Genomic DNA, 46,170 nt, shown 5'->3' with positions numbered 1-46,170 from the left:
GTCGTCCGGGATCCCTTCACGCGCAACGAGTTCCAGCAGCGCTTTGCGCTCGGCGGCCCAGCCGCGTCGGGGGCGGCTGGGCGGCCCGCCCGCTCAGCCCGCCGCGGTCGCGTAGTCCGAACCCACCCAGGTTTCGTCGATCCGCAGCCGCTTGTAGCGCGAACTGTCGCTCGATGCCGCGTACGTGCTCGTCGCCCGGAGCCGTACGTACCGGGCCGTCACCGCGGACAGGTCGACGAACTGGACGCCGCGGTGGCTCGGCAACGTCCCGGATTTCACCGCACTGCCCCAGTTCTTTCCGTCGCTCGACACGAACACCTGGTACGCCTTGATGCGCGCGGACTGCTCGGAGTCCGACCGGGCGTAGCTGACCGAGTCCTCCCGCTGGTTGAGCGCGAGGTACTGCACCTTCTTCGCCGCCCCGAGGTCGTAGTCGAGGTCGACCGGCAACGTCTTGTTGTTGTCGAAGTAGGTGAGGTAGCTGCCGTCGCTCGCGGACTGTCCACTGTGGCCACTGGCCGAGGCGCTCGCCTTGAGCGTCACGGTCTTCGGGTCGTAGGTTCCGGTGCGGCCCGCCGTCCCGACCTTGAACACCGTGTCGTAGGTGTCCCAGCCGGACAGTCCGGTCAGCGTCAGGCTGCCGCCGCCCTGACCGAAGGCGATCGCCGCGCCGGTGCGGAGGTTCGTGACCCGGCGGACGCGGTAGCCGTTGTCGCGGATCTTCAGCGTCGACGTCGACGGCTTGGTCAGGACGTGCACGTACTGCGTTTCTCCCTTGATGGTGATGACGCCGTGCGCGCCGTCGTTCCAGAAGCCCGGCTGCATGCCGCCGTACAGGTACCCGGCGCCTTCGGTGCCGCCGAGGGACTCCCGGATCGCGTCCAGGTAGGTCTTCGCGAAGTTGTTGAACGCCTCCTGGTTCGACGGGAACTTCCCGTTCACCATCGCCGTCTCGGCCATCAGCGACTTGATCGACGAGCCCGAGTTCGTGATGAACCGGCCGATGTTGAGCATCTTGTTCACCGCCGAGTTCGACCCGCCGTACCACCACGCGCCGGTGTCGGGCAGCTTGAAGCACGCCTCGGTGAGCCGGGGCATCGCCGTGTACGTCGCCTGCGGGTAGTCGTACGACGGCGTCATGCCGGTCTTCTGCTCGTTGCTGATCGTGTCCATGATCGGCGTGTCTTCGTTGTTGTTGCTCAGCAGGTAGTCCGGGCGCTGCTGGTAAATCTGCTCGTAGAGGTCGTGCGACTCCCAGTACGCGTTGTCGTTGTCGATCCAGAAGCCGCCGAGGCCGGGGTAGTTCTTCATGACCTCGAAGAAGTTGTCGTAGCCGAACTGGCCGAAACCGTCCTGGCTGTCGAGGTTCACGGTCTTGCCCTTGTACTTCGAGTAGCCGGCGGAGTCGAGCCACTCGTGCCCGCCCTCGTCGTGCCACTGGGCGTCGTTGGTCATGTAGAGGATGACCTTGAGGCCCCGGGCTTTCGCCGCCGCGATCAGCTCGCCGAGGAAGTCCCGCTTGGTGGTGCAGCTGCCCGGAATCTTCGACGGCCAGGCCCGCGAGTAGCCGAGGCGGCTGTGGAAGGAGGCGAGCACGAGGTACGACGCGTGCAGCTTCTCGGCTTCGGTGACCCAGTAGGCGGGATTCCACCCGCCGTCGGTGATCGCCTTCTCCCAAGCGCTGCAACTGGTGTAGCCGGGTGATGTGCGCATGCCCCAGTGCAGGAACAGTCCCGCTTGGCTGTCGCGCAGCCACTGCTGGGAGGGTTTCTGCAGATCGGCCGAAGCCGGCGCGGCGATGAGCCCGGACACCGCCAGCATCGCCGCGCACGCGACGAGCGCCCGGCGGAGGAACCTGTCTGCCATGACGACCTCCAGTGGTCTGGTCCACCCGGTGGTGTACTCCTGCCGCGGAGACACGGTCAAGGCTTAGATCCGACCTTTCCGTCGAGTTTCGCTGGCCGGTACAGGAAACTTGCCGCCATTCGGGTTAAATATCTGATATATGACTTAAGAGATCCGATCTCTCTTGACTCGCCTTCCGGGAGGCGAGTAGATGTTCTCCCCGAGAGCGCTTTCGCTCTCCAGACCATCGCTCCGGCGACACGGGCAGCACGCCGCGCCCCCCAGAGCTGGTCGGGATGCCGACGGACGGCGGATCGGCATCCCGGCCACCCTTTCACCGCGTCGCGGGGCCAGTGCACGAAAGGGACGACGCATGTCCGAACATCCCCTTCGCCCGACCCGGCGTGCGGTCCTGGCCGGCACCCTCGGCGCCGTGGGCGCCCTCGCCGCGGCGGGCCCCCTCGCACGTGCGGCGGACCAGCTCCCCCCGATCGGCGGCGCGGCGCCGCCGCCGGACTGGTCCCGGGCCGTGATCGACTCGACGATGAAGCGCTACACGCCGGACAAGATCGGCGGCTGGGGCTACACCCTGGGGCTGTACCTCTACGGCCAGTACCTCTTCTACAAGCGCACCGGCGAGAAGAAGTACCTCGACTACATCATCGCGTGGTACGACCGTTTCATCACCGACAGCGGCATCTCGAACAGCTTCACCAACCTCGATTCGATGCGCTCGTGCCAGATGCTGCCGCTGCTGTACGCGGAAACCGGCCGCAAGAAGTACAAAACGGCGGCCGACCAGCTGCGCAAGCGGTTCCCGTCCTACCCCCGGACGTCCGACGGCGGCATGTTCCACGCCACGAGCAAGGTCGGCCAGCTGTGGGGCGACGGCGTCTACATGGCCCAGCCGTTCCTGGCCCTCTACGGCGCGGCCTTCGACGACGCCGCGTACTGCTTCGAAGAAGCGGCGAAGAACATCGTCGTGTACTTCAGCCACCTGCGCGAACCGGCGAAGGGCTTGCTGTACCACGCCTACGACGAGGACGGCTCCGAGTCGTGGGCCTCCGGCTCCGGGCACCACTCGAAGTACCACTGGGCGCGGGCGATCGGCTGGTTCGGCATGGCGACCATCGACATCCTCGAGGTGCTGCCGGCCGGCCACCCGCGGCGGGCCGCGCTGATCGACGTCGTCCGGTTCCTGGCCGCCGGTTACCAGCGGTACCAGGACGCGTCGACCGGCCGGTGGTACCAGGTGGTCGACCGCGGCGGTGACCCGAAGAACTGGTTGGAGACGTCGGCGTCGTCGATGTACACGTTCACGATGGCCCGCGGCGTCGAGCACGGCTACCTGCCGGCGTCCTACCAGGCGGTGGCGGATCGCGGTTATGCCGGTGTGCTGAAGAAGGTGTCGCTGGGTTCCGACGGCCTGACGAACATCACGGACATCGGCGAAGGCACCAACGTCGGCGACCTGGCCTACTACTACGGCCGAGCCCGCAAGACCAACGACTTCCACGGCCTCGGCGCGTTCCTGATCATGAACGAGCAGTACACGCACTGACCCCTGTCACGCCGCAGAAGGGGCCCCGGCCGACCGGCCGGGGCCCCTTCGTCACGTGCGGAAAACCGGATCTCGCGTGATTGAGCACGGAACTCGCTTCAATCACACGAGATACGGGAACGTCAGCAGGTTGAGGTGGAACCGGTGGTGGTGATGCGGAGGGCGGAGCCCGACGTTGTGGCCGAGTCCTTGACGCAGTAGCCCGTCACCGACTGGAAGCCGACGTCGAACGGGCTCTTCGTGCCCTTCTCCGCCGTGAAGTGGTCGAAGGTGATGTCCGAGCTGTTGTTGACGATGCTCGCCGGGCGGCCGTCGTCCTTGGCGAACTCCACCGAGCTGTTCACGAAGCGGATGCCCGCCGCGTAGTGCAGGTACCAGCCGTACGACGGGCGGGTGCCGATGCTCTTCGGGTTGTAGTCCGTCGCGGTGTTGCTCGGCACGCCCGTGCCCATGGTGCCGTTGCCGCCGGGCACCGACAGCTTCACCCCGGTGAACGTGACGTCGGAGACCCGGTGGCCGCTGTCCGCGCCCCAGATCGTGGGGCTGAAGTTGCTGCCGGTGTGCGTGCCGGTGACGTTGTCGAACGTGATCCCGCTGATCGAACCGACGCCGGGGTCGTTCCCGCACCGCTTCCGCGTGCCGATCTTCATCATGATCGGCGAATACGTCCCGGACATCGTGATGTCGCGGTAGTGGACGTCGGAAATCTTCGCGCCGTCCATCGACACGATGCCGATGCCCGATTTGTGCGCGCCGGTGATCGTGATGCCCGAGAACCGGTAGCCGGTGAAGTCGCCGCAGGTCTCGGAACCGAACATCAGCGCGTTGCAGCAGACCGCCGACAGTTTCGCGCCCGTCACGGTCACGTTCCCGTTCGGCAGTTTCGCGCCGAGCGCGTAGTCGCTCTTGAACACCAGGGCGTCGTCGTTGGCCGCGATGTTCACTCCGGTGATCGTGACGTTGGTCGTGCTGATGATGTTCCAGCCGTCGCGGTCGCTCGCCGTGTCGATGGTCAGGTGGTCCGAAACGACGTTCTTGCAGCCGTTGATCAGCGCCGCGAAGTGCCCGCCGCGGCGCAGTTTGACGCCGGACAGCGTCAGCCCGTCACACCGGGTGAGGGACAGGATCTTGTCGGCCTCGCCGGAGTCCGGGTTGCCGGTGATGAGGTTGCCGCCGCCGTCGATCGTGCCGGCGCCGGTGAAGCCGATGTTCGTCAGCTTGTCGCCGTAGAACATCGCGTTGTGGAAGTGGCTGTGCCCGTAGTCCTGGTAGTCGTCCCACTGGTTCGGCTCGGGTTTGTCGTAGGTGTCCGCACTCGACCCGGTGATCGTCGCGCCCGCGTCGAGCTGGATCGTCACGTTGCTCTTGAGGTGGACGGTGTTCGCCGACTTGTAGGTGCCGGAAGCGAACCGGACGGTGCCGCCACCCGCCGCGTTGGCCGCGGTGATCGCCTTGTCGATGGCGGCGGACTCGTTGGCCGACCCGTTTCCCTTGGCGCCGTAGTCCCGCACGTCGTAAACGCCGCCGGGCGCGGCGGTGGAAATCCCGGCCCCGGCCACCACCAGCCCGGCCACCGCCAAGCTGATCAGCAAAGATCTTTTCACTGCACGACCGCCTTGTCATGGAATCGGAAATTCGGCATGACGGCGGAACACCCAGATTACGAGCGTCGCGAAGGGAGTGTCAAGATCGCCGGGCTCGGGGTACCCGCGCCACCCCCAGTAGGGCGCGGGTACCCCGGCGTCCTTTCGGGATTCCGGCAGTCTGCCTTCGCCCGGCCCGCGACCACCATGCGTTTTCCTGGTCCGGGCCAGGAAAAACGGCATGATCGGCGCCGGTCACGGAAACCCTACTCCGGACGACAGCAGCGTGAACGCCCGTTCGGCCGCCGCGACGGCCTCCGGAAGACGCTGCCGCGCCGGAACGCCGGCCGAGACCGCGGCCATGTTCGCCGTGGCCAGCGTCCGCCGGACCGCGGCGATCTGCGCCGCGGCCAAGCTCGCGTCCGGTGCGGGAACACCGGCCTCGGCGAGCGCGGCGGCCAGCGCCGCCTCCCCGGCGCCGAGGAACTCCGCCAGCCGCGCGACCAGCGCCGGCGTGCCGGTGACCAGCTGGAACACCGCGACGACCGCGGGGAGATCGCACAGCCCGGTCACCGGCTCCCGCTGCTCGAGACCCCGCACGAACGCCTCCCGCAACGCGGCCAGGGGACCCTGGTCCGGCCGGCGGGCGCGGACGACGTCCGCCGCGTCGGTCTCGTGGTCGGCGAACCGGTGCAGCACGAGGTCTTCCTTGGTCGGGAAGTAGGCGAAGAGCGTCCGCTTGGACACCTCGGCCACCCGCGCCACCTCGGCGACCCCGACGGCGTCGAACCCGCGCTCCAGGAAGAGCTCGATCGCCGCCGTCGAGATCGCCGCCCGCGTGCGGAGCTTCTTGCGCTCCCGCAGGCCCGGTTCATCGGTCACGTCACGCAGCGTAGCTTCAGACCTGCTGGAGGCCCGGCTTGCCCGCCTGCACCACGTAGCTGCGGTCGTTCTTGATCACCACCGACGCCGGGTCGTAGACGCTGGTGTCGGACGTCGTCATGAAGTCCGCCCGCATTTGCGACGGCGTGGTCGTGACGCGGACGTAGCCGCGCTCGCCCTTGCAGTACTTGACGTGCGGGTTGTTCGCGTTCCAGGCCGCATCGGGCGGCGAGGCGTTGTCGCTGTTGCTCGTGACCGACGTCGTGACCAGCTCGGAGCCGATGACCGGGGAGCTGTGGTTGAAGTAGTCCAGCCGCAGGTCGGCGGCCCAGTGCCGGTGGACGTCGCCGGTCAGCACCACCGGGTTGGCGACCTTGCGGTCGACCCAGCCCTGCTGGATCCGGTTGCGGGAGACTTCGTAGCCCTGCCAGGAGTCGTTGCTCTCGCAGGTGGCCTTGTTGCCGTCGGCGTCCCGCGTGGCGAAGAAGACCTGCTGGCCGAGGAAGTCCCACGTCGCCGGGTGCGACTCGAACTGCTTGAGCAGCCAGGCTTCCTCCGTGGCGCCGAGGATGGTGCGCGAGGTGCTGCGCATGTCGGCGCAGGCCGGGCCGGCGTCGCCGGCGGGGTCGGGCACCTGGGCACTGCGGTACTGGCGCGTGTCGAGCATGTGGAACCGGGCCAGGTTGCCCCACATCAGCTGCCGGTACAGCTGGATCGACGCGCCGTTGGGCTTGGCCGTCGACCGGATCGGGGTGTTCTCGTAGAAGGCCTGGAAGCCGGCGGCCTTGCGTGCGGCCGGGGCCGGCGAAGTGGTGCCGTTCCAGTTGTTCATGACCTCGTGGTCGTCGAACACCACGATCCAGGGCGCGATCGCGTGCGCGGCCTGCAGGTCGGCGTCGGTCTTGTGCTGGGCGTGGCGGGCGCGGTACTGCGCGAGCGTGGTGACGTCCTCGGTGAAGGCCAGGCTGCGCGGGTTGCGGTCCTGCGCGGCGCGGCCCGACTTCTTCTCGTAGATGTAGTCGCCGAGGAACAGCACCAGGTCCGGGTCATCGGCCACGATGCCCTTGTACGCGTGGTAGTAGCCCTCCTCCCAGTGCTGGCAGGAGCTGAAGCAGTACTTGAGCTGGTTGACCGCGGCACCGGCGGCGGGCGCGGTGCGCGTCCGGCCGACCGGCGAGATGTAGCCGGAGCTCTTGAACCGGTAGAAGTACTCGCGGGCCGGCTGCAGCCCGGTCGGTTCGATGTGGACGCTGTGGCCGGACGCGCTGACGGCGCTCACCGAGCCGCGCTGCACGACCGAGCTGAACGCCTCGTCGTTCGCGATCTCCCAGTCGACCGCGTAGGTGGCGTCCGGCATGCCGCCGAAGCCGTCCGGGTTGAGCGGCGAGGGGGCGAGTCTCGTCCACAGCACCACGCTGTCGGGAAGCGGATCGCCGGAGGCGATGCCGAGCTGGAAAGGATCGCGGATGGGGGGAGCGGCGGCCGTGGTGCGGGCGTTCGCCCACGACGGCAGCGCCGCCGAAGCCGCGGTGGCGGTGACCGCGGCGAGCCCGCCGAGCAGCACCTTGCGCCGGTTTACCTGACCCATGGGAAAGCCCTTTCTCGTGGTGGACGCGGTCAGGCCGCGTAGTCGGTGATGCCGTCGCTGCAGGACTTCAGGTCCGGCTTGGCGGTCGTGTAGTTGGCGACGCACACCTTGTAGAAGACCCAGGTGCCGTGCGGGACCGAGACGGCCTTGTCGACCTTCGTGCCCTCGCCGCCGGAGTTCCAGACGTAGAACGGCCCGGCGCCGCCCTTGAGCCAGTAGGCGACCACGGCGGAGTAGCCGTCGGAATTCATGTCGTAGACCAGGAAGTGGGAGTCGGACGCGCGGTACTGCGCTTCGCCCGCGCAGGCGTCGGCGCACTGGCCGCTGCCCGAGCCGACGCCGCAGTCCGGCGCGATTCGCGTGTCGGAGTTGGTGAAGACGTAGGTGTCCGAGATGTACCCGCCGAGCGCGGGCACGTAGTCCCAGAGCGTGCTCGTGCCGTAGGTCCCGGTCACCGACGTGCCGTTGATCTGACAGTCGATGGTCACCGCCGCGCCGTTGGCGACGGTCTTGACGGCTGTGGCGCTCGCGGTGGGCGCCCGGCGGACGTTGAGCGGGTCACCCGCGGTCTTGACGGTGCCGGTCGCCGCGGCCGACGCCTCGAGCGCGCCGCCGACCACGAGTGTGCCGACGGCGGCCAGGATCACCCCTAAGCCGGCGATACGCCGGAGGTTCAAACGCTTCATGGCGGCAGCGTGGCGCCCCGCTGTACACATCTCGTACAAAGCCGCACGTGTGCGCACAGACACTACGAATGGATCTATCCGCTGCGCCCGGCGGAGCCCTAGCATCCGGTTATGGGGGAACTCATCGGGCAGGTTGAGACCACCTCGCTTTCCATCCGCGTCCTCGGGCCGCTGGAGGTCACCGCCGCCGGGCGGGTGATCGCCCTCGGCGGGCCGAAGCCCCGGCTGCTGCTGGCCGCGCTGGCCCTGCAGCCGAACGTCGTCGTGTCGACCGACGTGCTGGTGGAAGTGCTGTGGCCACAGGCGGCGCCGCGGTCGGCCGCGGCGAACATCCGCACGTACGTCCATTCGCTGCGAAGGCGGTTCGCCGAGATCGACCCCGGTCTCGGCGAGCGGATCAGCAGCCGGGCCTCCGGCTATCTCCTGACGGCGTCGCCGGACGAACTGGACCACCTCGCCTTCGCCGCTTTGGCCGGTGAAGCGCAGGAAGCGCTCGACGGCGGTGAGGCCGAGAGCGCGCTCAAACTCCTCGACCGGGCCGACGCGCTGTGGCGCGGCGAAGTCCTCGAAGGCCTCCCCCACGACCACAGCTGGGGCGCGACCGTCGCCCGCCTCGCCGAACTGCGGCTTTCCGTGCAGGAACAGCGCCTGCGGGCGCGGATCGGCCTCGGCCGCTGCGGCGAGGCCGTCGCCGAGCTGCGCGGGCTGGTCACCGAGCACCCGCTGCGCGAAGAACTCTGGGCGCAGCTGATCGTCGCGCTGCGCGCCGCGGGCCGGACCGGGGAAGCGATCGAGGCGTTCGAGTCGGCCGAGCGCGTCCTGCGCGAGGAGCTCGACGCCGAGCCGGGCGCCCGGCTGCGCGAGCTGCGCGCGACGTGCGTGCCGGACAACGTCCTCGCCCCGCGCCCCGCCGACGTCGCCCCGGTCTGCCAGCTGCCCCTGGACCTGCCGGACTTCACCGGCCGCGACGCGCTGATCCACGACGTCGTCGCCCTGCTGCAGGAGCGCGCGGACTCCGGCACACCCGCCGTGGTCGTGCTGTCGGGCGCGCCCGGCGTCGGCAAGTCGGCGGTCGCCGTCCGGGTCGCGCACGCGGTCCGCGACGAGTTCCCGGACGGTCAGCTGCACGTCGACCTGGCCGGCACGTCGTCGTCGCCGCGACCGCCGATGAGCGTGCTCGCCGAACTGCTGCGCACGCTGGGCATCCCCGACGCCGGCCTGCCGCGCGAGCTGGCCGAGCGGTCGGCGCTGCTGCGGTCGCGGCTGGCCGGACGGCGGATGTGCGTGGTGCTCGACGACGCCGGCAGCGAGGCCCAGGTGCGGCCGTTGCTGCCCGGTGCCGGGGCCTGCGCGGTGCTGATCACCAGCCGGATCCGGCTGCCGGGACTCGGCGGCGCGAAGCCGGTGGACGTCGACCTGCTGCCCGAGGCCGAGGCCGCGCGGCTGCTGGAGGGCATCGTCGGCACCGAGCGGGTGGCCGCCGAGCCGGAGAGCGCCGCGGCGATCCTGAGCCGGTGCGGGCACCTGCCCCTGGCGATCCGGGTGGCCGGCGCGAAGCTCACGCACCGGCCGGGCTGGACGCTGCGGCTGCTGGCCGACCGGCTGGGCGACGAGCACCGCCGGCTCGACGAGCTGCGCGTCGGCGACCTCGCCGTCCGCGCGAGCGTGACCCTGTCCTACGACCTGCTGCCGATGTCGGCGGCCACCGCCTTCCGCGGGCTGGGGCTGCTCGGGCCGGTCCAGTTCCCGGCGTGGGCGGTCGCGGCCGTGCTGGGCCGCCGCGACGCCGACGACGTGCTCGACGTGCTGGTCGACGGTCACCTCGTCGAGCTCGTCGGCTCCGATTCGGCCGGGCAGCCGCGCTACCGCCTCCACGACCTCCTGCGCGTGTACGCGGTGGAGCTCGCCGAGCGCAGTGACGCGGCGAAGACCCGGGCCGGCCTGCGGCGAGTGCTGGAGGGCTATCTGGGGCTCGCGCTCGAGGCGGCGCGCCGGATGCCGCTGCACTTCTTCGGCATGTACTGCGACGACGAGCTGCCGCGCCCGGCGGTGCCCGAAGGCGTGCTGCCCGACGACCCGGCCGCGTGGTTCGCCGCCGAGCGGCACACCACCGTCGCGGCGGTTTCGCTGGCCGCCCAGCAGGGTTTCGACGACCTGTCCTGGCAGCTGGCTTCGGCGCTGACGCCGTACTTCGACCTGCGCGGCCCGCAGGACGACTGGCACAGCACCCACCTCGTCGCCCTCGCGGCGGCCCGCCGGACCGGCTCGGTGCGGGCCGAGGCGATCGTCCAGCGCAACCTCGGGCAGTACCTGCTCTACCAGGACGAGTACGCCGAGGCGCGGGTGGCGTTCGAGGAGTCGAGGAAGCTGTTCGAGACCGTCGGTGACGCCCAGGGGGTCGGCGTCGCGCTGACCGGGCTCTCGACGATCCTCCGCATCGAGGGCGAGGACGACCTCGCCCTCGACCACTGCCACGAGGCGCTGAAGCTGTTCGCGGAAGCCGACGACCCGAACGGCGAGGCGGTGGCGCGGCTCGGTGCCGGTGCGGTGTGGATGTCGCGCGGCTGTTACGCGGCGGCGAAGCGCTGGATCACCGACGCGCTGGAGCTGTCGGCGTCGATCGGCGACCGCCACCGCGAGGCGCACGCGCTCAAGCGGCTGGGTCTGCTGTTCCAGCACCAGGGCCACCTGGCCGCGGCCCGCGAGCACGTCGACCGGGCGATCGCGATCTTCACCGACCTGGGCGACGACCACTGCGTCGGCTACGCGAACCAGAACCTCGGCGAGCTGTGCCTGCACAGCGGCGACTTCGCGCACGCGCAGCTGCTGCTGGTGAACTCGCTGGCGGTGCACCGCCGCAACGGCGACCGCCGGTCGGAGGCGGAGGTGTCGCAGCTGCTGGGCGAACTGCACCGGGCCCTTTCGCAACCGGAGCGGTCCCGCGACTACTCGGAGCGCGCGCTGGCGATCTGGCACGAGCTGTCGGCGCCGTCGAAGGAACCGCCGGCCGTCGTGGCGCGACGACCGCACATCGCGTCGGCCTGACGCACAATCTGCTTGTACGGATCATGTACGCCGTCCCGTCAGTCTTTCGCCACGTTCAAGTGAACGAGTGCGAGAGGAGAACCGGGGATGATCCGGAACATGAAGGCCGGCCGCGTGACCGCGGCGGTTTTGGCCGCCGGGGCGGTGACGGCGCTGGCCGGAGCCCCCGCCCAGGCCGCGACGGCGCCGTCCGCCAACACCGGCTGGACCGCCGATTTGTCCACTGTGGACGCCGATGACGTCAACGTCACCGGCGCCGGTGGAACGCTGACGCTGACCGACGCCGCGTGGCACAGAACCGCTCAGGTGTTCTCCGGCAGCGAGGGCAACCTCATCACCGCCGAGCACCAGCTGGGCTCCGCGGCGAACCGCGTCAGCGCGGAACTGACCGCCGATACCCCCAAGGGCACTTCGGTCGACGTCGACGTCCGCGGCCGGACCGGCGTGAACGACTGGACCGAGTGGACGCCCGCGGGCACCGCGCTGAAGAGCACCGTCAAGTCGGTGCAGGTGCGGATCAGCTTGCGCAGCGCCACCGACGGCGTGCGGCCCTCGGTCAAGAGCGTCGCGCTCAGCGCCGACAGCGCCCCGCAGGTCAACGCCCTGACCGCCGGGACCGAACTGACCTACCGGGTCTACGGCACCCGGGAAGGCCTGATCGGCGGGCGGACCGCCAACGGCCACATCATCACCAGCCGCGACCACTTCGTCGCGCTGCCGTCCGGCAAGGCGACCGCCCCCAAGGGCACCGGCGACTACTCCGTCCGCGTCTGCCGCACCGACGGCAGCAAGTGCGAGTACGCGCCGGTGTGGGACGTCGGCCCGTGGAACGAGCAGGACGACTACTGGAACCCGTCGTCGGTGCGGACCAAGTTCAAGGACCTGCCGCAGGGCCAGCCCGAGGCGTATGCCGCGTACACCAACGGCTACAACGGCGGCAAGAGCGGCCTCGGCTACAAGGTGCAGAACCCGGCCGGCATCGACCTCGCCGACGGCGTCTTCTGGGACGGGCTCGGCATGTCCGACAACGGCAACGTGAACGTCACCTACCTGTGGACCGGCTCCGGCCCGACCGGTGTCGTCAGCACGGCCGGCGACCCGATGAACGTCCGGGCGAGCGCGAGCACCACGGCCGCCGTCAAGGGCCTCGCGGCGAACTACGCCAAGGTGAACATCGAGTGCTACGTCGAGGGTGACACCGTCACCGGCAAGTTCGGCACCAGCAACATCTGGGACCGGATCGGCCCCGGGCACTACGTGTCGGACACCTACCTGCAGACGGGTTCCGACCAGCCGGTCGCCCCGCACTGCTGAGAATCGTCGCGTGGTTGACTGCCCTCACCCCCGCGATAACAGCGAAGGCCCGGTGTCCCCCGCCGGGCCTTCGCCCATTTCCGGACCATTCCGCTCACCGGCACACAATTCACAAGCATGAACAGATGTCCGCCGGGTGTACAAGCGCAGGCCGATCGTGCAAAAATTCCGGGCACTTTCCCCTCACGGAATGGCGGGCACCTGTGAGCATTACCCGGAGAACCCTGCTGACCACCGCGGCCGGCGCCGCGGTGGCAGCGAGCGCCAGCACCTCCACGGCCGCTTCCGCGGCCACCCCTGATGGCGCCGACCAGGCATCGGTCACCCGGACGCTCCGCCAAGCGGCCGATTACGCAGTAGCCAAGCTCCGCGCGGTGGCCCCCGGTGTCACCGCGTTTCCGGTCGGCACGAAGTTCGAGAAATGGACCTATTCGCAAAATGGCGACTGGGTCGGCGGGTTCTGGCCCGGCCAGTTGTGGCTGGCCTGGCTGCACAGCGGAGAGGAACAATTCAAGACCCTCGCACTGGCGTCCGCCGAGAAACTCGCGCCGCGCCGGAACGACACGGGCACGCACGACCTCGGGTTCCTCTTCTACCCCTCGTGGGTGACCGCCTGGCGGCTCACCGGCGACGAGAAGTGGAAGGCGGGCGCGGTGCAGGCCGCGTCGTCACTGATCAAGCGCTACAACCCGGCGGGCGGGTTCATCCGCGCCTGGGGTGCGCTCGGCGACCCGAACAACGCCGGCCGCGTCATCATGGACACGATGATGAACCTCGACCTGCTCGCGTTCGCCAGTGCGCAGACCCAGGACCCGCAGTACCTCGAAATCGCCGTCGCGCACGCGAAGACGGCACAGAAGAACTTCCTGCGCCCCGACGGGTCGACACCGCACGTGTTCGACTTCGACCCGGTCACGGGCGCGCCGATCGGGCCGAACACGGTGCAGGGCTACAGCCCCACGTCGTGCTGGTCGCGCGGGCAGGCGTGGGGCGTCTACGGGTTCACGACGATCCACCGGCGCACCGGGGACGCGGAGTTCCTCACCACGGCCCGGCGGCTCGCGGACTTCGCGCTGTCCCGGCTGACGCCCGACCACGTGCCGGTGTGGGACTACCTGGCTCCCCAGGCCCCGAACGACGTCAAGGACGCCTCCGCGGGCGTGATCATGGCGTGCGGCCTGCTGGACCTCGCGGAGCTCACGCACCGCCCGCACTACCGGGAAAGCGCGCTGCGGATCCTGACCGCGGTTTCCCGGACGTGCCTGACCACGAAGTCCACCCGGGCGGAGGCGAGCGTCGCGCGCTGCACCCGCAACCGGCCGGCCGAGGACGGCGTCGAGGTGTCGCTCCCCTACGCCGACTACTACCTGCTGGAAGGCATCCTGCGGGTGCTCGACCGGCGCAAGGCCGACCGCGCGATCGACCTTTCGAGCGTGTAGCGGCGCCCGGGGAGGCCGCCACCTCCCCGGACGCGCTTTCAGTGGTGGTGGTGCGCGTGCACCTTGGCGTGGCCGAGCCCCCGCCCGATCATCCACTTGTTCACCGGCACGGTGACGACGAACGCGACCACCAGCGAAAGCGCCAGAGCCAGCCAGAAGAGCACGCTCGCCAACCCGGCGTCCATCGCGCCGGGAATCGCCACGACCACGGTGTTGTCGATCAGTTCCATGACGGCGATCGACACGGTGTCCGCGGCCAGCGCGACCTTGAACGCCGCCGCCGCGCCCAGCCCCGCCTTCAGCACGCCCCGCATGGTCAGGCCGTAGCCGAAGACGAAGGCCAGTGCGATCGACAGGACCACGGTCGCCGCGTTGTGCAGGCCGAACGCCGTGCCCAGCACCATGCCGAGCACCTCACCGATGGCACAGCCGGTCAGGCAGTGCAGAGTCGCCTGGATCGCTGTCGCCCACGAAGCCCCGTACTGTTCGCTCATACCGGCAACTATACCCCCCGGGGGTACAAGCCGCACGTTCTACACGTCACACCTCGGCACGCGGCCGGAGTACTGCTGCGACAGCGAGTGAACACGGATAGACATCAGATCATCACGCATCGTAGCCGACCGGGCCAACCAGGGGATCTTCCGCCGGCGTCCCCCGGAAGAGAACTCACTTCCGTAACCCTTTGCGCACATCCCGTTGACCACAGTTACTCGGAGCTCTACGTTCGCCCTTGGTCTCCACCATGCGCAGACCGACCGAAAGTACTGAGGAATGGGTGGGGATGCGAGGGCCGACGAAGACCTTCCGGCTGGTCGCGACGGTGCCGCTGGTCGCGGCGCTCACGCTCGGAGGCTGCTCGGGCCAGCCGAGCGGCGCTCCCGCGCCGTCGCCGACCCGGATCGAATTCGTGCCCAAGGTCCGCGGCATCCCGTACTTCGAGGCGATGAACACCGGCGGCCTCGACGCGGCGAAGCAGCTCGGCGTGGCGTGGCACACGACCGGGCCGTCGACCGTCGACCCGGCCGACCAGGTGACGATCCTGCGTGACCTGATCGCGAAGAAGGTCGACGTCATCGTCGTGGCGCCCAACGACCCGGCCGCGCTCGCGGGCGTGATCGCCGAGGCCAGGGCGAAGGGCATCCACGTGCTCACCTCGGACACCGACGCGCCGGGCACGCAGCGCGAGGTGTTCGTCAACCAGGCCAGCGCGCAGGGCATCGGCACCGCGCTCGTCAACGCGCTGATGGCGAAGACCGGGGGCGCCGGCCAGTACGCGATCGTCTCCTGCGGCCCGGCCGCGGCGAACCTCAACACGTGGATCGCGGTCCAAAAGGAGTACGCGTCCGCGCACTACCCGAAGGCCGAGCTCGTCGAGACCGTGTACGCGGGCGAGGACGAGGACACCGCGACGACCCTCGCCAAGGAACTCATGGCCCGCCACCCCGGCCTGACCGGGCTGATCGGCGAGTGCACGACCTCCGCGCCCGGTGTCGCGAAGGCCGTGGGCGACCAGCAGAGGATCGGTCAGGTGTTCACCGTCGGCGTCGGCACGCCGCAGGCCATCAAGCCGTACCTGCTCGACGGCTCGTGCTCGCAGTCGGTGCTGTGGAACGTCGAGTCGCTGGGCTACCTGACCGCGTGGACGGCGAAGCAGGTCGCTGACGGCAAGCCGCTGAGCCCGGTCAACAAGGTGAGCCTGGAGCTGCCGTCGGTGAAGTACGACGCCGCGACGAAGACCGTCCTGCTGGGCGATCCACTGCTCATCACCGCCGACAACGTCGACCAGTTCAAGTACTGACGCACCGGGCGTCACCGGTGCCGGCGCACGTGGCCGACCGCCGCACCCCCGCCGAGCACGAGGAGCAGGGCCGTCAGTCCCCAGCGGCGCTTCTCCTCGGTCCGCCGTCCGGTGTCCTTGGCCACCGGCTCGGCCTTCTTCGCCGGGAGTGCCCGGTGCGAGGCCGGCGTCGGCGGCGCGGGGGCCGGGGGCATGGGTGTGGGGACCGGCGACGGCGGGAGTGCCGCCGCCGGCGCCGGTGACGGCACCGCGGGCGGGATGACCGGCTGCTCCACCGGCGGCGGCCGCGGCGGGGGCGGCGGCTCGGACGGCTCCGGCGACTGCGTGGCCGGCGGTGTGGACGGAACCGGCGACGAGGGTGGAGGCGGCGGTGTCGATGAGGGTTGCGGTGACGACGGTGGCGGCGGCGCCTCGGCGTAGCACCCGGCCGCGTCGCCGCTCACCAGTGGCGGTCCCGTCGCGACCTCGACGGCCGGGCCCGAGCCGTCGCGCGGGAGGCGGTAGATGACGCTGCGCTGCCGCCCGTCGTGGTTGGCCGTGGCGTAGACGGCGCCGGGCGCGAGCACCACCGACCCGTACGCGCCGCCGTCGGGGAACCGGAGCCCGGGCACCACCGCGACCTTCCCGCTCGCCGGGTCGACCGTGACCACCGAACTGCCGCCGCGCGAAGTCGCCGAGACGCCGTAGAGCAGCCCGTCCGCCGGGTCGAAGGCGAAGTCGTCGACGCCGACGGCGAGCGACACCGGCCGCAGCGCCGTCCGGTGCACCACCCGCAGGTAGTCCGCGCTCGTCGGCTCGATGTCCACTGTGTACAGATCACTGCCCTGCCGCACGTACCAGCGGTCGCGGTCGATCGCGCCCGCGGTGGCGCCGGTGACCGGGCTCCACACGGGGTGGTGCGCGCCGGCCCGGCCGATCACGCCCAGGTCGGTGACCGCGCCGGCGGAATCGATCCGCACCGCGTGCGCGCCGTGGTACCGGCCGGCGCGGGTGCCGTCGGCGACGCCGTAGACGACGTCCTGCCCGGCGGAGTAGCCCATCGCGTTGATCCAGTACCCGGCGCGGGTCACGCGCTTCGTGACCCCGCCGGGCAGCGAGAGCAGCCGCAACGTCGTCGGTGCGCCGGCGTGTTCGTTCTCCGCCTGCAGGATCGTGCAGCCGGCCGGCTCCTTCGCCACCTCCGGGCGGGACGCCGGGGGCGCGAGCCAGCCCGTCGCCGCCAGCAGCGCCGAAACCGCCGCGGCCACGCCGAGCACCGCCGCCCAGCGGGCTCGCGCGCCGGTCAAGCCAGCCTGGCCAGCGCCGAACTGAACGCGTCGGGCAGCACGCTCACCCCGCCGCTGAACGGGTTCTGGAGCTGGTAGATCGCGAACATCAGCAACGTGATCGTCCCGGCCAGGGTGGACACGATGACGACGTGCGCGGCCAGCCGGGTGCCACCGAACAGGTTGGGCAGCAGGATCGCGGTGATCAGGCTGCCGAGGATCAGCGCGAACCAGACGACCGCGCCGACCCCGCCGGCGCCGGAGTGGCTCAGCCGCTGCTGCCGGGCCTGGTAGACCGACCAGAGCTGGTCGCTCGCCTCGGTCTTGCGGTCCAGCTGCCAGTCGCCGTCGGCCGCCGCCTCCGCCACCGCCCGGCGCATCTGGTCCAGCTGGGTCGCGCCCGTGGCGGGCACGTCGCCGCCGTCGGCCAGGCGCGGCCACTCCTGCTCCTCGACCGTCCGCGCGTAGGCCGACGCGAGCCGGTGCACCCGGTCCTTCGCTTCCTCCGGCAGCGCGTCGGCCGCCCAGGTGGCCGCGACCAGGCTGTCGGCCTCGGTCTGCGCGTTCTGGCTCACGGTGCTCACCGAGTCGTACAGCGAGATGAGCACGAAGGCCATCAGGACCGCGTGCAGCCCGCCGACGATGGTGAACACCTGGCCCGCCGCGTCGTTGTTGCCGGGCCTGCCCTCGTCGTCCCGGCCGAACCGGCGGACCAGGTAGGCGATCACGCCACCGACGCAGGCCGCGCCGGCCACCCAGAGACTGCCGGCCACGAAGATGTTCATCCGCACCCTTTCGCCCGCGAAGTGCGGGAAGCACCACCCGGCGCATTCCACGACCGGGACCGCCCAAGTTAGTCATCCATTTCCCGGCGGACAACAGAAAGGGCGGAATTCATCCGAGTGGTCGTACCAGGACCGCGGCGGTCGCCGGTTCGGCGCATTTTCCGCGCGCCACAGCCGACTTCGACCCACCCGACGGCCATCACGGACCGCCTCGGCGGCCGAGATTCTCACGACCGAGTGACGCCCGGGAACAGGCGGTGACCACGCACTTCGAACATCATCCGAAAACGATCAAGCAACGAGCCGGCGGTTATCCCGGTGACCCGATCGTGTCATTGTGCCGCCGGATCCGGTTGCTATGTTGATTTCGCGGCGCCACGAAACCGTGCGCATATCAGCAAATAGCAGGGCATGACCGGCGTTCCCGCTGGCGCGGGTACGTGCCGAACGCGAATGATTGGGTGGTTCTCGCTGTGACTGTCACCGACCCGGTGGATTCCGTGAACGCGGGTGAGCAGGCGCCGTCGAGCCTGAGCCGGGCGGCGGCCCGCACGCTGGCGACGACGACGAAGTCCGTCCCGCAGATGCAGGGCATCTCCTCGCGGTGGCTGCTGAAGCTGCTGCCGTGGGTGGAGGTCTCCGGCGGCGCCTACCGCGTCAACCGCCGCCTGTCCTACGCGGTCGGGGACGGCCGGGTCACGTTCACCACGACCGGTGCCCAGGTCCGGGTCATCCCGCCGGAGCTGGGCGAACTGGCGCCGCTGCGCGGGTTCGGCGACGAGGAGGTCCTCACCGAACTGGCGGACCGGTTCACCCAGCACGAGTACGCGCCGGGGGACGCGCTCGTCGAGTTCGGCAGCCAGGCCGACCAGGTGTTCCTGCTCGCCCACGGCAAGATCAGCAAGATCGGTCTTGGCGCCTACGGCGACCAGGTCGTCCTGGGCACCCTCGCCGACGGGGACCACTTCGGGGAGACCGTGCTGGTCCGCGGGGACGGGATCTGGGAGTTCACCGCCAAGGCCGTCACGGCGTGCACCGTGCTTTCGCTGCCGCGCCAGGCGTTCGAAGACGTCCTGGCCCGGTCGGCAGCCCTGCAGGTGCACCTCGACGGCTACCTGGGGCAGGGCGCGTCGGCCAGCAACGACCACGGCGAGGCCGAGATCGCCCTGGCGTCGGGGCACGACGGGGAACCGGTGCTGCCGGGCACGTTCGTCGACTACGAGGCCCGGCCGCGCGAGTACGAGCTGTCCGTGGCGCAGACGGTGCTGCGGGTCCACTCGCGGGTCGCCGACCTCTACAACCAGCCGATGAACCAGATCGAGCAGCAGCTGCGGCTGACCGTGGAGGCCCTGCGGGAGCGGCAGGAACACGAGCTCATCAACAACACCGACTTCGGGCTGCTGCACAACGCCGACTTCGCCCAGCGCATCCCCACCCGCACCGGCCCGCCGACCCCGGACGACTTCGACGAGCTGCTCACCCTGGTCTGGAAGGACCCGGGGTACTTCCTCGCCCACCCCAAGACGATCGCCGCGTTCGGCCGCGAATGCACCAAGGCCGGCGTCTACCCCGGCAGCGTCGACCTCGGCGGGCACCAGGTGCCCGCCTGGCGCGGGGTGCCGATCCTGCCGTGCAACAAGATCCCCGTCACCGAGACCCGCACCAGCTCGATCCTGCTCATGCGCACCGGCGAAGAGGCCCAAGGCGTGGTCGGGCTGCACCAGACCGGGCTGCCCGACGAGTACCAGCCGGGGCTGAACGTGCGGTTCATGGGCATCAGCGAGCAGGCCATCATCTCCTACCTCGTCTCCGCTTACTACTCCGCCGCGGTGCTGGTGCCCGACGCCCTCGCCGTGCTGGAAAGCGCCGAGATCGGCCGGGAGGGGTAGTGCCCGAGCCGGTCACCCCGCCCCGCAAACCGGACGCGCCCGGCCGTCCGCCCGCCCTGCCCGCGTCGGCCTTCGGGCCGACCGGGCTGGGCACGGCCGCCGCCCGGGTGGTGCCGAAGCCCGCGGGCGCCCGCACTCCGGAAGCACCCGAACCCGATGGGCGCGTGAAACCTTGACAGTCACCGAAGAAACGACGTCGCTGCAGCTGTCGCTGAGCGTCCGCGCGGCGCGGACGCTGACCACGACGACCAAGTCGCTGCCGCAGATGCGCGGCATCACCACCCGCTGGCTGCTCTCCCAGCTGCCCTGGGTCGACGTCCCCGCCGGCAGCTACCGGGTCAACCGGCGCCTGACCTACACCGTGGGCGACGGCAAGGTCAGCTTCTACAACACCGGCGCCCGCGTCCAGGTGGTGCCCGCCGAGCTCACCGAACTGGCCCTGCTCCGCGACTTCGGCGACGAACCGGCGCTGAGCGCGTTGGCCGACGCCTTCGAACAACGCGAATACGAACCCGGCGCGACGCTCTTCACCGCCGGCACGCCGCGGGACATGCTCGTGCTCATCGCCCACGGCAAGGTCACCCGCCACGGCACCGGCGAGTACGGCGACGAAGTCCACCTCGGCACCGCCACCGACGGCGACCACTTCGGCGAAGAGCTCCTCGGCCGCGACACCGGCACCTGGGCGTTCACCGCACGGGCGGCGACCCGCGTCATCGCGCTGGTGCTGCCCGCCGCGGCGTACGCGCGCCTCAACGGCCGCTCCGAAGCTCTCCGCACCCACGTCGCGGAAGTCCTGTCGCGGCCGCGGCAACCGCAGAACGCCAGGGGTGAAGCCGCCATCGAGCTCACCGCCGGCCACGACGGGGAGCCGATCCTGCCCGGCACCTACGTCGACTACGACCCTTCGCCGCGCGAATACGACCTGGCCGTCGCGCAGACGGTGCTGCGGGTGCACAACCGCGTCGCCGACCTCTACAACCAGCCGATGAACCAGCTCGAGCAGCAGCTGCGGCTGACCGTGGAAGCCCTGCGGGAGCGGCAGGAACACGACCTCGTCAACAACACGGACTTCGGGCTGCTGCACAACGCCGACCTCAAACACCGGCTCACCACCCGCACCGGTCCGCCGACGCCGCTGGACCTGGACGACTTGCTCAGCCGCCGCCGCAAGACCCGCTTCTTCCTCGCCCACCCGCGGGCGATCGCGGCGTTCGGCCGGGAGTGCACCGCCCGCCGGGTGTACCCCGACACCACCGTCCTCGAAGGGAAGCGCGTCACCGCCTGGCGCGGTGTGCCGATCCTGCCCTGCGACAAGATCCCGGTGAGCGAGGCGGGCTCGACGTCGATCCTGGCCCTGCGGACGGGCGAAGACGACGCCGGCGTGATCGGGCTGCGTCCGAAGTCCCTGCCCGACGAGTACCGGCCCGGGCTGAACGTCCGGTTCCTGGGCACCGACGACCGCGCGGTGACTTCGTACCTGGTCAGCGCGTACCACTCCGCCGCCGTCCTGGTGCCCGACGCCCTCGGCGTGCTCGACGACGTCCAGGTCGGCCGCTGATGACCACCATGAACACGCGCACCGCGGCCCGTCCGCTCGCCGACGTCCTCGCGTGGAGCAAGGGGATCGTCGACCCCGCGCTGCGCACGGCGGCCGGGCGGCTGCCGGAGGCGATGCGGCGGATCGCCGCCTACCACTTCGGCTGGCAGGACGCCCAGGGGCGGCCGGCGGCCGAGGACGGCGGCAAGGCGCTGCGGCCGGCTTTGGTGCTGCTGTGCGCCGAAGCCGCGGGCGGTGACCCCGCCGACGCCGTCCCCGCGGCCGTCGCGATCGAGCTGGTGCACAACTTCTCGCTGCTGCACGACGACGTCATGGACGGCGACACCACCCGGCGGCACCGCGCGACGGCGTGGACGGTGTTCGGCACCGGGCCGGCGGTGCTGGCCGGGGACGCGTTGCTGAGCCTGGCGTTCGAGGTGCTCGCGCCGAGCGGGGTGCCGGCCGCGCGGCGGCTGTCGGCCGCGGTGCTGGCCCTGCTCGAGGGCCAGGCCGCGGACCTGGACTTCGAGCAGCGCGACGACGTCACCCCCACCGAGTGCGTGCGGATGGCGGAGGGCAAGACGGCCGCCCTGCTGGGCGCGGCGTGCACGCTGGGGGCGGCGTCCGGGCAGGGCGACGCGGACCGCTTCGGCGCGTTCGGCCGGGCGGCGGGGCTGGCCTTCCAGCACATCGACGACCTGCTCGGCATCTGGGGCGACCCGGCCGTCACCGGCAAGCCGGTGTACTCGGACCTCCAGAACCGCAAGAAGTCGCTGCCGGTGGTGATGGCCCTGTGCTCGGGCACGCCCGCCGGCGCGGACCTCGCCACGCTCTACGCCCGGCCCGAGCCCCTGGACCAGACCGAGCTGGCCCGCGCGGCTGCCCTCGTGGAGACCGCGGGCGGCCGCCAGTGGAGCCAAGCCCAGGCGGAGGCATTGCTGGCCAAGGCATTGCGCGACCTCGCCGCGGCCGGCCCGCCCTGCCGCGCAAGCGCGGAACTGACAGCCCTGGCCCGCCTGATCACCACCCGCACCCACTGACCCCCGTACCGGAACGGACGACACGCGTACCCCGGTGGACAACACGCGTACGCAGATGGACGACACACCGGGCCGGGCACGTGCCCGTCGTGTCGTCCATCCAGGTACGCGTGTCGTCCATCCAGGTACGCGTGTCGTCCATCCAGGTACGCGTGTCGTCCGTTACCCGCCGGGGCGGGTGAGGCCGGACTTGTCTGCGTCGAGGCTCAGGATGTTCTTGTCCGTGTCCTGGAGGGCCTTGGTGACCTCGGCGGACTTCGGGGATGTCGACAAGTCGACCAGTCGGATGGGGGCGTCCAGCTTGATCAGGGTCGGGATGTACTCGGCCTTGTCGACTTTCCAGCGGTCGCCGTCGCGGACGAAGCGGAACCGGGCCGCGGCGCCTTCTTCGGTGTCGCCGCGGGGGTCGGAGTGGCGGGCGACGCTGTTGCCCAGCCCGTAGGCCACCCACTTGCCGCCGATCTTCTCGAACGGCTGGACGACGTGGGCGTGGTGGCCGACGATCAGGTCGATGTCGTCCGACGCCAGGAGCTTCTTCGCCTGACTGCGCTGCTCCGCCGTCGGGTCGTGCTGGTACTCGACGCCCCAGTGCAGGCTCGCGATGACGACCTGCGCCCCGGCCTGCTTCGCCTTGCGCGCCGCGGCGAGGACGTCCTCGACGTCGATCTGGTTGGCCAGCCACGGCTTTCCGGCCGGCACCTTGATGCCGTTGAAGCCGAACGCGTATGACAACTGGGCGACCTTGACGCCGTGGACGTCGAGGATCAGCGGTTTCGCGGCTTCGGCAGCCGACCGCGCCGAGCCGGTGTGCTTGACGCCGATGTCGTCGAGCTTCGCCAAGGTGCGGGTGACGCCCTCGGCGCCCTGGTCGATCGTGTGGTTGGACGACGTCGAGCAGGTGTCGTAGCCGGTGTCCTTGATCGCGTCGGCGATTTCCGGCGGCGCGCTGAACGACGGGTAGCCGCTGTACGGCCCGCCTTCCGGCGCCAGCGGCGTCTCCAGGTGGCAGATCCCGAGGTCGGCGCCGGAGATCAGCGGCCGGATCCCGGCCAGCAGCGGGCGGTAGTCGAACTTGCCGCCGCCGTCGGCCTCGGCCTGCTCCGTCAGGGCCGGGTGGATCAGGACGTCGCCGGTGGCGACGACGGTGAACGACCCGTCGGGGGCGGCCGCGCTCGACGGGGCCGCCTCGGGAAAGGGTGTCGGCGCCGGCCCCTGCTGCTGCGGCGGGCCACTGCAAGCGGCCGCCAGGACGGCGACCCCGGCGAGCGCGGCGACGCGGTGCTTCGTCATCGGTCCCCCTAACGTGGTCCAGCCATCCTGCCAGCCGGGCGAATCCGGCACGGACGGCATCCCAGTCATCGACGAACCGCACCACAGTCGACAACACCGATCAGAACATTGTCACCAGACAAAACCGGTCAACGCGCAGGACAGCAGCGGAAAAATACGAAAATTAGCAAGACTGGCGTGCGCACGATGTCACGGAGAGTAGGTCTCACTCCGCTAACTGCCGGGCGGAAGCGCCTTGACGTCCCTCGAACGGGTGTTTTGTAATACAAGTCACTTCGCGCTACCCGCCCCGACCCACTCGACCTCGGCCCCCATGGGAGCTTTCGATGTCCACATACCCGCACAGGTTCCGGACCTGGAGCGTTGTTGGTTGTTGTTTGATTTCCGGCGTCCTGCTCGCCTCCTGCTCCTCCGGGAAAGACACCGCGGCACCACAGCAGCAGGCGCCGGCGAACGGCAAGATCACCCTCTACTACCTGCAGAAACAGGGCGACCAGCAGTACTTCGTCGAGCAGGCGCAGGGGGCGCAGGAGAAGGCGAAGGAGCTCGGTGTCGAGCTCAAGGTGGTCAACCTCGGCCAGGACGCCAACAAGGCGATCACCGAACTGGACGCCGCGGTCGCCCAAGGCGCCAACGGCGTCGCGATCGTCGTCCCGGACCAGGCGATCGGCCCGCAGGTGATCGACAAGGCCAAGAGCGCGGGCATCCCGCTGATCGCCTCCGACGACGTCATCAAGGACGGCACCGGCGCGAAGGCCCCGTTCGTCGGCTTCAACGGCAGCCAGATGGGCGACTCGGTCGGCACCGAGGCCGGGAAGCTGTTCAAGGCCGCGAACTGGACCGCCGCCGACACGAAGATCATCAGCGCCTACAAGCAGGACCTCACCGTCTGCACCGACCGCGTCAACGCCTCGAAGGCCGCGTTCGCGAAGGCCGCCGGCGCGGACGTCCCGGTGATCGACGTCGGCACCGACAACTCTCCCGTCGACGCGCAGAACCGGTCCGGCGCGGTGATCGGCTCCAACCCGGGCGTCAAGCACTGGGTGGTCTGGGGCTGCAACGACGAGAACGAGACCGGCGTCGTGACCGCGCTGGCCAACTCCGGCGTGCAGCCGGCCAACATCATCGGCGTCGGGCTCGGCGCCTACCTCGACTGCAAGGACTGGGCCGCGGGCAAGGACACCGGCAACAAGGCCGCGCTCTACATCTCCGGCGCCGAGGTCGGCCGCTCGGCGATCCAGGTGCTGGTCGACAAGGTGAAGAACGGCAAGGACCTGCCCGCGGAGACGATCGCCAAGACCACGATCGTCAACAAGGACAACTACAAGCAGGCCGGCGTCAACTGCACCTGACCGCTTCCCCGCACCCGGCACTTTCCCGGGAAGGTGCCGGGTGCGGGCCACTGCTCGAAAGGACGCCATGTCCGGCTCCGCACCCGCGCTCGCCGTCGAGGGCATCGGCAAGCGCTTCTCCGGTGTCACCGCCCTCGACGACGTCTCGCTGGAGTTCCGCTCCGGCGAAGTGCTCGCGCTGATGGGCGAAAACGGCGCCGGCAAGTCGACGCTCCTGCGCGTGCTGTCCGGCGACCAGGGCCCGGACGACGGCCGGCTGCTCCTGGACGGCACCGAGGTCACCTTCGACACCCCGCGCGCGGCGATGGCCGCCGGGGTGCGCGTGATCTACCAGGAACCCGAGATCATCCCGCACGTTTCGGTAGCGGAGAACGTCTTCGTCGGCGAACTGCCCGCCAAGGCGCGGGTGTTCAACCGCCGCACACTGCTGAACGCCACGCAAGAGGCGCTCGCCGAGTACGGCTTCGAAGGCGTGCTCGACCCGATGACGCTCGGCGTCGCGCTCTCCGCCGCCCAGCGGCAGATCGTCGAGATCCTGCGCGTGCTCACCGCGGCCACGCCCCCGCGCGTGATCGCCTTCGACGAACCGACGTCGTCGCTGTCCGAGCACGAGGTGGAGGCGCTGTTCCGGCTGATCGGCCGGCTGCGCGACAGCGGGGTCGCGGTCGTCTACGTCTCGCACCGGATGAAGGAGATCTTCCAGCTCGCCGACCGCGTCGCCGTGCTGCGGGACGGGAAGCTCGTCGGCGTCCAGCAGGCCGCGGAGACCGACGAACCCAGCCTGGTGCGGATGATGATCGGCCGCGACCTGTCGGCGCTGCAGCGCCGGAGCACGCAGGACACCGGCGATGTCGTGCTGAAGCTCGACGACGTCACCACCGACGACGTCACCGGCATCTCCCTGCAGGTCCGCGCGGGCGAGGTCGTCTGCCTGGCCGGGCTGGTCGGCGCCGGGCGCTCCGAACTGGCCCGCGCGATCGTCGGCGACCTGCCGATCCGGTCCGGGACCGTGGAACTCGACGGCAAGCGGCTGCGCGCGCACAATCCCGGCGACGCGGTGAAAGCCGGCATCGGCTTCGCGCCGGAAGAACGCAAGACGGACGCGTTGCTCATGCAGCGGTCCGTCCGCGACAACATCTCCATCTCCGTGCTGGACCGGCTTCGCCGCTTCCGCGTCGTGAAGCGCGCGAAGGAACGCGCGCTCGTCGAGGAGTACGTGCGCGAGCTTCGCGTGCGGACGCCGTCGATGGAGCAGGAAGTCCGCAAGCTGTCCGGCGGCAACCAGCAGAAGGCGGTCCTCGCGCGCTGGCTCGCGCGACGGCCGAAGCTGCTGATCCTCGACGAGCCGACGCGCGGGGTCGACGTCGGCGCGAAAGCCGAGATCTACCGGATCATCGACGGCCTCGCTGCGGAAGGCATCGCGCTGCTGGTCATCTCCTCCGACCTGCCCGAGGTGCTGACCCTGGCCGACCGCATCCTCGTGCTGCGCGCCGGGCGCCTGGCCGGCGAACTCGGCCGCGAGGAAGCGACCGAGGAAGCCGTGCTGACCCTCGCCATCCCCGAAACCGAACCAGCCGTGGACGAAGCCCAGGAGATCGGCGCATGAGCACCCCCACCCGTCCCAGCGAAGACACTTCGGCCCCCGCCGCGCCACCCCAGCCGTCGGCCGCGCGCCGGGTGCTCACCGGCATCGGCGTGCAGAACTCGAGCCTGATCATCACGCTCATCGCGCTGGTGATCCTGCTGTCGGTGCTGAACGAGAACTTCTTCCGCACCAACAACCTGCTGCTGATCGGCAGCGCGATCACCATCATGGGCCTGCTGGCCCTGGTCCAGACCTTGGTGATCATCCTCGGCGCGCTGGACATCTCGGTCGGCTCGATGGCCGGGCTCGCCTCGGTCGTCTCGGCGATGGTGTTCACCTCGAGCGGGAACGCCGAGGTCGGCATCCTCGCCGCGGTCGGCGTCGGTATCGCGTGCGGGCTGGTCAACGGCATGATCATCATCTTCGGCCGGGTCAACCCGGTGGTCGCGACGCTGGCCATGCTCGCCACGTACAAGGGCATCGCGCAGGTCATTTCCAACGGCAAGGCGCAGGGCTACACCGGCGGCGACGACCTGTTCACCTTCCTGGCCAAGGGGGCCGTGCTCGGGCTGCCGTCGCTGGTCTGGGTGTTCCTGATCGTCGCGGCCCTGCTGCACTTCCTGCTCAAGTACACCGACATCGGCCGCAACGTCTACGCCATCGGCGGCAACGACACCGCCGCGCGACTGGCCGGCATCAACATCAACCGGTACATCATCGGCGTGTACGCCCTGGTCGGCGTGGTCGCCGCGATCGCGGGCATCCTGATCACCGCGCGTACCGGCTCCGGCCAGCCGACGTCCGGGTCCGAAGGCCTGGAGCTGCAGGCCGTCACCGGCGCCGCGCTCGGCGGCACGATGCTCAAGGGCGGGCGCGGGTCGATCATCTCCACCGTGCTCGCGGTGATCATCCTGGGCGTGCTCGACAACGGCATGTCCGGGCTGGGCATCAACCCGTTCTGGCAGAACGTCGCCCACGGCGCCCTGCTGGTGATCGCGGTCGTGCTGCAGCAGCTGCGCAGCGGGGAGCGGCGCGTCGGCCTGCCCGAGTAGCGGTGAACGTTCCGCGCAACCTCCACGCCCGCATCGTCGGCGAACTGGGCAGGCTCATCGTCGAAGGCGTTCTCGGGGACGGGCAGCCGCTCGTTCCCGAGGAGCTCGGCCGCCGGTTCTCCGCTTCCCGGACGGTGGTCCGCGAAGCGTTGCGCGTGCTGGAGTCCAAGGGCATGGTCAGCGCGCGCCCGCGGGTCGGGACGTGGACGTTGCCGCCCGAGGCGTGGGACGCGATCGACCCGGACGTCATCGCCTGGCGCGTCGGCGGTCCCGACGGCCGCGCGCACCTGCGCGAGCTGCTGGAGCTGCGGCTGGCCATCGAACCGCAGGCGGCACGGATGGCGGCGCGGCACCGGCGCCCGGACGAGCTTTCGGCGATGGCCGCGGCCTACGAGCTGATGGCCGACGCGGTCGAGCGCGCCGACGGCGAAGCGTTCCGGGACGCCGATTCGCGGTTCCACGGGGCGCTGATCCGGGCGTCGGGGAACGCGCTGATCGCGCAGCTGCAGGTGCCCGTGGCCGCCGCGTTGAAGGCGCACGGCGAGCCGATGGAACTCGTGGCGCACTCCCGCGTGCTGACGCTGGTGCTGGCGAAGGACCCGGACGGCGCCGAGTCCGCGTCCCGCCGGTTGCTGGAAACCGTTGCGCCGTACCGCTGACCGGCACCTTGACACGTCCACCGGGAAGCGCTTCACTCGCTGCGGATGACCGCCGCCATGACGTGCTGAGCCATTAGGGGCTTCGCCCCAAGCCGGGGGCTCCGCCACCCGGACCCCCGCAACCGAGCATCGAGGAGGACGCTTCCATGCGTTTCCCGGGAATTCGTGGTTTCGGCGTGCTCGCGGCCGCGGCGCTGGCCGGCGGCTTGTGGTCGGCACCGGTGGCGGTAGCCAACCCCGCCGAGTGCGCGATCACCGGCCAGATGGTCTCCGCGGGCAATTACTGGGTCGCCAACGGGACGAACCTCGACGCGCCGGACTGGCAGAACGCGACGTTCCACGTCGGCAACCTCGCGCTGGTCCGGACCACCGGCCAGTCCAACCACAAGACGTACCCCTGGGCGCAGGCCAACTCCTACCGGCTGCCGGAGGACCCGAAGCGGCCCTTCTTCCCGGACAACCAGGCCGCCGGCGAGGCGTACCTGGACCTGTACACCTACTTCCACCCGGAAATCCCGCTCGACTCGATCCGCACGCGGATCCAGGCCGAGGTGGCTTCGGTGCAGGCGGGGCACCGCGATTACTGGAACTACGTCGACGCGCTGAACATGGCGATGCCGTCGTTCGCCCGGATGAGCCTGATCGACCACGATCCGTCCTATTTGGACGCCATGGATCGGCTGTTCCGGTCGTCGGAACACAAGCTGTTCAACGAGTTCACCGGCTTGTGGTACCGCGACGCGCGGTTCACGGGCTCGGGCGTGTTCTGGTCGCGCGGCAACGGCTGGGCCCTCGCCGCGCTGACGAAGGTCCTCCAGGTCCTGCCGACCGACGACCCGCGGCGGCCGGAGTACCTGCGGGTGTTCAAGAAGATGGCTTCGACGTTGGCGCTGGTGCAGCGCCGCGACGGCTTCTGGAACTCGGACCTGCTCAACCCGTGGGACCACGGCGGCCCGGAGTCCAGCGGCACGGCGTTCTTCGCGTTCGGCATCGGCTGGGGCGTCAACGCGGGCATCCTCGACGCGGCGCGGTTCCGCCCGGTGGTCGACAAGGCGTGGACGGCGTTGTCGGCGAAGGCGCTGCAGCCGTCGGGGCTGGTCGGGTACGTCCAGCCGGTCGGCGACCGCCCGGCCGCAGCCGGGCCGGCGGACACCGCGGCTTACGGCGTGGGCGCGTTCCTGCTGGCGGGCCAGGAAGTGGCGAAGCTGCAGGGCTGCTCGGCGGAGTAGGCCGTCACTTCAGGCAGTCGCCGGGGTCGCCGCGGGTGAGGGCCCGGCCCGACTGGGGGAAGGTGCGTGCGACGCCGGGGCCGGATGATCGGTGCTCGAAGCGGACCGTCACCCGGCCGTGGCCCGCGCCCTGGACCCAGCCCGTGCCGAACTCGTCGTGGACCACGTCGTCGCCCTGGCGCCACTCCGATGGCGGCGTCACCGGCGCCGGCGTGGACGACACCACCGTCGAGGCCGGGGTTTCCGGAGCGGAAAGGGTGAACAGCGCGTCCTGGTGGGGCACCGAGAGCCCGCTGTAGGCGACGCCGGCCAGCCGGATGCCGCCGAACTCCGCCGGGTCGAGCAGCAGCCGGTCGGCGGTTGCGGTCAGCTCGGCCAGGTCGTCGGTCGGGGCGGAGATCGTCTCGGAGCGGGTCACCGTGTGCATGTCGGTGTGCCGCAGCTTGATCACCACCGTCCGCGCCACGCGCCCGGCCTTCACCAGCCGCTGGTGCGCGCCCACCGCGATGCGCCGCACCTCGGCCCGCAACGTCGCCAGGTCGATGATGTCGGTGTCGAACGTGGTCTCGGCGCTGACCTGCTTGGTCTCGGCGCGGCCCGCCACCGGGCGGTCGTCGGCGCCGGTCGCGAGCCGCCGCAGGTCGCGGCCGACGACGCCGCCGAGCGTGGCCACCGCGTCCTGTTCGGACAGTGCCGCCAGCTGTCCGAGCGTCTGGACGCCGATGAACCGCAGTTTGCCCTCGGCGACCGGGCCGATGCCCCACAGCGCGCGCACCGGCAGCGGCGCGAGGAACTCGCGTTCGGTGCCCTGCGGCACCACCAGCAGCCCGTCCGGTTTGGCCTCGTCGGAGGCGATCTTCGCGATCTGCTTGCCGTTGCCGGCACCGATCGACGCCACCAGCCCGGTTTCCTCCCGGATCCGCGCGCGCAACGCGGCGCAGAACTCGGTGACGGCTTCGAAAGAAGCGCCGACGAGCGCCGGCGGCTCGGCGAAGGCTTCGTCGAGGGAGATCTTCTCCAGTACCGGCGCGACCTCGGAGACGACCGCGAAGACCTCCTGGCTGAGCCGCTCGTAGACGCGGAACCGCGGCGGCACGATCACGCCGTTCGCCGGCAACAGCCGCCGGGCCTGGGACATCGGCATCGCCGAGCGGATGCCGAACACCCGTGATTCGTAGCTCGCGCCGGCGACGACGCCGCGGGGCCCGGTACCGCCGACGAGCACCGGGCGCCCGGCCAGCGTCGGGCGGGTGAGCTGCTCGGCCGAGGCGTAGAAGGCGTCCAGGTCGAGGTGGATCACCCAGCGGCCCACGTCAGTCCCCGCCGGTGACGTCCAGCAGCTGGTGGAGCGCCTTGGTGTAGCTCTCGAACGCCGCGCGGCCGCGGGCGGTCAGCCGGACCAGGGTGACCGGGGTGCGGTGTTCGTAGGCCTTGGTGATTTCGACGTACTCGGCGTCCTCGAGCTTGCGCAGGTGCGTCGAGAGGTTGCCGGCCGTCATGTCCAGCAGCTGCTGCAGCCGCGGGAAGGTGATCTGGTCACCAGCGCGCAGCCCGGCCAGCGCGACCGTGACCCGCAGCCGCGCCTGGGCGTGGATGACCGGGTCGAGCTGCGGCAGTTCGTTCATCAGCAGCCGGTCTTCTCGCGGGCGAAGTAGACGATCGCGGCGAGCAGGAACCCGCCGCCGCCACAGACGGCCAGCACCAGGAAGTTGGCCGGGAACCCGACCACCACGCTGAGCCCGGCGGAGACGATCATCCACGCGCCGAGCCCGTACATGAGTTTGTCCTGCCACACCATGCCACCGGCGAGGTACAGCACACCGGTCAGCAGGAGCCAGGTACCGGACCACAGCAGCGACACCTGGTCGGAGGTGAGCGAGCCGAACTGCGTGATCCGGATGTCGATCACGGTCAACCCGATGGAGGCGAGTGCCCAGCTGTAGCCGTACATCGCGCCGACGGTCCGTGACGGGCCGCGGATGCCCCGCCCGGCCCGGGCGCTGACGTACCCGGTGTAGGCGATGGCGGCGGCGAACAGCACGGCGACGAGCACCCCGCCGACCCAGCCGGGGATCGCGACACCGGGCAGCACCGCCACGTAGGTGAACCCCCACCCGACGATCCAGGCGAACGCCCAGGCGGCGAGCATCCGCGCGGGGCCCCCGCCCAGTTCCCGGCGGGTCCGCCGGTTCTGCTGGGCGATCAGGTTCAGCGACTCCTCGGCCGACATCGGCTCGTCATCCACCTGATTCGCCCTCCTCCCGTGCAGGCCCCTCAACGCTTGAACCTTGTTCTGGTCAGCCCGGCGCGCCCCGCCTCGGAACGAGAGGCGCGAACCCGGTGGTGCGCCGGGCGACGGCAGAACAAGGTTCACCGCACGGAAGTTAACACGCATTCACAACCGGGCCGTGTCCAGCCGGAACCGGCGCACCACGACCAGGGCCGGGACGACCAGCCAGCCCGCCAGCACGAGCACCGCGAAGCCGAGGCCGCCCTGGTGGGCCAGGGGTTCGAGGCCGGCGCGGCCGAGCCAGTACGTCGGGAAGAAGTGCGCCACCGTCGACATCCAGTCCGGCAGGACCTCCAGCGGAATCCACAGCCCGCCGAGCATGCCGAGCGGCATCATCAGCGCGCCGGTGACGGCGCCGACGGTGTCTCCCTTGCCGAACAGGCCGATGGCGAGGCCCAGCACGGCGAACGGGAGCACGCCGAGCCAGAGCGACACCAGCACCAGGCCCCACTGCGCGGCGGTCATCTCGACGCCCGTCGCCAGCCCGGCGAGGAAGAGCACCGCGAGCACCGGCAGCGCCACGGCCATCGCCGAGAGCACCTTGACGACCAGGTAGCCGGGACCGCGCATCGGCGTGAGCCGCAGCTGCCGCTGCCAGCCGTCGGTGCGCTCCTGCGCAACGCGCGTTCCGGTGAAGAGGGCACCGCCGCTCGCGCCGTACGCGGCCAGCTTGATCATGGTCTGGACGTCGGCCGGGAGGCCGTTCGCCATGATCAGCTTGCCGAAGATCGAGCCGAAGAGCAGGTACATCGCCACCGGCATGCCGATGGTGAAGATCGTGAACTGCGGGCTGCGGACGATCCGCTTGATCTCCAGGCTCAGATACGTCGTGTTCACGCGGCGGCCTCCTCGGCGGTCAGCGCCAGGAAGGCTTCCTCGAGACCCAGCGCGGTGATTTCGATGTCGGCGGCGAGCGGGTGCGCGGCGAGCAGGCCGCGGATGGCGGCGTCGGAGTCGGCGCAGGCCAGCTCGGCGCGGCCGGCGCGCAGCTGCACGGTCGTCACGCCCGGCAAGGCGGCCAGGTCGGCTTCGGTGGCACCGGGCACGACGGCCTTGAGCACCCGCCCGGACACCGCGGCCCGGACCTCGGCGACCGGGCCGTCGGCGACGACGACGCCGTGGCGCAGCAGCACCACGCGGTCGGCGTAGTCCTCGGCTTCGGCGAGGTAGTGGGTCGCGAACAGCACGGTCCGGCCGGCGGCGGCGAACTCGCGGATGGCCGCCCAGAACGCCCGCCTGCCGTCGACGTCCATCGCGGCGGTCGGCTCGTCCAGCACGAGCAGCCGCGGGTCGCCGGCCAGCGCGAGGGCGAACCGGACGCGCTGCCGCTCGCCGCCGGAAAGCTTGCCGCAGCGGCGTTTCACGAGGTGCTCGAGGCCCGCGCGGGCGATCACCTCGGCCGCGGGCAGCGGCTTCGCGTGCGTCGAGACGACCAGCGCGACGATCTCGCCGACCGTGACGTCCGGCAGCAGCGCGCCGTTCTGCATCATCGCGCCGACCAGCCCCTGGTCGACGGCCTCGCGCGGGCTGCCGCCGTGCACGGTGACCTCCCCCGCGTCCGGCTCGGTCAGGCCGAGCAGCATGTCGACGGTGGTCGACTTCCCCGCGCCGTTCGGCCCGAGCAGCGCGACGACCTCGCCGCGCGCCACCTCGACGGACACGCCGTCGACCGCCGTGATCGAGCCGAACCACTTGGTCAGGCCGTGGAGCGCGAACGCCGGTCCCCCAGTCATGGCGCTCTCCTTCCGTTCGTGGACTTTGCAGCGCAAAGTCGATGTGCACTTTGTAACACAAAGTCCACGCGGATTCAAAGCCCACGGCGCGAGCGAGCGCACAAACGGGGTGCCGGGCCGTGGGCCCGACACCCCGTTTGTGGATTTCCGCAGGTCAGCTGGCGAGCCGCCCAGAGACCAGACCGTTGTCGACGCGAGCCGCGGTCGGCGCCGGTGGCGTCGGCTGCGGCAGCGGCGCGCACTCGACGTCGGCCGTGCGGCCCGGCTTGCGGGCCGGGAGCGCGCCCGTCGCCAGGTAGTCGGCGATCTTGTTGTCGACGCACGCGTTGCCGCGCGGGGTGATCGCGTGGCTGGTGCCGCCCGGCTCCGCGATCAGCGAAGCGCCCGGGAAGCGGCTGCGGACCTCGAGGCTGCCTTCGTACGGCGTCGCCGCGTCGAGCGTCTCGTCGATCATCAGCACGCTCTGCACGCCCCGGCCGTCGATCTTCGCGGGCTTGCCCGCCTTCGCCGGCCAGTAGAGGCAGGGCGCGTTGAACCACGCGTTCTGCCAGGTGAAGTACGGCGCCTTGGCGAAGGTCTGCCAGTTGTCGCGCTTCCACTGGTGCCAGCTCTGCGGCCACTGGACGTCGGTGCACTGCACGGCGAGGTACACCGCGTAGCCGTTGTCGTCGCCGCGGCCGCCGAAGGCCTCGAAGAGCGACTTCCAGTTCTGCCAGTCACCCTGGTTGACGAACCGCGACAGCGCGTCACCCAGGAGCGTCCACCGCAGCTGGTAGTACGAAGCCTGCTGGATGACGTCGAGGATCTCGTCCGGCCCGATCACGCCGCCGGCCGGGTTGAAGGACGTCTTGAGCAGCTGCTCGTTGACCACCCGCTGCACGGCGGCCTGCGTCTTGCCGAGGTGGTAGACGTCGTCGTGCCGGGCGAGCCAGCCGAACCAGATCAGGATGTTCTTGTCGAACGCCACGTCCTGGTCGAGGTTGTCGCCGTACCAGACCCCGCGCGGGTCGACCGTCGAGTCGAGCACCATCCGGCGGACGTTCTGCGGGTACCGCGAGCCGTACACCTGGCCGAGGTAGGTGCCGTAGGAGTAGCCGTAGAAGTTCAGCTGCTGCCGGCCGAGCGCCTTGCGGATGGAGTCCATGTCCTGGACCGTGTCGGTCGTCTTCATGTTCTCCAGCAAGGTCTTCGGGTTGTTCTTCGCGCAGGCCTCGGCGTACCCCTTGGACCGGGCGAGCCAGGTCCGCTCCAGCTGCGGGGTGACCGGCACGTACTCCGGCCGGTCGTAGTCCATGTAGTTCGGGTCGCACGACAACGCGGGCTTGCTGGCGCCGACCCCGCGCGGGTCGAAGCCGACCCAGTCGTAGGCGTCGCCGGCGTGGTTGGGCACGCGCGGGCCGCGGGTGGCCAGCAGCAGGCCGGAACCGCCGGGGCCGCCGGGGTTCGTCAGCATGACGCCCTGGTACTGCGCGTCGGGAACCTTGTGCTTGACGCGGCTGACGGCGAGCTGGATCTGCTCCCCGGCCGGCTTGCGGTAGTCGAGCGGCACCCCGAGGTACCCGCATTCGGCACCGGCAGCGACCAGCGTGGGATCGGTGCACGGTCCCCAGCCGATCGTGGCCTGTTTCGCGGGCGCGGCGGGTGCGGCGGTCGCGGCCGGCGCGGCCACGAGCGCGGACGCCACCGCGACGGCAGTGACCATCCCCAGAGAAGCACGTTTCACGGTTTTCTCCTCATCCCTGGCGTCTTCGGGCGGGAGAACCCTAGACCCGGCGCGGGCCCGCCGGGACGGCAATCGGGCGGGTGGATGCGAATGCCCTACCAAAGGCGGAAATCGGGTGGCACGGTCGTTCCCGGATCCCGTACGGTCGTCTTCATGATCTACTTCATCCGGCTCCGCGTCGTCTGAGACGGCGTGACCGCCGGACTCCCCGCCGACCGGGTGAGTCCCTTCACCTGCGCGCCGTCTGTTCTTTCTCCCTTGAAGGAGCACCATGCTGCGCAAACACATCGTCATGGTCGGCTGCACCGCGCCGAGCCACATCTACCCTTCGCTGAGCGTGATCCGCGAGCTGGTCCGCCGCGGGCACCGGGTGTCCTACGTCGTCGGCGCACCGCTGGCTTCGCTGGTCGAGCCCACCGGTGCGACGGTCGTCGAGCACCCGACGATCTTCCCGCTCGGCGAAGCGGCGGTGTGGCCGGACGACCCGGCCGACGCGATGCGCGTCTTCCTCGACGAAGCGATCGCGATCCACCCGCTGCTGACCGCGCGGTTCGACACCGACCGGCCTGATCTGGTGCTGTACGACATCGGCGGGCTGGGCGCACCGCTGCTCGGCGAGCGCTACGGCGTCCCGGCCGTGCAGCTGTCGCCGACGCTGGTGGCGTGGGAGGGCTACGACGAGGACATGGCCGAGGTCATGGGCCCGATCAGGACGTCACCCTCCGGCGTGGGCTACGCGGCCACGTTGACGCGGTGGCTGGCGTCCCACGGCGTCTCGGCCGACCCCTGGGAGTGGCTCGGGCACCCGAAGCGGGTCCTGTCGCTGATTCCCCGCGCGATGCAGCCCCAGGCGGACCGGGTGGGTCCGCACGTGCGGTTCGTCGGGCCGTGCCTGGACCCGGCGCGGCTGGCCGACCGGTCGTGGACGCCGCCCGCTTCGGGCCGCCGGGTACTGCTGGTGTCGTTCGGTACGGCGTTCAACGACCAGCTCGACGTCTACCGGGCTTGCGTGGAGGCGTTCGCCTCGGATTGGCACGTCGTGATTTCCCTGGGCAACCACGTCTCGCCGGCGGACCTCGGGCCGCTGCCTCCCTCGGTGGAGGTCTTCGAGAGTGTCCCGCAACTGGCGGTGCTCGAAGCGGCGTCGGCGTTCATCACGCACGCGGGCATGGGCGGGGCGACCGAGTCGTTGTGGTTCGGGGTCCCGACGGTCGCGATCCCGCAGGCGGCCGACCAGTTCGGCAACGCGGCCCAGCTCGAGGCGCTCGGCGTGGGCCGACACCTGCCGGCGGAGCCGGTGACGGCCGAGTCGCTGCGGGCGGCGGTCGAGGAGGTTTCGTCCTCGCCGTCGGTGGCGGCTCGGTTGGCGGAGCTGACGGCGGAAATCCGCAGCCACGGCGGGGTCTCGGTGGCCGCGGATGCGGTCGAGTCCTTTTTGGAATGACAGTGGCCTTCGTCGGGCGGCTCGGCTATGCGTGCCGCCGGACGAAGGCGTCGATCAGCTGCCGGCGCTCGGCCGACGTGGCCCGCTCCAGCTCCACGGTGTCGCCGTCGACGGTCACCTTGATCTTGTGCCGGCCCGCCTGGCGGCCCAGCCACTCGCGCAGCGTCTCGACCAGGCCGGGGAACACCCCGCCCGCCGCACTGAAGGCCACCATGAGCGAGCCGATCGTCACGGGGTCGACGGCCTTCGCGCCCGGCGGCAAGTCGCCGGCCGGGACGGCGGCGAGCACGTCGAGGTCGAGCTCGCCCAGCTCGGCGCGCAGCCGGCGGGCGAGCCGGTCGAGCTCTTCGGCGTCCGCCTCGTCGTCCGCTTCGAGCCGCACCAGGGCCCGCTGCGTGTCCGATTCGGTCATGCGCGCCATCGTCCGCCCGGAAAGGCCGGGTGACAAGGTCCGATCGGGCAGCGTCAGGCGCGGATTTCGTTGAGGTAGTTGTAGATCGTGTACCGGGTGACGTCGAGGCGCCCGGCCAGGTGGTCGACCGCGTCCTTGATGAGGAAATAACCGGCCTCGTCGAGTTCGCGCACCACCGCGGCCTTGTGGCGTTTCTTCATCAGGTCCACCGGGATGCCCGCCTTCGCCACCGCCCGGTCCACCAGGAACCGCTGCAGGCTGTCGACATCCGGTGGGAAAGTCTCCGGCTCGCCGTTTCCGGCCGGGGACGCGGCCTCCTCGACGCTGTTGACGCACAGGCAGCCCACCGCCACCCCGTCGGCGTCCCGCAGGAACAGCGTCGAGGAGCGGATCGGCCGGCCGTCCGGGCCGTGCGTGCGGTAGTTCGTCAGGTCCTGGGTGGTGCCGCGGCGGACCAGGCCGAGCAGCAGGTCGGTCATCGGACCGCCGACGCTGCGGCCGGTGAGATCGCCGGCGATGGCGATGATCGAGTCCGGCAGCCGGCTCAGGTCGTGCAGCAGGACCTCGTTGCCCGGGCCGAGCATCGCCGCGAGCCCCGGGATGGCGGGCACCAAGGCGGTGAGCACCTCGTGCGTCGTCGCCCCGGCGGCCGGGACGGTCATCGGCTCCCGGGGCCGGGTCAGCGTCTCCAACGCCGAGCGGAGCAGGTCCGCGGCGGCCGCCGGGGTCGAGGCGTGCGGCGAGAGCCGGACGTGCTCGGGACGCACGGTCGCGGCGATCCCGGCGTTGGCCAGCGCCGCCCCGACCTGCTCGGCGGGGTGGCCGGGCAGGGTGAACGCCAGGATCCCGGCCCGGCGATCCACCGCCGAGACGACCTCGGCGCCGCACGAGGCGAGCACCTCCTCGAAGGCCCCGATCCGGTCGGCGATCCGCGCCGCGATGGCGCCGACGCCGGCGTCCTCGACCAGTTCGAGGGCCTCGGCGAACGCGCCGGAGGTGATCGGGCTGAGGTTGGAGATCGACCAGGCCTGGGCGGTGGTGTCCGGCGGGTGGATCTCGTCGTCGAACAGGCCCGGATCGCGGGCGCCGGTCCAGCCCGACAGCACCGGGTCCATCCGGTCCAGGGCGCGATCGGACAGCACCGCGAAGCCGGTGCCCCAGCCCGCGCGCAGCCACTTCTGCCCGCCGACGACGAGGACGTCGGCGACCTCCCACGGCGCCTCGATGACGCCGAAGCCCTGGATGCCGTCGACGACCAGCAGCCGGTCGCCGACGACTTCGCGCAGCGCGGCCAGGTCGGCGCGGTAGCCGGTGCGGAAGTCGACGGCGCTGACGCTGACCGTCGTGATCTCCGGCGTCAACGCCCCGGCCAGGCGCTCGGGAGTGACGTAACCGCCGGTCAGGCGGCGCAGCTTGAGGCGCCCGGCCTGTTCGGCGCGCGCCCACGGGTAGGTGTTGGCGGGGAACTCCGCCGCCGACACGAGCACCTCGCCGGTGCTGTGGAAGGCGGCCTGGAACAGGCCGAGACTGGTGTGCGGGAGCAGCACCGTGTGGTCGGTGTCGGAGCCGGACAGCCGCGCGGCGGCGGCCTTGGCACGGACCTCCTGCCGCATCAGCTCGTCCACTGTGGACGGACCGGCCGTGGTGGCCTGGTCGAGCAGGGCGGCCGTCGTGTCGAGCACCGCGTGCGACGGCGGGCCGAACCGGGCGAAGTCGAGGTAGCCGGCGGGCTCGTCGAACTGAAGCAGGTACCGGGGCGAAATCCGCGTCACGCGAGGATCCTCGCCAGGAACTGCCGGGTGCGTTCGTGCTTCGGCGCGCTCAACACCTCCGAGGGCGGACCGGTCTCGACGACGGCGCCGTCGGCCAGGAACACCACCTCGTCGGCGGCCTCCGCGGCGAAGCTCATCTCGTGCGTCACGACGACCATCGTCATCCCCTCCCCCGCCAACGTACTCATGACCTCGAGGACCTCGCCGACCAGCTCCGGGTCCAGCGCCGAGGTCGGCTCGTCGAACAGCATCAGCTTCGGTTTCATCGCCAGCGACCGGGCGATCGCCACGCGCTGCTGCTGCCCACCGGACAGCTGCGCCGGGTAAGCGTCACCGCGGTGCCCGAGGCCGACGCGGTCCAGCAGCTCCATCCCCTGCTTGCGGGCTTCGTCCGGTTTGACGCCGAGCACCCGGATCGGGCCCTCGACGACGTTCTCCAGTGCCGTCCGGTGCGCGAAGAGGTTGAACCGCTGGAACACCATCCCGATGTCGCGGCGCTGGCGGGCGACGTCGCGTTCGCGCAGCTCGTACAGCTTCCCGCCGCGCTGCCGGAAGCCGATCGCCTCGCCGTCGACCCAGATCTGGCCGGCGTCGACGGTCTCCAGGTGGTTGATGCAGCGCAGGAACGTGCTCTTCCCGGCGCCGGAGGGCCCGAGCAGGCAGACGACCTGTCCCTTGTGGACTTCGAGGTCGATGCCGCCCAGGACTTCGGTGTGGCCGTAGGACTTCCGGACGCCGACGGCGCGCAGCAGCGGCTCAGACACGGGCACTCCTCACCAGCGGCACGCCGCGCAGGGCTTTTCCGGCGCGGGCGAGGGGCCCACGGTCGGCCTGCCCGAACGCGCGTTCCAGGTAGTGCTGGCCGACGCCGGCGACGGTCACCACGACCATGTACCAGACGGCCGCGGCCAGCAGCGTCTCCATCACCAGGAGGTTGTTCGACGAGATGTTGTTGGCCGCGTGGATCAGCTCGGTCACGCCGATCACCGACGCCATCGACGTGCCCTTGAGCATGTTGATGAAGTCGTTGCCGGTCGGCGGGATGATCACGCGCATGGCCTGCGGCAGCACGACCCGGCGCAGCGTCGCGGCCGGCGTCATGCCGATCGACTTGGCCGCTTCCGTCTGTCCGCTGTCGACGCTGTTCAGTCCCGCCCGGACGATCTCGGCCATGTACGCGCTTTCGTTGAGCGCCAGGCCCAGGAACGCGGCGGTGAACGCGCTGATCAGCACGTTCGTCTGCGCGTGGACGAGGAACGGGATGTCGATGACCGGGAAGACGAGCGCCAGGTTGTACCAGAGCAGGATCTGCAGCAGCACCGGCAAGCCGCGGAAGATCCAGATGTAGCCGGCGGCGAACCACCGGGCGACCGGGTTGGCACTGCGGCGCAGCAGGGCGATGACGATGCCCAGCACGATCGCGACAGCCTGCGACAGGACGGCGAGCACGACGGTGTTGAGGAGGCCGGTCGCCATCACGCGGTAGAAGACGAAGTCCGGGACCTGGCCCCACGCGATCTGCGCGTTGCCGAGGGCGACGGCCAGCAGCACGAGCAGCGCGACGATGATCGCGGCGGCGACCCAGCGGCCCCAGTGCCTCAGCCGGACGATCGGGAGCGGTTCGGTCACCGCCACCTCACGCTCCACCATTGACCGCGGCCTCCTTGATGGCTCCCTGCTCGACCCCCCAGGCCTGCAGGATCTTGCCGTAGGTGCCGTCGGCGATCAGGGCCTGCAGGGCCTTCTGCACGGAGTCCCGCAGCGGCGTGTTGGTCTTGTTGACGCCGATGCCGTACGGCCCGCCCTCGATCGGCTCGCCCGGGACGACCTCGAAGAACTTGCCGTCGCCCGCGGTGCGGGAGATGTAGACGGCGCTGGGGAGGTCGTTGAGGATCGCGGCGACGCGGCCGGTGCGCAGCTGGTTCTGGTTCTGGTTGTCGCTGTCGGTCGCGGTGACGTTGACCGCCGGCTTGCCCGCCTGGGTGCACTTGGTGCTCTGCGCTTCGGCGAACTTCTGGTGGCTGGTGCCCTGCACGACGGCGACGTTCTTCCCGCAGAGCGCGTCCGGGCCGGTGATGCCGTCGGGGTTGCCCTTGCGGATCATGATCGTGATGCCCGAGGTGAAGTAGTCGACGAAGTCGATCTGCGCCTGGCGGGCCTTGGTGTCGTTCATCCCGGCCATGGTCAGGTCGATGCGGCCGGACTGGAGGCTGGTGATGAGCGAGCCGAACGCCATGTCCTGGTGGGTCACCGTGACGCCGAGCTTGGCGGCGATCGCCTTGGCGAGGTCGACCTCGTAGCCGATCGGGGTCTTGCCGTCGGCGGCGTAGAAGTTGTTGGGCGCGGACTGCAGGTTCGAGGCCAGGTGCAGCACGCCCGCCTGCTTGACGTTCGGCGGCAGGGCGGCGTTGAGCTGGGCGTCCTTCTGCACGCCCTGGATGAGGGCGGCGGTGTCCGGGATGCCGGACGCGGGCGCGCCGGCGGCCTGCGACGTTCCGCCCGCGCCGTCCGGACCGCCACCACAAGCCGTCACCAGCACGGCCAGGCTGGCGAGCAACACCGCCTGTACGGCACGAGAACGGGACATAACGGACCTCCACTGTTCGGCTGGGCGGAACGCTACAACCCGTTGTTGAAGAGGTCAACAGGCAGTTGAAATCTTGCCGCGGTGCTAGCTTCGCGCTCATGAGCCTGCGGATCGGCATCCTGGGGGCGGCTCGCATCGCCCCCGCGGCCTTGGTCAAGCCCGCTTCTTCCCTCCCTTCGGTCTCGGTCGACGCGGTCGCGGCGCGCTCTCATCACCGCGCGCAAGCGTTTGCGGACCAGCACGGGATCGTCCAGGCTTACGCCGGGTACGAGCAGTTGCTGGCGGATCCGGACATCGACGCGGTCTACATCCCGCTGCCGAACGGGCTGCACGGGCACTGGACGCGAGCGGCGCTGGCGGCCGGGAAGCACGTCTTGTGCGAGAAACCGTTCACGGCGAATGCGGCCGAGGCGCGGGAGATCGCCGACCTGGCCGCAGCGTCGGACCGCGTGGTGATGGAGGCGTTCCACTACCGCTACCACCCGCTGGCCCTGCGGGTGGAGGAGATCGTGGCGTCCGGCGAGCTGGGTGAGCTGCGGCGCGTCGAGACGGCGTTGTGCTTCCCGCTGCCGAAGTTCTCGGACATCCGCTACGACTACGGCTTGGCGGGCGGGGCGACGATGGACGCGGGCTGCTACGCGGTCCACATGGCCCGGGTCTTCGGCGGCGAGACGCCGGCGGTCGTGTCGGCTTCCGCGAAGCTGCGTGACGCGCGGGTCGACCGGGCGATGACGGCGGAGCTGCGGTTCCCCTCGGGCCACACCGGGCGGATCGAGTGCTCGATGTGGTCGTCTTCGCTGCTCAAGATCAGCGCGAAGGTGACCGGTTCGCGCGGCTCGCTTTCGGTGCTGAACCCGGTGGCCCCGCAGGCGTACCACCGCCTCTCGGTCCGCACCGGCGACGCGCGCCGGACGGAGAAGTTCCCGCGGCGGGCGTCGTACGCGTACCAGCTGGACGCGTTCGCAGCGGCAGTCCTGCGGGGCGAACCGGTGAAGACCTCGGCGGCCGACGCGGTCGAGACGATGACCGTGATCGACGAGATCTACCGGGCCGCGGGACTGCCGCTGCGCGAGCCGGCCTAGGCGGCCACGTAGTTCCCGCTCAGGATCAGCAGCACCTGGACCGTGATTCCGGTCCCGTAGTAGTCCGTCGCGTCCGGGGACCACGTCGAGATCGAGGTCCACAGCTTGTCCAGCCACTCCTGGCTGCCCGGGTCCGCCATCGCCGCCACCGCGAACGGGGCCGTGAAGCACGGGTGCCGGCCGCTTTCGGTCTTCGAGCCCGCCAACGAGTAGCCGCTCTGGATCTTCGCCGGGTCGCCGCCCGTGGCCGACTTGATCCACGCGTTCATCTTGCGCACCTGCGAGACGGCCGCGCTACCGGAAACGGAGATCGCGTCCACACCGAGGCGCCACGGGTCGCGGCAGGCGTTCCAGCTGTACTTGCCGTCGTACGGGCCCTCGAGGAAGTTCGACGGCGCCGGCTTGGGCGTCGAGTTAGTGTTGACCACGAAGTCCGGCAGCAGCCCGGTGTTCGGCGCGTACTGCGACTGAAGCTGGCTCACGGCCGTCTCCGACCGGGTGCGGACCGAAGTCCAGAAGCTGTCGCCCGTCGCCGCGGCGAACGCGCGCAGGTGCCCCGGCATCCAGTCCGACGAGCGCGAGCTGTTCTTGTACTCCGCGTCGTTGCCCCAGTCGCCGAGCAGGGTGAACTTCGTGCTGCCGTTGACCTCGCTCTTCTTGATCGCGTTGATGATCCGGACGGCCTCGGCCCGGTAGTTCACCGCGCCCGAGCTGCCCCACTTCCGGTCCGCGATCAGCAGGCCGTAGGCGATTTCGAGGTCGCCGTCGGTGGCCGAGTCACTGCCGTTGACGCTCTTGCAGTTCGCGTCCTGCTCGGCCGCGTGCAGGTCCCTGTCGTTGACCGACGGGTGGGCCTTGACGAACTTCACTATCCCGTCGACGATCGAGCGGGCCTGCGGATCCTTGTCCGCCATCATCGCCGAGATCGTCAGGCCGTACCCCTCGCCCTCGGCGACGAAGGAGTGGTCGGCGTCCTTGGACAGCACGGCGTAGGTGCCGCTGCCGCACTTGGTCGTCAGGAAGTTCTTCTTCCAGAAGTCGTAGTACTTCTGCAGCGCCTGGTCCTGCGTGGCCTGCGAGACGGACGGCCGCAGTGTTCCCGGCACGTACGGCGTGCCCGCCGCGGACGCGCTCGCGGGCACGCTCAGCAGCCCCGCGGCGAGCGCGGCCGAAACCACCACCGCCCGGACGACTCTCTTCATGGCTCCTCCGTAAGACATCGTTGGCTGTGGCGAAGGTGAGCAGAGCCTGGCAGACGGTTCAAGACCAGGTCAAGACCGTTAGGAAACTTTCCTTACTATTACGGAGGGTGGATCCCCCGGCGGTCCGCGCACCCGGACGGACTAGCGTGGACGTCATGACGATCGACCTCGACGGCCGCGGGCCGGACTTCCGCGCGTTCTGGACCGAGCGCCACCTGGCCACGCTGACCACGGTCCGCCCGGACGGCACCCCGCACGTCGTCGCGGTCGGCGTGACCGTCGACTTCGACGCCGGCCTCGCCCGGGTCATCACCTTCGCCCCGTCGGTCAAGGCCCGGCTCGTGCGCGCCGCGGGCGCGGCCGGGATCCCCGTCGCGGTCTGCCAGCTCGACGGCCCCCGGTGGTCCACTTTGGAGGGGCGCGCGGTGCTGCGCGAGGATCCGGAATCGGTGCGGGACGCCGAAAACCGGTACGCGGCGCGTTACCGGCAGCCCAAGCCGAACCCGCAGCGGGTCGTCATCGAGATCACCGTGACCCGGGTGCTCGGCAACGCCTAGCCGGCACGGGAGTGCACCAGCCGCGCGTACTCCGCCAGCAAGGCCGTCAGCTCGCCGTGCTCCCCCGCCGACGCCAGCTGCTGGTGCCCCACCAGCACCGCCATCCCGAGCGACGTGAGCGTCCGGGCCAGCGCGCGGTCGCCGACGATGCCTTCGACCGCCTTGCCGACCGTCCGCAGCCGGGCGTCGTCGACGCGCTTCTGCGCCGCGCGCACCGTTTCGTCGTTCCGCGCCCACGCCCGGATGGCCGCCTCGGCCTCGTGGGGCAGCCCGAGCGTGAGGTCCATCAGCGCGGCGAAGTCCGCCGCCGGGCCGCCGGTGCCGAAGTTCCGCTCGCGCAGGATGCGCACCTGCCGGTTCTCCCAGTGGTCCAGCAGCTGCTCCACGAACCCCGGCCAGCCGCCGAAGTGGTGGTAGAACGAGCCGCTGGTGACGCCGAGGTCGCGGCACAGCGCGCCGACGTTCAGCTCGGTGAACCCCTGCTCCGCCAGCACGTTCAGCGCGGCTTCGAAGTACGCCCGCCGCGTGACCGAAGGCATCAGACGTTCCGGTCCCGGTCCCGCCAGTACGGCTCGCGCAGCGAACGCTTGAGGATCTTGCCGGTCGCGTTGCGCGGCAACGCTTCGAGGAAGTCGACGCTGCGCGGGCACTTGTAGTGCGCGAGGCGCTCGCGGCAGAACTCGACCAGCTTGCCCGCGTCGAGCTGCTCCCCCGGCGCCGGCGCGACGACGGCCTTGACCTGCTCGCCCCACTTGTCGTCCGGCACGCCGATCACGGCCACCTCGGCCACGCCGGGGAACTCCGCCACCACGCGCTCGACCTCCGGCGAGTAGACGTTCTCGCCGCCGGTGATGATCATGTCCTTGACGCGGTCCTCCAGGAACAGGAACCCGCCGTCGTCGAGGCGCCCGACGTCGCCGGTGCGGACCCAGCCGTCCACGATGGTCTCCGCGGTGGCCTCGGGCTTGCCGAGGTAGCCCGCCATCCGCTGCTCGGTGCGGACCCACACCTCGCCGGCTTCGACGTCTTCCGTGGTGACCGGGTCGACGATCCGGATGTCCACTCCGGACAGTGCGGTGCCCGCCGAGGCGAGCCGTTCGGGGCGGGTGGCGTCCCGGTGCGCCTCGGGATCGAGCGCGGTGACCGCACCGGACAGCTCGGTCATGCCGTACACCTGGGCGAACTTGACGTCCGGCCAGGCGGCGAGCACGGTGCGCAGCAACGGCAGCGGCATCGGCGAAGCGCCGTAGCAGAGGTACTTCAGCTTGGAGAACGCCTGGAGCGCGGCCTCGCCGGCCTGCGCGATGCCGGCCACGACGGCGGGCACGAGGAAGGCGTGCGTGATCCCGGCCCGCAGCGCCGCGAACAACGACGCCGCGTCGGGCTCGCGGGTCAGGTAGGACGGTTCGCCGTAGAGGAATCCGGAAACCGCGTAACAGCTGCCGCCGACGTGGAACAGCGGCATCGCGACCAGGTTGACGTCGCCCGGGCCGATCGGGAACGCGGTCCCGGCCGCGATGCCGTGGGCGAGGACGCTGCGGTGGGTCAGCACCGCGCCCTTCGGGAAGCCGGTGGTGCCGCTGGTGTACATGACCAGCACGCCGTCGTCTTCGCCGACGTCGGTCCCGGCGTGCGGCGCGGCCGCGGTCAGGAAGGCCTCGTACTCGTCGGCGTCCCCACCGACGAGCACCACGCGTTCCACCGCGGGCAGCCGGTCGCGGATCGCGTCGAACGCCGACCGCAGTTCGGCGCCGACGAAGACCACCTTCGCGCCCGCGTCCTCGAGCACGTACGCGAGTTCGTCCCCGGACAGCCGCCAGTTGACCACGGCGTTGGCGGCACCGATCCCGGCCGCCGCGAAGGTCGTCTCCAGGCAGGCGGGGTGGTTCTTGTCGACGAACGCGACCCGGTCACCCCGGGCGACGCCGGCGGCCGCGA

The 46,170-nt window shown here is 70.6% G+C and carries 40 protein-coding genes (1 of these 40 cut by a window edge); 17 read left to right on the top strand and 23 right to left on the bottom strand.

All coding sequences use genetic code 11. From position 1 onward, the window contains the following. Positions 1–93 precede the first annotated feature (93 nt). Positions 94–1,866 (bottom strand): alpha-L-fucosidase, encoded by a 1,773-nt coding sequence (locus tag AB0M80_RS31460; RefSeq protein WP_364572166.1) that lies wholly within the window; start codon positions 1,864–1,866, stop codon positions 94–96. Between the two features lie 352 nt (positions 1,867–2,218). Between AB0M80_RS31460 and AB0M80_RS31455 the strand changes: the two genes are divergently transcribed. Next, a complete protein-coding gene (locus AB0M80_RS31455) occupies positions 2,219–3,406 on the top strand; it encodes a glycoside hydrolase family 88 protein (RefSeq protein WP_364572164.1) in 1,188 nt (395 codons plus the stop codon). Positions 3,407–3,528: 122 nt separating this feature from the next. On the opposite strand, the gene AB0M80_RS31450 is transcribed toward AB0M80_RS31455, so the two are convergent. The 4 genes from AB0M80_RS31450 to AB0M80_RS31435 form a co-directional block, all read right to left on the bottom strand. Then, positions 3,529–5,010: a glycosyl hydrolase family 28 protein gene (locus AB0M80_RS31450; protein ID WP_364572162.1), complete on the bottom strand. Its 1,482-nt coding sequence runs from the start codon at positions 5,008–5,010 to the stop codon at positions 3,529–3,531. 234 nt (positions 5,011–5,244) lie between these two features. Beyond that, complete coding sequence (locus AB0M80_RS31445) at positions 5,245–5,871, bottom strand: TetR family transcriptional regulator (RefSeq protein WP_364572160.1); 627 nt, start codon at positions 5,869–5,871, stop codon at positions 5,245–5,247. Between the two features lie 16 nt (positions 5,872–5,887). Then, a complete protein-coding gene (locus tag AB0M80_RS31440) occupies positions 5,888–7,459 on the bottom strand; it encodes an alkaline phosphatase D family protein (protein ID WP_364572158.1) in 1,572 nt (523 codons plus the stop codon). Positions 7,460–7,488: 29 nt separating this feature from the next. Then, entirely contained in the window at positions 7,489–8,145 is a 657-nt protein-coding gene (locus tag AB0M80_RS31435) for a hypothetical protein (protein WP_364572156.1), read from the bottom strand. A 111-nt stretch (positions 8,146–8,256) separates the two neighbouring features. On the opposite strand from AB0M80_RS31435, the gene AB0M80_RS31430 reads away from it, so the two are divergent. From AB0M80_RS31430 to AB0M80_RS31420, 3 genes are all read left to right on the top strand, one after another. Then, complete coding sequence (locus AB0M80_RS31430; RefSeq protein WP_364572154.1) at positions 8,257–11,190, top strand: BTAD domain-containing putative transcriptional regulator; 2,934 nt, start codon at positions 8,257–8,259, stop codon at positions 11,188–11,190. A gap of 87 nt (positions 11,191–11,277) precedes the next feature. Continuing rightward, complete coding sequence (locus AB0M80_RS31425) at positions 11,278–12,504, top strand: hypothetical protein (RefSeq protein WP_364572152.1); 1,227 nt, start codon at positions 11,278–11,280, stop codon at positions 12,502–12,504. 203 nt (positions 12,505–12,707) lie between these two features. Then, positions 12,708–13,943, top strand: a complete 1,236-nt coding sequence (locus tag AB0M80_RS31420; RefSeq protein ID WP_364572150.1) for a glucuronyl hydrolase — start codon at positions 12,708–12,710, stop codon at positions 13,941–13,943. Positions 13,944–13,981: 38 nt separating this feature from the next. On the opposite strand, the gene AB0M80_RS31415 is transcribed toward AB0M80_RS31420, so the two are convergent. After that, the gene (locus AB0M80_RS31415; RefSeq protein WP_364572148.1) at positions 13,982–14,437 is read right to left on the bottom strand and encodes a DUF4396 domain-containing protein; all 456 of its coding nucleotides are present in this window, start codon (positions 14,435–14,437) and stop codon (positions 13,982–13,984) included. A gap of 290 nt (positions 14,438–14,727) precedes the next feature. Here AB0M80_RS31415 and AB0M80_RS31410 point away from each other — a divergent pair, with 290 nt between their 5' ends. Next, positions 14,728–15,744 (top strand): autoinducer 2 ABC transporter substrate-binding protein, encoded by a 1,017-nt coding sequence (locus AB0M80_RS31410; RefSeq protein WP_364572146.1) that lies wholly within the window; start codon positions 14,728–14,730, stop codon positions 15,742–15,744. 11 nt (positions 15,745–15,755) lie between these two features. On the opposite strand, the gene AB0M80_RS31405 is transcribed toward AB0M80_RS31410, so the two are convergent. Together AB0M80_RS31405 and AB0M80_RS31400 are read right to left on the bottom strand one after the other, a co-directional pair. After that, positions 15,756–17,030 (bottom strand): hypothetical protein, encoded by a 1,275-nt coding sequence (locus AB0M80_RS31405; protein ID WP_364572144.1) that lies wholly within the window; start codon positions 17,028–17,030, stop codon positions 15,756–15,758. Next, positions 17,027–17,794, bottom strand: a complete 768-nt coding sequence (locus AB0M80_RS31400) for a hypothetical protein (protein ID WP_364572142.1) — start codon at positions 17,792–17,794, stop codon at positions 17,027–17,029. The genes AB0M80_RS31405 and AB0M80_RS31400 overlap by 4 nt, the downstream gene beginning before the upstream one ends. Before the next feature lie 473 nt (positions 17,795–18,267). Between AB0M80_RS31400 and AB0M80_RS31395 the strand changes: the two genes are divergently transcribed. The 4 genes from AB0M80_RS31395 to AB0M80_RS31380 are packed head-to-tail and all read left to right on the top strand — an operon-like array spanning position 18,268 to position 22,263. Beyond that, a complete protein-coding gene (locus AB0M80_RS31395) occupies positions 18,268–19,683 on the top strand; it encodes a family 2B encapsulin nanocompartment shell protein (RefSeq protein ID WP_364572140.1) in 1,416 nt (471 codons plus the stop codon). Continuing rightward, entirely contained in the window at positions 19,683–19,859 is a 177-nt protein-coding gene (locus AB0M80_RS31390) for a hypothetical protein (protein ID WP_364572138.1), read from the top strand. Before AB0M80_RS31395 ends, AB0M80_RS31390 begins: the two co-directional genes overlap by 1 nt. Beyond that, on the top strand, positions 19,856–21,244 hold the full coding sequence (locus AB0M80_RS31385; protein WP_364572136.1) for a family 2B encapsulin nanocompartment shell protein: 1,389 nt from the start codon (positions 19,856–19,858) through the stop codon (positions 21,242–21,244). Before AB0M80_RS31390 ends, AB0M80_RS31385 begins: the two co-directional genes overlap by 4 nt. Continuing rightward, a complete protein-coding gene (locus AB0M80_RS31380) occupies positions 21,244–22,263 on the top strand; it encodes a family 2 encapsulin nanocompartment cargo protein polyprenyl transferase (protein WP_364572134.1) in 1,020 nt (339 codons plus the stop codon). Before AB0M80_RS31385 ends, AB0M80_RS31380 begins: the two co-directional genes overlap by 1 nt. Before the next feature lie 162 nt (positions 22,264–22,425). Here AB0M80_RS31380 and AB0M80_RS31375 read toward each other — a convergent pair whose 3' ends face one another. Further along, positions 22,426–23,553, bottom strand: a complete 1,128-nt coding sequence (locus AB0M80_RS31375; RefSeq protein ID WP_364572132.1) for a CapA family protein — start codon at positions 23,551–23,553, stop codon at positions 22,426–22,428. A gap of 377 nt (positions 23,554–23,930) precedes the next feature. On the opposite strand from AB0M80_RS31375, the gene AB0M80_RS31370 reads away from it, so the two are divergent. The 5 genes from AB0M80_RS31370 (at position 23,931) to AB0M80_RS31350 (ending at position 29,430) form a co-directional block, all read left to right on the top strand. After that, positions 23,931–24,905: a substrate-binding domain-containing protein gene (locus AB0M80_RS31370; protein WP_364572130.1), complete on the top strand. Its 975-nt coding sequence runs from the start codon at positions 23,931–23,933 to the stop codon at positions 24,903–24,905. 67 nt (positions 24,906–24,972) lie between these two features. After that, on the top strand, positions 24,973–26,511 hold the full coding sequence (locus tag AB0M80_RS31365) for a sugar ABC transporter ATP-binding protein (protein ID WP_364572128.1): 1,539 nt from the start codon (positions 24,973–24,975) through the stop codon (positions 26,509–26,511). After that, positions 26,508–27,542: an ABC transporter permease gene (locus AB0M80_RS31360; RefSeq protein ID WP_364572126.1), complete on the top strand. Its 1,035-nt coding sequence runs from the start codon at positions 26,508–26,510 to the stop codon at positions 27,540–27,542. The genes AB0M80_RS31365 and AB0M80_RS31360 overlap by 4 nt, the downstream gene beginning before the upstream one ends. A gap of 2 nt (positions 27,543–27,544) precedes the next feature. Beyond that, the gene (locus tag AB0M80_RS31355) at positions 27,545–28,201 is read left to right on the top strand and encodes an FCD domain-containing protein (RefSeq protein ID WP_364572124.1); all 657 of its coding nucleotides are present in this window, start codon (positions 27,545–27,547) and stop codon (positions 28,199–28,201) included. A gap of 146 nt (positions 28,202–28,347) precedes the next feature. Next, on the top strand, positions 28,348–29,430 hold the full coding sequence (locus AB0M80_RS31350) for a glycoside hydrolase family 88 protein (protein ID WP_364572122.1): 1,083 nt from the start codon (positions 28,348–28,350) through the stop codon (positions 29,428–29,430). Between the two features lie 4 nt (positions 29,431–29,434). On the opposite strand, the gene AB0M80_RS31345 is transcribed toward AB0M80_RS31350, so the two are convergent. From AB0M80_RS31345 to AB0M80_RS31320, 6 genes are all read right to left on the bottom strand, one after another. After that, a complete protein-coding gene (locus AB0M80_RS31345) occupies positions 29,435–30,742 on the bottom strand; it encodes a DNA polymerase IV (RefSeq protein WP_364572120.1) in 1,308 nt (435 codons plus the stop codon). 1 nt (position 30,743) lies between these two features. Beyond that, on the bottom strand, positions 30,744–31,055 hold the full coding sequence (locus tag AB0M80_RS31340; RefSeq protein ID WP_364572118.1) for a transcriptional regulator: 312 nt from the start codon (positions 31,053–31,055) through the stop codon (positions 30,744–30,746). Next, the gene (locus tag AB0M80_RS31335; protein WP_364572116.1) at positions 31,055–31,675 is read right to left on the bottom strand and encodes a hypothetical protein; all 621 of its coding nucleotides are present in this window, start codon (positions 31,673–31,675) and stop codon (positions 31,055–31,057) included. The genes AB0M80_RS31340 and AB0M80_RS31335 overlap by 1 nt, the downstream gene beginning before the upstream one ends. Before the next feature lie 150 nt (positions 31,676–31,825). Beyond that, positions 31,826–32,557 carry an ABC transporter permease gene (locus tag AB0M80_RS31330; protein ID WP_364572114.1) on the bottom strand — a complete coding sequence of 244 codons (732 nt, stop codon included), beginning with the start codon at positions 32,555–32,557 and terminating at the stop codon, positions 31,826–31,828. Beyond that, a complete protein-coding gene (locus AB0M80_RS31325) occupies positions 32,554–33,453 on the bottom strand; it encodes an ABC transporter ATP-binding protein (protein ID WP_364572113.1) in 900 nt (299 codons plus the stop codon). Before AB0M80_RS31325 ends, AB0M80_RS31330 begins: the two co-directional genes overlap by 4 nt. A 154-nt stretch (positions 33,454–33,607) precedes the next feature. Next, positions 33,608–35,155, bottom strand: coding sequence for an alpha/beta hydrolase (locus AB0M80_RS31320; RefSeq protein WP_364572190.1), 1,548 nt, complete (start codon positions 35,153–35,155; stop codon positions 33,608–33,610). A gap of 292 nt (positions 35,156–35,447) precedes the next feature. On the opposite strand from AB0M80_RS31320, the gene AB0M80_RS31315 reads away from it, so the two are divergent. After that, positions 35,448–36,620 (top strand): macrolide family glycosyltransferase, encoded by a 1,173-nt coding sequence (locus tag AB0M80_RS31315; RefSeq protein ID WP_364572112.1) that lies wholly within the window; start codon positions 35,448–35,450, stop codon positions 36,618–36,620. 25 nt (positions 36,621–36,645) lie between these two features. On the opposite strand, the gene AB0M80_RS31310 is transcribed toward AB0M80_RS31315, so the two are convergent. The 5 genes from AB0M80_RS31310 to AB0M80_RS31290 are packed head-to-tail and all read right to left on the bottom strand — an operon-like array spanning position 36,646 to position 41,391. Next, positions 36,646–37,032: a hypothetical protein gene (locus AB0M80_RS31310; RefSeq protein WP_364572111.1), complete on the bottom strand. Its 387-nt coding sequence runs from the start codon at positions 37,030–37,032 to the stop codon at positions 36,646–36,648. Positions 37,033–37,085: 53 nt separating this feature from the next. Further along, complete coding sequence (locus tag AB0M80_RS31305) at positions 37,086–38,804, bottom strand: aminotransferase class V-fold PLP-dependent enzyme (RefSeq protein WP_364572109.1); 1,719 nt, start codon at positions 38,802–38,804, stop codon at positions 37,086–37,088. Then, entirely contained in the window at positions 38,801–39,568 is a 768-nt protein-coding gene (locus AB0M80_RS31300; RefSeq protein ID WP_364572107.1) for an amino acid ABC transporter ATP-binding protein, read from the bottom strand. The genes AB0M80_RS31305 and AB0M80_RS31300 overlap by 4 nt, the downstream gene beginning before the upstream one ends. Further along, entirely contained in the window at positions 39,561–40,439 is an 879-nt protein-coding gene (locus AB0M80_RS31295) for an amino acid ABC transporter permease (RefSeq protein ID WP_364572188.1), read from the bottom strand. The genes AB0M80_RS31300 and AB0M80_RS31295 overlap by 8 nt, the downstream gene beginning before the upstream one ends. 1 nt (position 40,440) lies before the next feature. Beyond that, entirely contained in the window at positions 40,441–41,391 is a 951-nt protein-coding gene (locus AB0M80_RS31290; protein ID WP_364572105.1) for an ABC transporter substrate-binding protein, read from the bottom strand. 98 nt (positions 41,392–41,489) lie between these two features. On the opposite strand from AB0M80_RS31290, the gene AB0M80_RS31285 reads away from it, so the two are divergent. Next, positions 41,490–42,473: a Gfo/Idh/MocA family oxidoreductase gene (locus AB0M80_RS31285; protein ID WP_364572103.1), complete on the top strand. Its 984-nt coding sequence runs from the start codon at positions 41,490–41,492 to the stop codon at positions 42,471–42,473. Here AB0M80_RS31285 and AB0M80_RS31280 read toward each other — a convergent pair. Continuing rightward, a complete protein-coding gene (locus AB0M80_RS31280; RefSeq protein WP_364572101.1) occupies positions 42,470–43,675 on the bottom strand; it encodes a glycosyl hydrolase family 8 in 1,206 nt (401 codons plus the stop codon). The genes AB0M80_RS31285 and AB0M80_RS31280 overlap by 4 nt on opposite strands. A gap of 155 nt (positions 43,676–43,830) precedes the next feature. Here AB0M80_RS31280 and AB0M80_RS31275 point away from each other — a divergent pair, with 155 nt between their 5' ends. After that, a complete protein-coding gene (locus AB0M80_RS31275) occupies positions 43,831–44,232 on the top strand; it encodes a PPOX class F420-dependent oxidoreductase (protein WP_364572099.1) in 402 nt (133 codons plus the stop codon). Here AB0M80_RS31275 and AB0M80_RS31270 read toward each other — a convergent pair. Continuing rightward, the gene (locus AB0M80_RS31270; RefSeq protein ID WP_364572097.1) at positions 44,229–44,771 is read right to left on the bottom strand and encodes a TetR/AcrR family transcriptional regulator; all 543 of its coding nucleotides are present in this window, start codon (positions 44,769–44,771) and stop codon (positions 44,229–44,231) included. The genes AB0M80_RS31275 and AB0M80_RS31270 overlap by 4 nt on opposite strands. Then, positions 44,771–46,170, bottom strand: partial view of a long-chain fatty acid--CoA ligase gene (locus AB0M80_RS31265; RefSeq protein WP_364572095.1) — the 3' portion only. Its footprint extends 154 nt past the window's final position; the window shows 1,400 of its 1,554 coding nt (coding positions 155–1,554); the start codon falls outside the window, past its right edge; it ends in the stop codon at positions 44,771–44,773. Before AB0M80_RS31265 ends, AB0M80_RS31270 begins: the two co-directional genes overlap by 1 nt.

The sequence above is a fragment of the Amycolatopsis sp. NPDC051045 genome (assembly GCF_040682955.1).
Classification (GTDB): domain Bacteria; phylum Actinomycetota; class Actinomycetes; order Mycobacteriales; family Pseudonocardiaceae; genus Amycolatopsis.
This window is presented reverse-complemented; position numbering and strand designations above follow the sequence as displayed.

Coding starts and splice junctions, on each gene's coding strand:
- AB0M80_RS31315 (WP_364572112.1), top strand. CDS start 35,448: ATGCTGCGCAAACACATCGTCATGGTCGGCTGCACCGCGCCGAGCCAC.
- AB0M80_RS31275 (WP_364572099.1), top strand. CDS start 43,831: ATGACGATCGACCTCGACGGCCGCGGGCCGGACTTCCGCGCGTTCTGG.
- AB0M80_RS31270 (WP_364572097.1), bottom strand. CDS start 44,771: ATGCCTTCGGTCACGCGGCGGGCGTACTTCGAAGCCGCGCTGAACGTG.
- AB0M80_RS31455 (WP_364572164.1), top strand. CDS start 2,219: ATGTCCGAACATCCCCTTCGCCCGACCCGGCGTGCGGTCCTGGCCGGC.
- AB0M80_RS31400 (WP_364572142.1), bottom strand. CDS start 17,794: ATGAACATCTTCGTGGCCGGCAGTCTCTGGGTGGCCGGCGCGGCCTGC.
- AB0M80_RS31435 (WP_364572156.1), bottom strand. CDS start 8,145: ATGAAGCGTTTGAACCTCCGGCGTATCGCCGGCTTAGGGGTGATCCTG.
- AB0M80_RS31290 (WP_364572105.1), bottom strand. CDS start 41,391: ATGTCCCGTTCTCGTGCCGTACAGGCGGTGTTGCTCGCCAGCCTGGCC.
- AB0M80_RS31380 (WP_364572134.1), top strand. CDS start 21,244: ATGACCACCATGAACACGCGCACCGCGGCCCGTCCGCTCGCCGACGTC.
- AB0M80_RS31360 (WP_364572126.1), top strand. CDS start 26,508: ATGAGCACCCCCACCCGTCCCAGCGAAGACACTTCGGCCCCCGCCGCG.
- AB0M80_RS31340 (WP_364572118.1), bottom strand. CDS start 31,055: ATGAACGAACTGCCGCAGCTCGACCCGGTCATCCACGCCCAGGCGCGG.
- AB0M80_RS31410 (WP_364572146.1), top strand. CDS start 14,728: ATGCGAGGGCCGACGAAGACCTTCCGGCTGGTCGCGACGGTGCCGCTG.
- AB0M80_RS31425 (WP_364572152.1), top strand. CDS start 11,278: ATGATCCGGAACATGAAGGCCGGCCGCGTGACCGCGGCGGTTTTGGCC.
- AB0M80_RS31460 (WP_364572166.1), bottom strand. CDS start 1,866: ATGGCAGACAGGTTCCTCCGCCGGGCGCTCGTCGCGTGCGCGGCGATG.
- AB0M80_RS31320 (WP_364572190.1), bottom strand. CDS start 35,155: ATGGTCACTGCCGTCGCGGTGGCGTCCGCGCTCGTGGCCGCGCCGGCC.
- AB0M80_RS31280 (WP_364572101.1), bottom strand. CDS start 43,675: ATGAAGAGAGTCGTCCGGGCGGTGGTGGTTTCGGCCGCGCTCGCCGCG.
- AB0M80_RS31350 (WP_364572122.1), top strand. CDS start 28,348: ATGCGTTTCCCGGGAATTCGTGGTTTCGGCGTGCTCGCGGCCGCGGCG.
- AB0M80_RS31430 (WP_364572154.1), top strand. CDS start 8,257: ATGGGGGAACTCATCGGGCAGGTTGAGACCACCTCGCTTTCCATCCGC.
- AB0M80_RS31285 (WP_364572103.1), top strand. CDS start 41,490: ATGAGCCTGCGGATCGGCATCCTGGGGGCGGCTCGCATCGCCCCCGCG.
- AB0M80_RS31375 (WP_364572132.1), bottom strand. CDS start 23,553: ATGACGAAGCACCGCGTCGCCGCGCTCGCCGGGGTCGCCGTCCTGGCG.
- AB0M80_RS31440 (WP_364572158.1), bottom strand. CDS start 7,459: ATGGGTCAGGTAAACCGGCGCAAGGTGCTGCTCGGCGGGCTCGCCGCG.
- AB0M80_RS31325 (WP_364572113.1), bottom strand. CDS start 33,453: ATGACTGGGGGACCGGCGTTCGCGCTCCACGGCCTGACCAAGTGGTTC.
- AB0M80_RS31415 (WP_364572148.1), bottom strand. CDS start 14,437: ATGAGCGAACAGTACGGGGCTTCGTGGGCGACAGCGATCCAGGCGACT.
- AB0M80_RS31310 (WP_364572111.1), bottom strand. CDS start 37,032: ATGACCGAATCGGACACGCAGCGGGCCCTGGTGCGGCTCGAAGCGGAC.
- AB0M80_RS31365 (WP_364572128.1), top strand. CDS start 24,973: ATGTCCGGCTCCGCACCCGCGCTCGCCGTCGAGGGCATCGGCAAGCGC.